Genomic DNA, 56,943 nt, shown 5'->3' with positions numbered 1-56,943 from the left:
GCGGGAATTTTAGCGAGCAAGCCAATATGGGCATTTCATGCAGAGGATGATTCCATTATCCCTATCAGCTATGCGAGAAATACAATTCAAGCTATTCAAAAAGCTGGAGGCCAGCCGCTTTATACGGAGTATGCAAGCAAGTATGGATATGACCATGCATCATGGACGCCTGCTTATGAGACGCCAGGCTTAACAGATTGGCTGTTTGCACAGAGACGAAGCTTTCGATAAACAAAAACCGATTCACCTTCTAACAAGGCGAATCGGTTTTTTCTGTTTTATTTGTCAAAACGATGAGCAGAATGCTTTGTTGGTCCGATGTATTCGTTTAGCTGGAAAGAGCCTTTAATGGCAGCCGTGATGAATTCTTTTGCTGCATAAATGGCTTCTTTCACGTCTGATCCATTCGCTAGTTCAGCTGTGACTGCTGCTGAGAATGTGCAGCCTGCGCCGTGTGTGTATTCTGTGTCGATTTTATCTGTTTCAAGGCGTTCGAAGGTTTGTCCATCATAAAGCAAATCGATGGCTTTGTCTTCGCTGAGCTTACCGCCTCCAGTGATTACCACATACTTTGCACCAAGTTCGTGAATGCGTTTTGCTGCTTCTTCCATTTGTTCGATCGTTTTGATCTCGCCGATTCCGCTTAATTGACCTGCTTCGAAAAGATTAGGTGTGATAACGGTTGCCAGTGGCGTGAGCTTTTCACGCAATGCTTCCGCGTGCTCTGGGTAAAGGACTTCGTTCGCACCCTTACAAACCATGACAGGATCAATGACGACATTTTTTAGGTCATATGTTTTGATGGTGTCAGCTGCAAGCTCAATCACGTCGACGGTTGGAAGCATACCCGTTTTCAGCGCATCTACACCAATACCTTCTACAATGGTAGAGAGCTGCGCGCGAATTGTCGCCGTATCAATTGGAAACACCTGATGATCCCAATGATTATGAGGGTCCATTGCAACGACAACGGTTAAAGCTGTCATCCCGTAGACGTTTTTTTCTTGAAACGTTTTTAAATCTGCTTGGATACCTGCACCGCCGCTTGAATCCGAACCTGCGATGGTGAGTGCTTTATTCATAGACATAGTTGCTGAACCTCCAATGTGATGTGTAACAGTTACTGTTCTATCCCTTATTATAATCAGCTTTTCCATTTATCACAATGAAACGGCATAAAAAAGCGTTCCTCTCATCGGAACGCCTCCCTTTCTTACCTTTTACAAATCACCAATTTCCCTTTTTTCAGTTCATCTAAAAGGGTTAAGGCTAACTCTTGATCGGCCCCAGTTGACATCATTTTGGCCATCAGTTCATCATCCCGGGTACGAATGACATTGGCGACTTGATCCAAAATCCCTTGATCGACCGCAGTCATGCTTTTGGCATCTGTATACTCCGTTACGGTATCAGAGCGTTCTGGGTCGTACGCAAAAACAAAAACAGCGTCTTTTGATGAACCCGATGAATGAATGTGGTCAATGGTCTGTTTTGCTTCTTTACTATTTTCCACTGTGATATATTCCATCATGATCACTCCTTTTCATCAAAAATTCCCATTTTCCCATCAAATCAAACCGCCTTTTATATCATGAGAAGAAAGTCAATTTATGTTTTAATGGAAAAAGACGAATCTATTAAAGGAGTAAGCTGCATATGAAGATTTCCTTATTAATTGTGACACATAACCGGCTCAGCGCACTGTGTGAGCTGCTTGAATCCATTACAAGACAAACCGTACAGCCTTTTGAAATTGTTGTCGTCAATGATGCAGGAGAGCGAGTCGACATCATTCAGGAACTTTACCCTGAGCTTCCGATCCGCTTGATTCATTTAGATGAGAATGTCCAGCATGTAAATGCCAGAAATGTGGGGGTGCGGGAGCTGACAGGAGACGTCATCATGCTGAGTGACGACGATGATTACTTCACACCTTGTCATATCGAACGCATGAGCAAGGCGCTGGAAGATGCCGATTTTGTCTTTTCTGATGCAGAAATTGTATCATTTGAAGAAAAAGGCGCGACCCGTTTCCCGCTGTCGAGGCGTTTGTTTGCTTATACAGCGGATATTGAGGATATGCGTGTCTTTTCTACATATGTTCCTTCGGGCAGTATGTACAAACGCTGTATACACGATGAGATTGGCTATTTTGATCCAGCGATGCATCATTATTGGGACTGGGACTTCTTTTTGCGTGTATCACAGCATGCCCGAGTCAAACGAGTGCCAGCGGCGAGCGTGATCTATGCGTTTTTTGACGGCGGTGGAAATCAGTCTAGTGATCTGGGTGAAACAAGGAAAAACTACTTAGATGATTTAAGTGAAAAGCATGAACTGGGCGATCTGCCGACAGCGAACTTTGCGATATTATTAGAAGAACCAGCGATGAAAAAAAGAGAATCAGAGAGTGAGATTGTGTGGGATGGAAAACCGATGATCTCCAGACTAGCGCAGCAAGTAGAAGGAGGAAAACCACAATGAAGCCATTTTTAAATGATAGCTGGTGGGCTGTGATGAAAAGTGAATTTGAACAGCCGTATTATCAGGAATTACGTGAATGGATGAAGGAAGAATATCGCACGCAGACCGTTTTTCCAAAACCAGATGACGTGTATCGTGCTCTTCATTTGACGTCATATGAAAAGGTCAAAGTGGTGATTTTAGGACAAGACCCTTATCATGGCCCAGGGCAGGCACATGGATTAAGCTTTTCTGTTCAGCCGGGCGTCAAACACCCGCCATCTTTAAGAAATATTTTTCAGGAGCTACAGGATGATCTTGGCTGTCCTGTTCCAAACCACGGCTCACTTGTCAGCTGGGCAGAGCAGGGTGTGCTGCTCTTAAACACTGTGCTGACTGTGAGAAGGGGCGAGGCGAATTCTCATAAAGGCAAGGGCTGGGAACGAGTGACAGACCGCGTGATTGATGTGCTGAATCAGCGTGAGCAGCCTGTCGTTTTTGTGTTATGGGGAAGACATGCTCAAAACAAGAAAGAACGCATTGATCAAAACAAGCATTACATCATTGAGTCACCTCATCCAAGTCCTTTTTCTGCAAGAAACGGCTTTTTTGGCAGCCGGCCGTTTTCAAAGGTAAACGCGTATTTAAAGCAAATGGGGATTGAAGAAATCAATTGGTGTATCAAGGATATTGAATGAAAATAGGACGAGGGGAGAGCCCCTTCGTCCTGTTTATTTTAAAAATTTGCGGACCAAGTCGAGTCCATTTTTCGCATTTGGATAACGGAAGGAAAAATCGAAGCGATTGGTTTGCCGCAGGACGCTTTTTTCATGCGTAAAAGTAAAGAAGCTTTCCTTCCCGTGATATCGCCCCATGCCGCTTTCGCCGACGCCTCCGAATGGCAGGTAAGGGGTAGCGACATGCATAAGCGTGTCATTGATACATCCTCCGCCAAATGAGAGGTTGTCTAGAATATAGGATTCTGTTTCTTTATTTGTTGTAAATAAGTAAAGCGCAAGCGGCTTCGGCCTTGCTTTGATCATATGAACTGCCTCATGCAGAGAATCAAAGGTCATGACAGGCAGAATCGGTCCGAAAATTTCCTCCTGCATGACAGGATCTTCCCATGTGATGTTGTCTAAAATGGTCGGAGCAATTTTGAGCTCCTGTTCATTGCGCTGTCCACCTGTGACGATCGTTCCATTTGAGAGAAATTGTGTAAGCCTGTCAAAATGACGCTGACTGACATTTTTTCCAAAGTGCGGATGCGTTTCGGGATGTTCTCCATAAAAATCACGGATACAGGCCGTCATTTCTCGCAAAAGTTCCTCTTTGATGGATTCATGAACGAGCAAATAGTCTGGTGCAATGCAGGTTTGCCCTGCATTGGTGAACTTTCCAAAGGTGATCCGCTTCGCTGCTAGCTTGATGTCGGCATCAGGCATGACGATGCTGGGACTTTTTCCGCCAAGCTCAAGTGTGACAGGGGTCAAATGCTTTGCGGCGGCTTCCATGACGACTTTGCCAACTGCCACACTTCCAGTAAAGAAGATATAATCAAAGGGCAGTTTCAGCAGTTCTGTACTGACTTCAACACCGCCCTCTACGACAGCCGCATGGTCTTCTTGAAATACACGTTTGATGATAGTGCTGATCACTTGTGAGACTGCCGGCGTCAGCTCAGACGGCTTTAAAATCACGGCATTTCCCGCAGAAATCGCACCGACTAATGGAGAAAGGGCCAATTGGAAAGGATAGTTCCAAGGAGCAATGATGAGCACAGTTCCATAAGGTTCCTTGATAATCATGCTTTTTGATCCGATATGAGTCAGCGGTGTTTTCACGCGAGTTGGCTTCGCCCATTTGTGAAGGTGCTTGATGGTATGATTGATTTCTTCATACACCATCCCAATCTCTGTTGTATAGGCTTCCTGTTCGGATTTATGTAAATCATGGGCTAAGGCCTGTAATATATCCTTTTCATGCTGTTTGATTGCTGCTTTTAAATCTTGAAGAATGCGGATGCGTTCTTGAACCGCCGGCTTCTGAAAGACTTTTTGTTTCTGAAATAGAGCAGTAAGCTTGTCCATTATTCAATCCCTTCATAGACGATTTTGTTTCTTTTATTATGTGTGAATGAAGATGACGGGTCAAATAAGAGAGTCGTGAGCGCACTGCTTTGAAAAAATGAACCCATTTGGTTTGTTCATTTGGTAAAATAATGTTGAAAAGAGATTTTTTTAGATTGGAGGGTCTACCCTTGAATATTCATATATCAAGCCTGCTTCAAAAAATGGAGGAAGCGGTTCAAAAAGCAAAACAAAGTGGAAATGATGAAGAGGTGAAACGTCAAGTAGCGGCCATTTCTTCACTATGTGATGTCATTCTCGACGCACCATCAAAGGTGCAAATGCCGCAGTCGCCGGCCATCTCACCACCTCCATCGATACATACACCATCAGCGCCACCTGTGACTACAGATCAAGCCATGCTTGAGAAACTCATGGGCACAAGTGGTGCGAAGAAATTTCAGCAAAATGATGAGGGTCAAAAAGAGAAGGACGGGAACGGCGACTCTATTTTTGATTTTTAATGGTCTTGTCACGACAAAGGGAAGGTGATCGGTTTGAAACTATTTTTGGGCGCCATTCAGTGGATGGCATTTTTTATCGCAGCTTCTATTGCCGTACCAATTGCGATTGCACAAGCATTTGAATTGAACCAAGTGCAATCGGCGGAGCTGATTCAAAGTACTTTCTTTTCACTTGGTCTTGTGGCGATGGTGCAGTGTTTATGCGGCCATATGCTGCCGATCAATGAAAGTCCAGCAGGGCTTTGGTGGGGTGTGTATACCCTTTATGCCGGCATGACAGGTACAATCTTTGCGACGTATCCTGAAACCCTGCAAGCATTACAAGGGGCTTTAATTTTTAGTGCTGTTTTCTTTTTTATTTTTAGTTTATTTAAAATCATCAATTGGCTCGCGTCTTTATTTACGCCAGTCGTCACAGGCATTTACCTGCTGCTGCTTGTTGTGCAGCTAAGTCAACCAATCATGAAAGGGCTGATGGGCATCGGCTATCGGGGAAATCAGGTGGACGGGCTTGTCTTTTGCTTATCGATCTTGATTATTATCCTCACCTTCATGATCAGCCGCTCAAAATGGCATTACTTGAGGCAGTTTTCTGTGTTATTCGCACTTGCAGGCGGATGGCTGTTATTCGCTCTACTCGGATTGGCGAAGCCGGTTCGAATTCCAGAACAAATCATCGAGTTTCCGAAGCTGTTTCCATTCGGTATGCCGGTCTTTGACAGCGGATTGCTTGTCACGTCCTTTTTTATAACGATTTTACTCATTGTGAACATGCTGGCAAGTATTCGAATTGTGGAAAGTTCAGTGAAGGCATTTGGTGAACTGCGTGAGCGGAAAAGAGCACGACCTGCTGGTTTTGTCGCAGCATTTGGTCATTTATTAAGCGGGCTGATCGGGGCGATTGCGCCTGTACCTATTTCGGGGGCAGCAGGATTTATCCAGACAACCAAAATTCCTTCGAGAAAGCCTTTTTTCATAGGAAGTCTGCTTGTTGTTCTCATTAGTTTGTTTCCCCTGCTCATGAGCTTTTTCTCTGCATTGCCATCACCTGTGGGGCTTGCTGTAAACTTTGTGGTCTTCTCTTCTATGATTGGGATTGCGATGTCAGAGTTTGATCAGTATGAGAAAGATGAAATTCCGCGGATTCGCTTTGTTCTTGGGATTGCTGTTTTAGCAGGCGTAGGGGCGATGTTTGTGCCTCAGGGGGCCTTGAAAGGGATGCATCCTGTGCTCATTTCATTATTAAGCAACGGTCTTGTTCTAGGTACACTCATTGCGATCGTGGTCGACCAAGTCTTGTTACGAAAGAAAAAGAAATCCGACAATCTCGTGTCAACGTAAAGGGAAAGTTGAATGTCGCCCTTCACCCGCGCTATGATAAATATAATTGACGAGATAAGGAGAATGACGAATGAAACTATTTTTCATTTTAGGTGCTATTAACGCCATGCTTGCTGTTGGACTTGGAGCCTTCGGTGCGCACGGTCTAGAAGGGAAAATCCCTGAAAAATATATAGAAATATGGAATAAAGGTGTTCAATATCAGATGTTCCATGCCATTGGCTTATTTGTTGTCGCTTTTCTTGCAGATAAGCTGTCAGGTGTCTCCTTGGTTCCTGCCGCTGGCTGGGTAATGCTTGCAGGCATCCTTTTCTTCTCAGGAAGCCTTTATGTGCTGGCATTGACGCAGGTGAAGATTTTAGGTGCCATTACTCCTATTGGCGGAGTAGCATTTATCGCCTCTTGGATCATGCTTGTCATTGCAGCAGCAAAAAATTTATAAGCCAATAAACCGATGCTCTCATAGGGGCATCGGTTTTTTCTTAACTCCAGTAAGGGGTATAGTTGGGCGGTGCTTGATAATATGGGACGTAGTGAGATGGAGGGACAGGATGCGTTTGAGACTCATCCTCCCGGTGGCAAAATGGTCCGATAAACACACTTGGTTTCACAGGCTTTATCGCCTGCTTCCACTGTGTTTCGTTCATGCAATAAGTATGGGCCATGATGTGAGAAGGGGTGAGGGTGAGAAGGTCTGAGCCTAGGATCACTTCAGGTGTAGATGCGTTAAAAATGGCTAACAAATGAGTTCTGTCTTGGAGAGCGACTTCATAGTGCCACCAGCCTTGAGGCACGTTTGCCACCTGTCCAGGTGTGATGGTGTAGGTGTGCAGTTTTTTTGTAAATGGATTCAGCATCGATACGGCAGCAGAACCGGCTATACAATAAACAAGCTCTGCGGCATTTTGATGATAATGAGGCTCTACGACTTTGCTTTTACTCAAATATATATCCAGCAGGGACACTTGATCCAACGAGTTTAATTGTTTTTTTCCTAACACATTAATCAGGTTATGCTGATCGAATTTCACAAGGGGGCTTTGATTCAGATCGTATGAAAATTTGACATTTGGTGATGTATAATCCAGCTCAACAGTCATTGATGTCACCTCTAGGCTTTTGATAAAAACTACTAGGCATCTTATGAGCAGCGCCCTAGAGGTGTGACAAAAACCTAGACAAAAGAAAAAAAGCAAGGGCACCTGAGCCTTGCTTTTGCCATGCTTGACGTTATCTCGGAGAATACGTAGACATGGAGTATGGATAGTCGTATTGAATTTCCCCATCAAACGTAATGTAATCAAGATAGATCGTTAATAGTAAGTATCGTGTTCCTGTCTTATTATCACTAATGATAATGTGGTCACGTCCTGCAGCTTCAATGACGCCTCTAAAAATCTTCGAATTCCATTCCTTGCTCGCCTCAAATGTCATATAAATCGTGGCTACCTTGCCGCGGTTCAATCGTAAAATATTTTCAATATAGGACTGCTCAATAGGCAGCTGCCCGGTGACATTCTGCTGATAAACCGGTCCAGAAGGAATTTGATATGGCTGACCGCCGCCCTGCGTTCCTTGGCCTCCTTGTGAAGTGCCGGTAGACGGCATTGGCGAAAACCCCTGCTGCATTTGACCCTGCGTTTGGGGAGGGACTGAATAACCCATCTGCTGCGCAGGATACGGATTTGCTCCATATTGTTGCTGGCGAAAATCTTGACCTTCGAAACCCGAACCTTGCCCAAATTGATTTTTCAATTTCATAACGTTCCTCCTCTTTCCTCATGGTGTTCTAAACAGAAGGCGCTAAAGCACCTGTTGTTTCCATAGCATTCTTTCTCTCTTTCACACTATGAGACAGGAGGGGAGAATATGTACATTGAACGAAAAAAAGGAACTGCTATGCAATTCCTCAGCGTGTAGACAATCCCTCGTATTCTATCGGTACTCGTCTTTTTTACATGATCCAGTTTACAGCGTGCTGAATATCAAATAAAAGTGTCGTGATGAGAAAAAACGCGGCGAGCGGTGTGATCACAATGATGAAGGCTTGCCATAATTTGAGCTTCATCACAGCGACAATGCCTAAAATTGCCATTCCAAATATCCACGTCTTTGCATATACATCCGTAAGAGTTAAAAGATCGAGATAATACCATACTTCATAATGCTGATCTAAATATGGTGAGATTTTAACAAACGTATACGGACCGAGCATCCCAACAGTGAAAATCCAAGTAAGTGAAAATAAAGCAGAAGGGAAAAAGACCGTCAGTGTGCAGGCTTTGAGTATATCTCGATATGCCGTTTGACAGTCGAAAAAGAGACGGCCTAACCATTTAATCAGAAGGACACCGAAAAATAGAATCATATTACCTGCCAAAATACCATATCCCGCTCCTTGTAACAGAATAAAAGGGAATGGAATATGATTGCCCATATACTCGCTAAAATACCCTTCGTAGATCCAGCCCGTACCGGCGATACTTGCAAGGAGCATCATCAGCCAAATGGGAATATTGGAATGTTGATATGAGCGAATAATCGTTTTTGTCGCGACAAAAATTTTAAAAAATCGAAAAAATCCTTTTACTTCCTCTTCTTGGGAGTGATCATTCTTCATAGCTTCCAATGTTCTTTACTCCTTTAATACACACAAATGATTACTTATATTACCAAAAATTTCGCATTTTTCAAAGATAGATCAATAAAAAAATACAATTTTATAAAAAATAGGTCACTCTACAGTCTCTTTAAGAGGAGACACATATGATAAACATAGTTTGAAAGAGACCGAGGTGAAAACTTTGACAAAAGTAACTGTCATTATGACGAGCTACAACAAGGCGGCTTACGTCGGCAGATCGATTGAAGCGGTCCTGCAGCAGACGCTGTCAGACTTTGAACTTTTTATCATGGATGATGGATCAAACGAAAAAACCCTTGCTGCTATTGAACCGTTTCGCAAAGATCCCCGCGTTCACTTTATCCAAAGCGGTGTCAAAACGCTGGAAGAGAGAACAGCGAAAACTCGCTACGCCGTGCTGATTAATCAAGCATTAGAACTGGCAAAGGGCGAGTATATTTCCTATGCAACAGATGACAATGTCTACGCCCCGGACCGTTTAGAGAAGCTCACTCATTATCTAGATGCCCATCCAGGTAAAGAGATTGTCTATTCTAGTTCTAAAGTGATCTATTTAAATAGCAAAAAAGAGCCAGTGAAGGAAACGATTCGGCCGGCGCAAACAGTGCAATGGAATGCCCCCTGTGCCATAGATCATTGCTCGGTCGTACATCGTGCATCCATTTTATCAAAAATTCATGCTGAATTTGGGTCTTACTGGGACGAGAGTCCGCATTTTTATCGGATAGGGGATGCCCGTTTCTTTTTTCGGTTAAATCATTTTTATCCGTTCTATCCCTTTGATGAAATATTAGATACAAATTACATCACAGAACAGTCCATTCATTATCAGCTGGCAGAAGAAGAGAAAAGTGCCTTTATTCAAGCACTTCCCGAGCAGTCTACCTGCTGGGAGCTTCGCAGTATATTAAAACAAAAACATGGGAGGTGACCTGAAGTGTCGCACTATATTTATCATTATTGGCAGGTGTACTTTGAGTATGTGAATCTGATGAAGGATTTGTCCTACAAGCAAATTCCTCTTGGGTTGATCAGTAATTTTTATCAATATATCAGTCCTGAAGTGAGGGAACGCATGGAAGATGAAGCATTCGGTCAAGAACTGACAACCGCTTGTCCATTACCGGAAGAGATTCAGCCATTTTTTGATCAGCATAAGCAGCAGATCAAGCGTATCGCTTATCGTCCGGCGAATGGAAAGGTATTGCTTCACTTTGAACACCTGCGTTTTACGGAACAAAATTACACGCGGTTCCATCCAAACCAAACGGTGGTGCTCGCTCGCTGGAAGAAGGCGGATTATTACGGATTACCCGTGATCAGTAAGCCGGAATTAGCCGGAGAGGTTAATAAAGAAGCCCACGCTGAATATATTGAAAAAGCAAATGTTCTCCTTAAACCTTACGCTCACCACCCTGTCTTTGGCAATGTCTTTTTTAGAGAAAAACTGCGGAAGGACATTGTGCAATTTATTGATGTCATTGACCAGATAGAAATGCTATTTCAAATGCAGCCGATTGCAGCTGTCATTGTTGGAACGACGGAGGATGCTTACAGCCGCGTACTCGCTTTGCAAACAGTGAAACGCCAGCTTACGAGTATCTGTCTTCAGCACGGTGCGCTTATGGGAGACGAAGCCTTTTTACCAATTTTCACGACTTGCCATGGGGTATTTGGAAAATATGAAAAGGACTGGTATGTAGATAAAGGCTGTCAGCCGGAACAGGTGGAAATCACAGGTCATCCGAGGTTTGATTTGGTGAAGGAGCGAACGCCGCTTCAACAGGATCTCATTTTTCGTAAATTGAACTTCAGTCCGGCTAAAAAGACCGTGCTTGTGGCAACGCAGCCGTTTTCTGAAGCCTTTTATGGCGATGTTCTTAAAACGATCGCCAAACGGAAAGACATTCAGCTGATTATGAAGCCGCATCCTTGGGAAATTGCTCGAAATCGATTAAATGACTATGTGTCTATTGAACGAGCGGGGAATCATGTGAGATTGATTAAAAAAGAAATTGACCTGTATGATCTGCTGCCATATGTGGATATCGTGATTACGCTCACATCAACAGTTGGTCTTGAAGCGATGCTTTTTGAAAAGAGTGTGCTGATCGGGAAAATGACAGAAGGCAGAAGATACCCATATTACGAGTCGCTTGGCAGCTATCATATGGAAAACCCTGTTGAACTAGCTGAGAAAGCCATTCGTATTTTGTCGGATGAACAAGAGATGAAACTGGCAAAGCAGCAAGGAGCTCAGTTCATTAAACAACATTATCCGCATGCGCGATCTATCGATGTTCTGCTTTCTCTGCTTAAAACAAAAACTGGTGTGGATTTTCAGAGATGAAGATAGGGGTGTGCAAGCGATATGGGAAAAAAGAGAGCACAATTTCTTCCTTATGCTCTGCCTTTCATTCAGCAGGAAGAAATTGATGAAGTCATTGGAACATTAAAGTCCGGCTGGCTGTCAACTGGACCAAAAGTAAGACAGTTTGAAGAAGAATTTCAGCAGCTGACAGGTGCAAAACATGCGATCGCTGTCAATTCATGTACGGCTGCTTTATTTTTAGCGTTAAAGGCAAGAGGGATTAGGGCTGGGGATGAAGTGATTACAACCCCTCTGACATTCTGCGCAACAGCCAATACGATTATCCATACGGGAGCAGCGCCTGTATTTGTCGATATTGATCCAGCGACACTCAACCTGGATGCAGAGAAAATAGAAGCGGCCATTACACCACATACAAAAGCGATTGTTCCTGTTCACTTTGCCGGTCAATCGTGCGATATGGACCGAATTTTGGCGATTGCCAAAAAGTATGATCTATTTGTACTTGAAGATGCTGCCCACGCTCTTTACACAACGTATCACGGTCAGCCCGTTGGATCCATTAGTGATGCGACCGCTTTTAGCTTTTATGCAACGAAAAACCTAGCGACTGGTGAAGGCGGCATGCTGACAACAAATGATGATGCGCTTGCGGCTCGGATTAGAAGACTAGCGCTCCATGGGATGAGCAAGGGAGCGTGGAATCGTTATGGAGAAAAAGGAACGTGGTATTACGAGGTCGAGGAACCAGGCTATAAAATGAACATGTTTGACGTGCAGGCATCGATAGGGCTTGTTCAACTAAGCCGACTAGATGACATGCAGGCGCGGAGAGAACAGATTGCAAAAGCATACAATCAGGCTTTTCAAAAAGAAGCGGGTCTGATCCTGCCGCCTGTGCATCAAGAAGGAAGACATGCATGGCATTTGTATGTACTGCAAGTGAATCCAAAAGAAGCATTTATCACGCGTGATGAACTGATTGATCAGCTGCAAAAGGAATATAAAATCGGCACGAGTGTTCACTTTATCCCTGTTCACTTGCATCCATACTATCAAGAAACATATCACTATTCACCGGAGGATTTTCCTGAGTCACTTGCATACTACAAGCAGACGCTCTCACTGCCGCTCTATCCAAGTATGACAGATGAAGATGTGCAGGATGTTATCACAGCGGTGTTGTCTATTTTAAAAGAACAGAAGGCATTATCATGAAGGGCGTTCATGCTGTAGATGATCAGGTGCTGGCTGCTTGGCTGGAGAAATACGGTCAACAAGCGGAACAAATGAACGGCTTCAAGCAGTTTGCTCTTGTTAATGGCGCACAGCTAAAGGCAGTCCTGTTATATGAATGGTCAAAATGGGAAAGCGGCATTTTTCATCAGCATATTTTTCATGTGAAGTTTGTCGAAGCGGAGTCAGCGTCTGCTTTTCAAGAATTGATGGAGCGTTTCATCAATTGGATGAGAACAGAAAAATGCGATTTTTTCTTTTTACGTCTTGAAGCGTCTGATCTTGAAAAAAACCGCATCGTCCAAAGGCTGTCACATGTGTACTATGTGGGCGGTCTCACTCGCCTTGAGGCGCCGCCTGTTCAAATGGAGATGCCATCTACAGGTGAAGATGTGGTCATCAGTCTGCCGGATGAAAAGGATTACGATGAGGCGGTGTCACTTGCTCATCAGGCGTTTGTGAAAAGCCGGTATGCACTTGATCCTTTTTTAGATCAGAATGCCGTCCAGCATTTTTTTCAGGAATGGATGAGAAACAATTTACTCGGACGTGCAGATATCAATCTCGCAGCAAAGGTGAATGATGAAGTCATTGGTTTGATTCAAGGGGTGACAAAGGACGATGAACTGGTACTTGATTTATTGTCCATTAGAGCGGATGCACAAGGAAAAGGGATCGGGAAAAAGCTCGTGATGGCGATGATTAACGCCTCTCATGAGAGCGGGCATCGGTTTATGTCTGCCGGAACTCAGATGCATAACACAACCGCGATTCAGCTGTACGAAAAGCTGGGCTTTAGAACAAAAAATGCCTTCTTGTATTACCATGTGTGGCCGAAAAAAGGAGAGAGGTAAGATGGCGCATTTCTATATCGGAGATCGCAAAGTAGGGGATGGCGCGCCTGTCTTTATCATTGCAGAGGCGGGCATTAACCATGATGGAAAGCTGGATCAGGCGCTTGCTTTAATTGATGTGGCAAAGGAAGCAGGTGCCGATGCGGTGAAGTTTCAAATGTTTCAAGCTGATCGGATGTATCAAAAGGAACCGGGTTTGTACGAAACAGCCAAAGGGGAAGAGGTGTCTATTTTTTCTTTAGTGGAACAAATGGAGCTGCCGCCAGAATGGCTCCCGGTGTTATTGTCACGTTGCGCGGAAAAAGGGCTGATATTTTTAAGCACAGTGTGTGACGAAGAATCTGCGGATCTATTGAATCAAACCGATCCGCCGGCTTTCAAGCTGGCATCCTATGAAATCAATCATTTGCCTCTTATGCGTCACACGGCATCTTTTCAAAAGCCCATCATATTCTCAACAGCCGGGGCAACCATTTCGGATGTCCATGAAGCATATGAGGCGATTACAAGCGAGCACAATCAGCAGGTCGCTATCATGCATTGCGTAGCAAAGTATCCAGCACCTAGAGCTTACACGAATCTGCGCGTGCTTCAAACCTTAGCTGCGGCATTCCCCGAGGCAGTTATTGGCTTTTCTGATCATAGTGAGCATCCAACTGAAGCGCCTGTGGCCGCTGTGAAGCTTGGAGCAGCAATCATTGAAAAGCATTTTACAGTTGATAAAACGTTACCTGGGGCTGATCATTCCTTTGCTCTTGATCCTGAAGAATTGAAGGAAATGGTTCAGCATATTCGAGCGGCAGAAAAGCAGCGGAATTTAAAAGAAGCTGACACTCATTCAGTGCCAGAAGAGCTCCTTGGCAGTTCTTATAAAACGACAACAGCTATTGAAGGCAAGATTCGTGAATTTGCGTATCGAGGCATTTTTACGACAAAAGGCATTGCGAAGGGCGAGACATTGACCGCAGAAAGTCTAGCTGTGTTACGTCCAGGACAAAAAAGCCAAGGTCTGCATCCAAGGTATATGACGGTTTTACTTGGCGCAAAGGCTGTCAGAGATATCCCGGCCCATACAGGGGTTTCGTGGAAAGATGTACTCATGAAGGAGACATCGTCAAATGATCAATGATGTCCTTTTTGTCATACAGGCGAGAATGGGCTCAACAAGGCTGCCAAAAAAGGTAATGAAACCGATCGGCGGTATGGCGCTGATCGACCTGATTGTTGAAAGGGTAAAGCAATCAGATCATTACAATCACAAAACGCAGAACCTCATGATCGCCACAACAGTTGAGGCAGAAGATGATCTGCTGGCTCATTATTGTTTATCAAAGGGCTATAAAGTATTTCGTGGCAGTGAGGCGGATGTACTGCAGCGATTTGCGCAGATTGTCCGTCATTTTGAACCGCAAACCATTGTGCGTTTAACAGGAGATAACCCATTTATAGATCCAGTCCTTTTGTCGAAAATGCTTGAAAAACATAGACAAGAGAAGGCTGATTACACGTATACGGCTGGAACGCCACTCGGTATTTCCGGGGAAATGATCGACGCACAGATTTTAAGTGAAATCGACAATTTTCCCCTTACGCAGCCAGAGCGTGAGCATGTCACGCTCTATATCAGAAAGCATCCTGAGCAATTTCACCTGCAATTATTCACACCGCCCAAAGAACTTGCATATCCTGCTTATCGATTCACGATTGATACAGAAGAAGATTATGTGTTTGCGACCCGTTTACTAGAGAAAGCTGGCGGCTCCATTGCTGTGCCTACGGCTGAACTCATCACCATTTGCGAACAAGACCCTGATATTGTTCGGCTGAATCAATTTGTGAAACAGAAGGATGCTGAATGAACAAGAAAATCATGATTGTTGTGTATGGTGGGTTTTTAAGAGGGATGGGTCATGTCGTCAGAATGAAACGGCTGGCAAATCAACTGCTTCAAGAAGGAAACGACATATCTTTCTATACAAATGAACAGATCTGTGTAGAAATGCTCTCAGGTCCAGATTGGCACGTTCATTTGGTGCAGGAGTCGAAGGCATTCCTTCAGATGGAGCAGGACATAAAAGAGCTGAATCCAGATCTTCTGCTGATTGATGTACTTGATTGTGACCTCCAATTTCTTCAATTAGTCAAAGCATCCTCCAGCTCTGCCAGGCTGGTCTTATTCGAAGAAAAAAGAGCAGAAGCTTGTCAGCTTGCCGATGCTGTCGTGAACGGCATTTATGGCGGTCTGGACGAAAAGTACATGCAAGTAGATGGGACAGAATATTTTTATGGAACACCTTATTTATTGTTAGATCAAGAGATAAGCCGATTAAAAGACACATATGAGGTTCGAAAAGAATGCAAAAAGGTGGTCATCAGCCTTGGGGGCAGTGACCCGCGTGGATTGTTATTAAAGACTGTATCAGCAATCCTCGAAGCGGACCACTTACACATTTTAGCGGTTACAGGAAAAGCCTCCCGCATTGAAGAACAAATAGAGGCTGAGCATATTCAATTCATTCGTCATACAGATCAATTACCTGCACGCCTTTCGGAAGCTGATCTGGCAATAGTTGCTGGCGGGATGACATTATACGAGGCAGTTTGTATCGGAGTGCCCAGTATTGTCCTTTCACAAGTCGACCATCAAGCAGTGACAGCGGCTCGTTTTGCACAAAAGGGAGCGTGCCACCATCTTGGCTTAGGTGAACTTGTGGATGAAAAAGATATACGGTGTGCTGTGGAAAGACTGTCCAGCAGCTACTTTCTCCGCAGGAGCATCCATCTTAATGGACGGACACTCATTGATGGAAAAGGAATTGAACGAGTGAAAAACATTCTTATACACCTCATGAATCATCACCAAAAAGACTATAGGGATGTGTAGATGTGAAGGGAGTTATTTTAGCAGGAGGAAAGGGATCACGACTGGCGCCTTTAACGAAGATTTTCAATAAACATTTATTGCCGGTTGGTCCATATCCAATGATTTATTGGTCATTGTTCAAATTGAAGGAAGCAGGGATTTTAGATGTGATGGTCATATCACAAGAAGAACAAATCCCGTTGTTTCAAAAGCTGCTTGAAAGCGATCAGGAATTGGGGATGAACATCGTATATCAGGTACAGCCTGAAGCGTCTGGGATATCAGACGGCTTATCCTATGCAAAGCCCTTTGTCAAAGGGGAGAAGTTTGTGCTGATGCTTGGTGATAATGTATTTGAGGATTCGCTAAACCCTTTTGTTGAAGCTTTTCAGCAGCAAGATAGAGGAGCCAAGGTTCTGTTGAAAGAAGTGGCAGATCCAAAGCGATTTGGCATTGCAGAAATTGATGCCGCCCGTCAACAGATTTTATCAATAGAGGAAAAGCCGGAGCATCCGCGCTCATCCTACTGCGTCACGGGCATCTATTTTTATGATCAAGAAGTCTTTCAATATATTGAGAGAATCTCGCCGTCAGATCGAGGCGAATTAGAGATTACAGACGTGAACAATCTCTATATCTCAAATAGTCAGCTGACCTATGATATGTTAAAAGGGTGGTGGATTGATGCAGGAACACATGAATCTCTCCACGAAGCATCTGCGAAAATGTTTGAAACGATGAAGAAAAAAGAGGGATCCGAATGACGAAGTCTTATTTAATTACAGGCGGAGCGGGTTTTATCGGACTGAATTTTGTGAAGCTGCTACTTCAGGATACAAATGTCAGGCTCACCGTTTTTGATAAATTAACATATGCCAGTCATCCAGACGAGATGGATGAATTATTAAAGTTGTCTCATTTTCGGTTTATTCAAGGGGATATTACCCTTCAGCATGAGCTAGATCAAGCATTTGACGAAGTCTATGATGCGATCATTCATTTTGCGGCAGAATCGCATGTTGATCGCAGCATTGAATCGGCAGAGCCTTTTATTCAAACAAATGTCCTTGGAACGTATCGTATGCTTGAAGCTGTTTTAAATGGAAAGGCGAAAAAGCTCATTCATATTTCAACAGATGAAGTATATGGAGATTTGGAGCCAGATGATCCTGCTTTCACAGAACAAACACCACTCTCACCGAACAATCCTTATTCAGCAAGCAAGGCGAGTTCAGACCTGCTTGTAAAATCCTTTATCCACACTTACCAATTACCCGCGATGATTACACGATGCAGCAACAATTACGGACCGTATCAGCATGAGGAAAAATTAATACCGACCATTATTAGAAAAGCAGTCAATGGAAAGAAAATCCCGATTTATGGAGACGGCCAGCAAATTCGCGATTGGCTGTATGTAGAAGACCATGCGAGAGCTGTGAAGAAGGTGCTCGAAAACGGCACAGCCGGGCAGGTATACAATATTGGCGGCGGCAATGAGAAAACAAATCTTGATTTAACCAAAACGATTCTATCGCAGCTTGGAATCAGTCATGATCAAATTGCGTTTATTCAAGACCGAAAAGGACATGACAGACGGTATGCCATTGATGCAAGTAAGCTAAAAGGCGAGCTCGGCTGGACGCAGGAGACGTCATTTGAAGAAGGTATCGAAAAAACGATCAATTGGTATCGAACCAAATACGATCAGAGCGAAGAAGGGTGACGGATGAAAGTTTTAATCACCGGTGCAGGCGGCCAATTAGGGAAAGAATTGAGCAGACAGCTCAAAGAAAAAGACATGACCGTCATTGCCTTAACGAGGAACATGCTCAATATCACAGACCAGCAGGCAGTTAGACATGCGATGAGACACTATCAGCCTGATATTGTTGTCAGTGCAGCAGCCTATACATCTGTTGATCAATGTGAAACAGAAACCGAAAAGGCGTATCTTGTGAATGGCATTGGCGCCTACTATACAGCCCTGGAAGCAAAGCGCGCAGGCGCTGATGTGTTACATGTCAGTACAGATTATGTGTTTGACGGGCAGGCGGACACCCCTTACCAAATCGATGCACAAGCAGATCCTCAAACCATTTATGGAAAGAGTAAAAAGCTTGGTGAGGAATTGATTCAGCTTGTGTCAGATGAAGTGAAAATCATTCGTACCTCGTGGCTTTATGGACATGAGGGGCATAACTTTGTGAATACCATTCTTCGGCTCGCTGAAACGAAGGATCATTTGCGCATTGTGAACGATCAAATAGGGTCTCCTACTTATACAAAGGATGCAGCTGAGGCCTTGATTCATTTGTTTGATCAGAAGGCAGGCGTGTATCATGTCAGTAATCGAGAAAGCTGTTCCTGGTTTGATTTTGCGTCAGAAATTGTGATGAAAAGCGGACTGTCCGCCACAATTGAGCCGATTTCCACGGAAGAGTACGGCTTCCAAACGCCTCGCCCAGCCTATTCTGTCTTAGACCTTCAAGCGATTGAAGCCACAGGCTGGCAGCCGAGGCATTGGAAGGATGCACTTTACGAATATTTGCAGAAAGAAGGGAGATGGCAACAGCATGATTGATGGTGTTCAAACGAAAAGACTTATGAAACATTGTGATGACCGCGGCTTTTTTGCAGAGCTCATTCGAGATGATGAACCGATGCTGAAACGCTTTGGGCAGGCGTCATGGTCGAAAAGCTTTCCAGGCGTGATCAAAGCCTTTCATTATCATGAAAAACAAGACGACGTTTGGTTCTTCCCCGCAGGTCATGCACAGGTCGTGTTATATGATTTGCGTGAGGACTCTCCCACAAAGGGGCAAACCGATGTGTATTATATGGGGGAAGACAATCCGATGCTGCTTCTTATCCCAAAGGGTGTCGCGCATGGCTATCGTGTACTAGGTGAGACGCCGCTGCAAATTGTGTATTTCACAACAGAATCGTATGACCCGAAAAACCCAGATGAAAAGCGAATCGCCTGGAATGACGAAACGATCGGGTTTAATTGGGAAACGACATTTAAATAGAGAACGGGGGGCCTTTCGCAGGAGAAAGGTCTTTTTTTGTTGAAATACATTCTATATGTGTCATTTTATGTATATGTACTAATTTGATAAGAAAAGGGATGTGGATGAGTTTGTCTAAAAGAATTGCGTTTGTAACAGGAGCAAGTACAGGGATTGGAAAGGCCATCGCCGTAAAGCTTGCCGCTCAAGACAATGTAAAGATCATCATCAATTCTAGAAATCAATCCTCACTAGAAGAAGCGCAGCAGCACATTGGGCGTATGGCAGAAACAAAGGAGCCGGTGGCTCTTTTCTGTGGGGACATGTCAGATGAAGGAGTGAGGGCTGAGGCTTTTACGAAAATAGAAAAAGAGTTTGGCAGACTGGATGTGTTGATTAATAACATTCCAGGGGGGAAGCCGGATACCTTTGATTCATGTGACAGCGAGCAGATGATGGCAGTATTTTCTCAAAAAGCCATTGCGTACATTGATACGATGAAGCGTGCGGCAGCGATGATGAAACGACATGAATATGGCCGGATCATTCAAATTGTCGGGAACCTATGGAAGGAGCCTGGCGACCAAATGTTTACGAACAGTATGATGAATGCAGCGATTATTAATGCTAGTAAAAATGCTGCCACACAGCTTGCACCTTCAGGGATCACAGTGAATTGTTTAAACCCGGGATTTATAGCTACAGATCGGTATGAACAATTTATCGGAAACATGATGCGTAAACAGGCATTTTCGCGGGAAGAAGCTGTACAGGCTGTAGCGTCAGGAATTCCAATGAAAAGAGTGGGGTCAGCGAGTGAAATGGCTTCATTGGCCGCTTTTATCGCATCAGAGGAAGCCTCCTATCTTACAGGACAACAAATATCCGTCGATGGTGGTTCGATGAAAAGTATATGACATCAAAAACCCGCTATATGCGGGTTTTTTGATTAAAGCGAATTGGAAGGATGCGAAGCCGGTCGATAAACAGGGCAAGCTGTTCAATTGGAGCAACCATTGAGATGCGGACATGACGGCTTCCATGTGCTCCAAACACACCCCCCGGCGTGACAACGACATCAGTATGTTCGAGTAAATAGTCAGCAAATTCATGAGAATGTTCAAAATCATCAGGGATTGGAGCCCATAAATAAAAGGCACCAGCTGGACGTTCGATGGACCATCCTAGCTGCTTTTCTGCCTGACGGATGAAAAAGTGAATTCGTTCAAGGTAGACCTCTTTTAATGATTGTATGTGACGGTCATCACTTTGCAAGGCGACAGTTGCAGCTTGTTGAAATCCGCCATACATACTAACAAACACATGATCTTGGAAGGCGTTAATGGCTTGGATGATGTCCTCATTACCTATAGCAAAAGCGACTCTCCATCCTGCCATATTAAATGTTTTGGATAGAGAATATAATTCCACTCCTACGCTTTTCCCAAGAGGAGCGTTTAGAAAGCTTACGGGTTTTTGTTCATAATGAAATGAACCATAGGCAAAATCATGAATGACATGCAGTCCGTGAGCTGATGCAAAATCAGCAGCCTCTTCAAAAAATGCATCATTTGCCACAGCACCTGTTGGGTTATTCGGATAATTTAAGAAAAGAACCTTTGCCTTTTTGAGTACCTCCGGATCAATTGAAGAGAGATTCGGCAAATAGCCATTTTTCGATTCAAGTTTGATGCAGTAGGGCTTTGCGTCTGCCATCAAGATCCCAGAATGATATTCTGGGTAGCCTGGATCGGGGACGAGGGCAACGTCCCCAGGGTCAAGCAGACACTGACTCATGACATAAAGGCCTGTTTTCCCTCCATTGAAAAGAGCAACCTCTTTCTGTGGGTCTATCTCAGGGCCGAACTCCTTTTTGTAGAAATCTGCAATGGCTTGCTTGAAAAAGTCGAAGCCTCTAAAAGGTGCATATTGCTGAAATTGCAAAGTGCCTGCTGCCTCTTGAAGGGCGCTTACGATATGTGCAGGAGTAGGAAGATCGGGATTTCCCTGACCAAGGTTTATGATGTTCGCTCCGTTTCGTGCTTTTTGCGCAATTTTCTCAAATACGGTTCCAAATTTCTGTTCTGGCAGCCGTTCAATTATGTTAGATGGTAAGATCTCCACCACGTTACCCTCTCTTTCTATCCCTTGACTAATTCATCCATTAAATGAAGGGCAGCTTGCTTCTGTAAGTTACGGATGGATGCTGCAACATCCTGTGAGGATGACCCCTTTAACTCAAGCGACACGATGCCATTAAAGGCTTCAAATAAAGATAGATCGACAAAGGTGCCTTTGGACGGGACAGATTCACTGACGATCACAGTATCTCCAACTAAAGCATCCTGCGGAATATGGATATGATCAATGGTGATGTGTGTGGCCTCTGCCGGTATGTGTCCGCTTTCTTTGAAATGCTGAGGGTATAAATGGCAGTCTGCTATATAATGCGTATGTCCAGAAAGCAGCTCTTTTGGCAGCTCCGCTTTTTTTCCATCGACTAATACATCGATCAGCAGCTTGGCCATATCCACCCCAAACACTTTTTTGATATTCGGAATCATATTCCAGCCAGCAAATCTAGCTGCGGATTCGATCAGTCCTGCTTCTCGATTTTTCATGAGCTTGATCTCTGTATGGGTCGCACAGTTTTCAAGGCCCAGCCCTTCATTTGCCTTCTTAGCTGCCTCAATAATGATTTGCTGGGCTTCATTGTCTAGGATCGAGGGAGTAATATGAGCCGTTTCTGTAAAACCGATTTGAGGGGTCTTGTCATGTATGACAAAAGGGATATATTCTCCCTCCACGACTAACCCTTCTACACTGACATAATCAGAATAGCCACCCTCCTGATACCAATCCTCGTAAGCACCCTCTAAGTACGTTTCAGCGACAAATGGTGCTTCATATGTCACAGCGTTTGGGACGGGAATCGTTTGCAAGTAGGATTGTACGTTTAAAAAGAGATCATCACTGCCGGCTCTGTCATGAAAAAGGGTCACGCCAATGGAGCTTGCTAAATATGTAGGCTTTAAAATAAGCGGTGTCCCGATCTGTTCAATAGCTTGCTGGAAATCAGCTAAAGTCGTGACAGGCTGAGTTTTCACCGCTTTGACACCAGCAGCGTTGAATGCAGCTCTCATTTGGCTTTTATCACGTGCCATTTCAGCTGCTTTTACCCCAGCGCCGCGCAGCCCCAGCCGCTCAGCAGCTTTTGCCATTGGTGCAATGAATAATTCATTATTTGTGGTGATGGCATCAGCTTTGAAAAAGGAAGCCACACGGACTAGATCATCCACCACCTCTTCCTCTGATTTCAGATAATCATCATGTGCCCAGTAAATAGAATCAGGGTGTTCAAAAGAAGGGGGTGTCTCAAAATAATCACGATCTTTGATGACGGCAATGGAGTATTTTTCGATTAGTTCAGCGTGACCCTTTGTAATGGCAAAGGGTCTAGGGATATAAGAAACGATATGATAAGATGCCGCCACGCTTTCATAAAACATATGGGGCGGGCATCCTCCTAAGTCAGCAATGACAAGTACGGTTTTTTTACTCAATGAAAGCACTCCTTTTTATCTAGCGGTGTATCCGCCATCTGCTGTGACAACACTTCCAGTCATATAGCTGGATAGATCAGAGGCGAGAAACAGCATCACGCCCGCAATTTCTTCAGGTTTTCCGAGACGAAGCAAGGGATTCACCTTTGCTTTTTCCTTTTTAACAACCTCAAGACTTTCTGAATGATTGTCTAAAAAGGATTTTTCATTTAATGGCGTATCAATGATGCCTGGTGCGATACAATTCACCCTGATTTGATGAGCGGCATAGTCGATCGCCATCGATTTGGTGAGCTGGATGACACCGCCCTTCGTTGCGTTGTATGCAGGAATGTCAGGCCAGCCAACGAGACCTCCGACAGATCCAGTATTAATAATACTTCCGCTTTTCTTTTCAAGCATATGCGGCAATGTATGCTTACTCATAAGAAATACACCAGTCAGGTTGACCTGTAGAATGTGGTTCCAATCCTCCAGTGTCATCTCGTGAATAGGTGAGACAATTTCGATGCCTGCATTGTTAATCAAAACATCAATTGTCCCGAATTGGCTCAGCACGGATTGAACGGTTTTTTGACAGTCAGACTCATTCGTAATATCTGTTTTGAAAAACGTAGCATGTTCATGAGGCAATGATTCAATGAGTTGTTTACCGCTATCTTCATTGATATCAGCCACTGCTACTTTTGCTCCGTGCTCAAGGAAAAGCTTGACGGCGGCAAGCCCAATCCCAGACGCACCTCCTGTAATCAGGACGACTTTTCCGGCAATGTTCATTTCTTCACCTTAGGCGCTTTTGGCTTTAAGCGGTTATAGCGTGGAGGGAAGAAGAGATTAATAGACTTTGATGCTTCTGGCTTTGGATTAATGGCGCCATGATCTTCTTTTGGATCACAGAAGTAGGTCGTGCCAAATTCCATCTTTTCTGTAAAGCCTTCAATCGTCATATCGTACCCACCGCTAATGCAAATCCCGATTTGTTCATTACGGTGCTTATGAAAAGGCATTTCCCCGCCATTTCCCGGAATGTTGGCAATCATAAGCTCCATCCAGTCCTCCACAAAAAAAGTCACTTCCATGCCAGGAAGTAAATCACGCGTTTTGAAAATATCTAAGAAATAAGTAGGAGGAGCCGTATATTCCTCTCCATCTTTCAATCTCTTAATATCAATGGCGATCACTTCTTCATCTGTCAGATTCGATGCGCCGTGAGGAACGAATGGTGGTGCAATATAGGCTGATTCTAATGGGGTGAGCAATTGGGTCGATTGGCCGACCGTCATTTGAAGCTCACCTTTTAATACGATGCCGATTTGTGCTTCTGGATGCTCGTGAGGTTCGATGATCGTGTGAGGAGGGACGTGTGAAATTAACACTTCCGTATCGCCTCTGACAGTAGAATATTGGATGACACCATTATCCCATTCTCGTTTTTTCGCTTGAGGAAAATATAATTCTTGCACCTTTTGTTCAGTTGTCATGTTACATCTCTCCTTTTCCGAATATAGACCAGCTCATAGGAATGCTTTTAAATGTTCGAATGAAGGTGAGGCCGTATGTAGCTCTAGCCACCTCATTGGTTAAAGCGAAATCAAATTCGCCGTCTCTGACTTTTTGTGCGGCTGTACTTGTAGAATTGACAAGCTCAAATTCAGCATTTTGATGAATAAAATATTGAATCAAATTCACAGGTGCAGGATGAGAAACAATTTTTAAATGGTGAAGCATTTGTTCTTGAAAGGGGAAATCTGGTCTGACAGCCAAACCATACATGGGCGTGTCACATCTGAATATTTGTAAAAGCTGCAGGTCAGGTCTCATGTAGAAGTGTTTAATTCCTTCGTATGCGTGTGGAACGAGAGTGTATTGGAGTGCGTTAGAGAGAGTATGTTCAATGCAAGTTTCGAATGTGTCGTAAAGGGATAGTTTCGTATGAGTGCCGAGTGTAGTGGTGGAATGAGAGATGAAATGTTTTGCTGCATATTCACTGCTTGTCCCCTTAGGGCCTAATGTATTGACTGTAAACATCTTAGGTGAAACGATGGGCTCTTCTTTGAAATGAAAAACATCATTCTTTAAGATCATGTTTACCTTACCATCCAATCTTTTTCAAATTTTTACTAGATTATAAAAAATAAAATTGGTAATTGTCAACAAAATTTATAAAAAATGTATTTTATGATGATATTAAAAATTGATCTAAAAAACTGCACATATCGAGATGTGCAGTGAAATGAGCTCACGTTTCAAATGTGTTTTTATGTTTCTGCTGTAAGGTTTTTTCACGTTTATAGCTGACGAAGCTGATGAGAAAACCAACAAGCGTAATGAGTGCACATACAAGCCCTACTGTATGATAGCCGAAATGGACATAAACAGGTCCCATCAGAGCTGATCCAAGCATTACGGCAAGATTGGAAGCAAGGCTGTAAAAAGCCATCACTTTGCCTCGGTGGGTTTGGGAGCAGTCGCTCAGGACGGTGCTCAAAAGCGTGACAGATAAACTTTGCATGGCACCCCAAATAAATAAAGCAAAAATGAGCAATGTCCATGAGAACGGTGCATAAGGAAGTAAGGCAAGGACAAGCGTAATGCCGCCCAGCACAAAGAAAAGTGAACGTGTTTTGCCAAACCAATCTGCTAATTTCCCGGTAAACATACTCATGGAAAAGCCAACACCATAAGCCATGATCAGAAGTCCAGCTGTTGATTGCCCTCCGGAAAACAGACTTTGCAGGTATGCTCCTAAAAATGAGTACATGCCATAAAATCCAAGCATGTTACAAAATGTCACGGTCAAATAGGCAGGGACTCGGTCGATTTTTAAAGCCCCCCATAAAGAGCCTGATTTCTCCCTAGTTTGAGGTGCCTTCGAAGCAGCTGTTGCGACTTGTTTTCGAGATTCAAGGATGACGAGCAGCAGGACAACGAGACTCATCATGGCGAAAATCCAAAATGTCCAGCGCCAGTTCAAACTTTGACCGATAAAGGCGCCAATGGGCACACCAAGGACAAGAGAAAGAGACCAGCTCGATACAATGAGTCCCATCACTTTGCCGCGATACTCGTATGGAACCCGGTCGCCCACAAGAGCATAGGCTGTTGGCACAAATACACCAGTCGCCAGCCCAGAAATAGCACGGCCTGCAAAAAACACGGCCAAATTTGGGGCAGCAGCACACATCACTGTTCCAATCAAAAAGAAAGACAGCCCAATAATCAAACACAGCTCTCTTGAATACCGGTCCCCTAAAGGAACGAGCAGCGGAGCTCCAACCAGCACAGCTAACCCATAAATGCTGATGGAAAGAGCGAGAATATCAAGAGAGTGCTGAAAGGAGTTTGATAAATCAGGCAGAAGTGGTGAAATCACCAGCTCTTCCGATCCCGCAGCAAAAACGCCAAGTGTGAGTGCGATGGCAAGTGTGATGGGAAATGTTTTAGGAGCCTGGCTGTCTAAAGATTCTTTCATCAAGTAATCCCTCCATACTTGCTTTTTCATTCAATTCCGTTAAAATAAATTCTACCATTATTTAGTTTTATTTTACATTTCATATCATAAGTATTATCATCAAATACTTTTCAAATGGAACGATTTTTGGATAGGAGAGGTACGAATGAAAATCACCGATGTAGATGTGCATATTTTAAATGAATTGAGAGAAGATGCCCGCTTATCCATGAGGGAATTGTCCAAACGAGTGAATTTATCAGCACCTGCGGTAGCAGAAAGAGTGCGTAAATTAGAGGATGCAGGGATTATCGAAGGGTATTCTGTTCAGGTCAATTATAAAAAATTAGGGCTTCTGATTGACTGCCTGCTGGAAGTTACGGTGTTAAATGGGGAGTATCAGCGTTTTGTGGCTTTTATGAATGAGCATCCACGCGCCTTTTTTGCTTATCGAGTGGCAGGTCAGTCTTGCTTTTTCATTAAGCTGTCAGTTTCTTCTCTTGAAGAAATTGAAGCCTTTATTCAAGAAGTATCTGGATTTACAAAAACCGTCTCCCATATTGTCTTGTCAGAGCACTCTTTTTCCCATCCAATTCAGGAACGCTTGAAACAAATAGAAGAGCCAGAAATGACAGTGGTGAAATAAAAAAAGGACCTGACTCAGGTCCTTTTTGTTCGTCTATCTGACTGATAGCTCATAATTGTAATGATAAGACCAATAAATGTCACAGCTGCAGCAAATAACGGAACAAGCTGTAAATGTGTGATTTCGATAGCAAGACCGCCAAGCGCTGCACCGCCGGCATTCCCAATATTAAAGGCAGAATGGCTGAGCGTCGATGCGAGTGTCGGTGCTTCATGTGCCATGTTCATCGTGCGGTATTGCAAGGTAGGAACAAGAATAAATGAAATGATTCCCCAAACAAAAATGGTCAGCACGGCAGGCACTTTGAATTCGGAAGTGACTGTAAACAATAACAGGACAGCAATGAGCAGGATCAGTGTCACCATAATACTTGGCATCAGCTTCCAGTCAGCAAGCTTTCCGCCAACTAAATTTCCGATAGTGACCCCAAGTCCAAATAGGACAAGGATGAGCGTCACCCCATTTTCCTGAAATCCAGTGACTTGCAGCAAGATTGGGCTGATATACGTAAAGGCTGTAAATACACCAGCAAAACCAAAGATGGTCATTGCAAAGGAAACGAGTACTTGTGGTTTTTTCAAAACGGATACTTCATTTCGAATATCGAGTACTTCTTCTTTCGACTGATTTGGGACTAAGCTGATGATACCAATTAAGGAAATGAGACCAATGACGGCAATGACTAGAAAAGACATACGCCAGCCGAATTGATTTCCGATAAAGGTACCGAACGGCACACCGAGTACATTGGCAACTGTCAGTCCTGTAAACATGAAGCTGATCGCGCTTGCGCTTTTCTCTTTAGGCACAAGCCGTGCAGCCATAATGGCTCCGACGCCAAAGAAGGTTCCATGAGCAAATGACGTTAAAATACGGGCGGCCATTAATAGACCATAAGAGGTCGAGACAGCGGCAGCAGCATTTCCTGCAACGAAAAGAATCATTAACAGAATGAGGAGACGTTTCCTCGATATTTTTCCAGTCGATAACGTTAAAATAGGTCCGCCAACTGCGACACCAAGTGCATATCCAGTAATCAGCTGTCCTGAAGCAGAAATTGATACATGAAGGTCGTTTGCGACATTTGGTAAAAGTCCCATGATGACAAATTCAGTCATGCCAATCGAAAACGCACCGAGCGTTAACGCAAAAATAGCGATGGGGAAGTTTTTCATGATGTGATCACCTTTCTAAACAAATACATAAAAAAGCTTCGGAGAGATCCGAAGCCTTAAGAGTTTATCATACATGGAAATAAGACGCCAGCTGCTCGTTTGCTAATCGGTTTCCAACAAAGAAGGAACCAAATTCGCCGTAGCGTGCACTGACTTCATCAAAGCGCATTTCATAAACCAATTTTTTAAATTGAAGCACATCATCAGAGAAAAGGGTAACGCCCCACTCATAATCATCAAAACCAACAGAACCTGTAATGATCTGTTTTACTTTCCCAGCATAGCTTCGGCCAATTAAGCCGTGGCTTCTCATAAGAGATTTACGCTCATCCATGGAAAGCATGTACCAGTTGTCATTGCCAGAACGTCTTTTATCCATTGGATAGAAGCACACGTATTGAGAAGAAGGAAGCTCTGGATATAAGCGAGCACGTACATGCGGGTTCTCATAAGGATCTCCGCCATCGCCGCCTCCTGCTAAGTAGTTGCTGAGCTCAACAACTGAAACATAAGAATAAGCTGGAATCGTAAACTCTGCTAGCCGTGTCTTGTTGAATTCGAGTTCAATTTCACCTAGTTCTTCCATTGTCGGACGTAAAATCATGAGCATAATATCTGCTTTTTGGCCGACAATACTATAGATTGTTTGGCTCCCAGCCTTATCATGCTCAGCTGTTTTCCATTTTTCCAATAGACCTGTGAATTCATGAATGATGGCTTGGCGCTCATCACTTGTCAGCAGCTTCCAAGCTGTCCAGTCGATTGTTCTAAAATCATGCAGTGCATACCAGCCATCTAGTGTTTGAGCTGCTTCATTTGTTGTATGTTGTTCGCTCATTTCTTTCACTCCTATTAACAGTTTTCCATCTGTTCCAACTATAACATAGTTTGTCCAAATGGAGATGTGATCAAAACTTGAACGAGGAAAACAGCTTTTATTAAAATTGATTAAATTAGTTTGAAAAATAAGAATTTAATTTGTAAGCGCTATAATATAAGTTGGTAGTTTGAATTTAGGTAGAAGAAGAGTATGCTTAAAAGAGAACGCTTTTTTTGTAAAATCAAGGAGGGTATTGAAGTGGCAGATATTTTTTCAACAGTTCAGGAAAAGGTTGCAGGTAAAGGAGTAAAGATCGTTTTTCCTGAGGGAATGGACGAACGCATTCTAACAGCCGTTCAAAAATTAGCAGATGGCAAAGTATTGCAGCCAATTGTGGTAGGAAAAAAACAAGAAGTTGAAGCTAAAGCAAAAGAATTAGGTCTTACACTTAATGGTGTTGACGTGTATGATCCTCATACATATGAAGGTTTTGAAGAGCTTGTACAAGCTTTCGTAGAAAGACGTAAAGGCAAAGCAACAGAAGAGCAAGCTAGAAAAGCATTACTAGATGAAAACTACTTCGGTACAATGCTTGTGTATAAAGGTCTTGCAGACGGACTTGTGAGCGGTGCGGCACACTCAACTGCTGACACAGTGCGTCCAGCACTTCAAATCATTAAAACAAAAGAAGGCGTAAAGAAAACATCTGGTGTCTTCATCATGGCTCGCGGCGAAGAGCAGTACGTGTTTGCTGATTGTGCAATCAACATTGCACCAGACAGCCAAGATCTAGCTGAAATTGCGATCGAAAGTGCAAACACAGCAAAAATGTTTGATATCGAGCCACGTGTGGCAATGCTTAGCTTTTCTACAAAAGGCTCAGCAAAATCAGACGAAACAGAAAAAGTATCTGAAGCAGTTCGCATTGCAAAAGAAAAGGCACCTGAGCTTGTACTTGATGGAGAATTCCAATTCGATGCAGCTTTCGTTCCTTCAGTAGCAGCGAAAAAAGCGCCAGATTCCGTCATCAAAGGCGACGCCAGCGTATTTGTTTTCCCTAGCCTCGAAGCTGGAAACATTGGCTACAAAATTGCACAGCGCTTAGGTAACTTTGAAGCTGTAGGTCCTATCCTTCAAGGTTTAAACCAGCCAGTAAACGATCTATCAAGAGGCTGTAATGCCGAAGACGTTTACAACCTTGCGCTTATCACAGCAGCTCAAGCACTATAATGATCTCGACAAAGGCAGCCAGTACGATAGATTCGTGCTGGCTGTTTTTTTGATGACAAATGTGTACAATATAGGGGAAAAGAAAAAATTTTGATCGTAGATAAAGCCGATAGAATGGGCAGGTGCTATAATGGACGATTTAATACATAAGCTTCAGCATAAGGTCGCGGGATTAACCGAGGCACAAAGGAGAATTGCAGATTATATCGTGCAAAATCCAATGGAGGTTGCGTTTTTAACTGTAGATAAATTGGCGTCAAAAGTAGGGACGAGTACAGCGACCATCATGAGATTCTCTGCTGCTGTAGGGTATTCCGGTTTCTCCGAGCTTCAAAAAGAGCTTCAATCAAATATGAAGCATAAAGCTGCCCCTCAAACGAGACTTGAAGCGAACCTCAAACATTCAAATAAAAGTAAGCTCCTGCATAATCATGTTGAGCTGCAATTTCAAAATATCCAGTACGCTTTAGACAATATCACGGAAGAAACCTTTCAGCATATTGTTGAAAAAATAGCCAGCTCCCGCCAGGTTCTGTGTACAAGTGTCCGAAGTGGAAGACCTGTCGGCGAGTATCTGTCACTCGGAATCAATCGGCTGTTGGGGAATTGTCAATATATTGATGCAGACAAAAGTGACTGGGTGGATGATCTCGTTCATTTTCAATCTGATGATTTCATTATAGCGGTCAGCTATCCCCGCTATGCAAAGCGTATGAAGGATTTGCTGGAGGCAGCGAAGTCATATGGGGTGGAAGTGCTTTTAATTACAGACAGCTACAGCTCTCCACTAACAAAGTATGCACAATATGTATTGCCATGTTCCTCAGCAAGTGTGAGCTCTCATAACTCTGTCGTATCTGCTATCTTTATCGTAGATTATATTTTAAGTGCCTTAGCCATTAATGATCCTGAAAGAACAAAACCACGTTTAGATCAAATCAATCATATGTTAACGAAAATGAGTTATCACACAACACATTAGTCGTGTGGTGACTCATTTTTTTAATTTGGTTTTTTTGAAAGCGCTTTACTAAATAAGATCGAGATGGTATGATCGTATCACAAAAGTAATGAATATTACTTTAATTAGATTAAATGTAATGAATATAACTAAAAGGGGATGATGGAAACTATGAGTACTGTTCAATTCGTGTCAAATGATCTTATAGATCGGGCAAGAAAGCTTAACTCGACCTTGCTGTCAGACGTGATGGGATGCACCGGCGCGATGGATCATCAAATCAAACCAGTTGCAAGAGGCATGAATGTAGCAGGTACAGCTTTTACCGTCAGCTTACGGCCAGGGGATAATTTATTTCTTCATCAAGCGATCTACTCTGCGAAAGAAGGAGATGTACTGATTGTTGATGGAAAAGACCATAAGGGCCATGCATATTTAGGGGAATTGATGGCAGGGGCAGCAAAGGCTGTAGGAATAGAAGGAATCGTGATTGACGGGCTTGTTCGCGACAAACTCGCTTTAGAGGAGCTGGCTTTTCCGATCTACAGTAAGGGGTTTATGCCAAATGGACCTTTTAAAGATGGTCCTGGGGAATTGAATCAAACCATCTCGTGCGGCGGTGTCAAAGTAGCACCAGGTGATTTAGTCATTGCAGACGATGATGGAGTCGTCATCGTTCCAAAGGAAAAGGCGGAACACCTGCTGACGCTAGCGGAAGAAAAACAAGCGTATGAAAATCATAGATTACAAACGATTCAACAGTATATGAACGAAGGAAAGCAAGACATCAGTCTCTTAGCACCGGCATGGCTGGAAGGCAGAATGAAAAAATATAAGGGATAGGGGAATCTGTGATGAAGATAGGCTTTATTGGATATGGAGAAGCGGCATATGAGCTGTCAACAGGATTGAAAACAGAAGGATTAGATCAATTTTATGCGTATGATGTACTATTACAAAACGAGAAATTGGCTGGCGCGTTGAAGGAAAAAGCATCGCAGACAGGAGTTCAATTAACCAGCAGTATTAGCGAAGTCATTGAGAAATCTGATATTGTCATTGCCGCTGTGCCAGCGAATAAAACCTTAGAAGTGGCCCAATCCGTATCGGGAAGTTTGAAAGAGGATCAATTATATGTAGATGTATCGGCATCAACACCAGACATCAAAAAACAAGTGGCAAACGAAATTGAAAAGCAAAAAGCTCTATTCGTAGATGCTGCCATGCTAGGGCCTCTTCCAGTCAACAAACACAAGGTTCCGATCACGGCAAGCGGCAGTGGAACTGACCAATTCATGAAAGTAATGAATGCTTATGGCATGAATATCACAAAAATCAGTGACCAGCCAGGAGATGCTTCGGCTTTGAAGCTGATCAGAAGCGTTTATATGAAGGGGATCGTTGGTCTCATGGTTGAATTTTTGGAAATTTCAAAAAAGTACAATGTGGAACATCAAGTGATTTCTTCACTAAGCGATACAATGGATAGCAAAAGTTTTGAAGAGACCATGAACCGTCTTGTGACAGGGAGTGCACTTCATGCGAAAAGACGAGCGATCGAGCTTCTTGGCTCTATTGACATGCTAGATGAAGCAGAGATTGATGCCAGTATGTCTCGGGCAGCACAACAGAAGCTAGAGAGATTAGCAGAGTTTCAATTCGTTGAACGGTTTAATGGGAAAAAGCCGGCCAGCTGGGAAGAAGTCATTGACGTGATGCAGCAGGGGAAATAAATTGTAAGCGTTTTATTGAACAAAGGGGAGGCGAAAAAACGATATGGGTTTTATTGCGTTGATTGTATTCATAGCTGTCATCATTATATGGAATGTCGTCGTGAAGCGGAATATGGGAGAAGCCATGCTATTAGGCTTTATTGCAACCACATTATTTGGCGGATTGGATGCATTAAGACTTTTCTGGGATGGATTAAAATTTGCATCCACATATGAGGTGCTCTATGCAGCTGTCGCATTTGTATTCATGGCCTATTTAATCGAAAAGCTGGAATTAATTCATGCACTCTTGCGAATCTTAAATTCAGTTGTAGGAAAACTTCCTGGTGGAGCGGCTTATATGAGTACGTTAGGTTCAGCAGTCTTAGGTGCTCTTTCAGGTTCAAATTCTGCAAACACAGCGGCCACTGGGTCTATCACAGCTTCTTGGATGATGAAATCAGGCTGGAGCCGAACCCATACAGCGACCATTTTAGCGGGGAATGGAGGACTTGGAGCGGCACTGCCACCGAATTCTTCCATGTTTATCATGCTGGGGTTTGCACCAATTGCAGCCCTTGTATCTGAGGGGGATTTATATATTGCGCTTTTAATAGGAGGACTGTATCAAGTCGTATACCGATTTATTTTGGTGTATATCCTGGTGAAAAAGAATAAAATTCAGGCCATGCCGCCAGATGATATTCTTCCTTTTAGGGAAGCAGTGAAACAAGGGTGGAAGTCGATCTTTATTTTTTTCGGTGCCTTGATTCCTATCATTATCACAATTGGTCCGCTGGCAAACTACTTAAAAAGTAATCCAAACATCGGACCAGAGGCAATGGATCAAATTTCTTTAATTACGTGGATTCCGATTCTCATGATGTTGATTAGTTTAACAATTGGAAGAAAAAAGGCGTCTGCACTAGATTGGTCTCAGTTTTTCAAGTCGGCCATTCCTAAGTTTACAACGATCGGTGCCTTGATGCTGTTTGCTGTTGCTGCTAGTCAGGTGCTTGCTGAATTAGGATTGGCAGAAGATTTGACGCAAATCACATCAGTACTGACCATTCCGAAATGGCTCATGGTGCTCATTGTGGGTATTCTTGTCACGCTGGTGGCTGGACCATTATCTTCTACAGCCACATTAACAGCTGTTGGACTTGTCTCATTTTCAGCTTTAGTCTCAGTCGGAGTGGATCCAGTTGTGGCTGTTGTCGCCATTCTTGCTTTTTCATCAACAGAAGGCGCTTCCCCGCCGGCATCAGGATCGATTTTCATTGCTTCTGGTCTTGCAGGAGCCAGACCGGAGAAAACGTTTATACCGCTGATTCTCTACTATATGCTGCCGATCGTAGGAATTGGCTGGCTCATCGGAATGGGAATACTTCCAGTATAGAAAGGAGAAACACATGAGAGCATTGATGGAATTTTTATTTAAAGTGCTGCTTGTCCTGTTCTTAACGTCAGGAGCCCTGTTGGTATTCGGTCAAATACTAGGGATTCTTTTGCAAAAGGGAGATATGATCATTGCAAGTACGAACCTATTCAAAAACCCAACATTGGTGTTAAGTGCCTTTTTCAGTCTTGTCGGTTTCTCTCTCCATTATATTCCTGAAAAGAAAGACACCTCATTTAGCGATCATCCATCAGCAACAGCAGGTGATTCGCTCAAATAAGCAATGAAAAGCTGGATTCAGTAAATGAACTCCAGCTTTTTTGCGTGCGAGAAATAGGTATTAAAACCCAATACGTACGATTCATTTTTTAGTAAATTCACTTTCAATCATATGCCTCTTGTGCTAGTAAATGGTAACATAACGGAGGACTATTTAAGGAATAGAGGTGTTTAACCATATCTGGAGCAATCATCGGTTATAAAGCAGCCTTGTATTCGTTAAAGGCAGATATATCTATCAAAAAAGAACAAATCATAGAACTGAGCATGTGTCGAAAAGAAATAAAAGGAGCAAAGTCTGCTCTGGCAGATGCTAACAAGAAAATGACTCATCCAGATCTGACATCACATACATGGTTTGGCCATCTTGCAGATACGTTTAATGACATTCGAGACGAAATGGCTTCCGCCAGTCAGGAAATAAAAGGTGTACAGCTAACCAATCTATTAAATCGAATCAATGAGAAAATCAGTGATTTAACATCGGATATCCATTCGTTAGAACATGAAATTCATTCGGTTGAAAGAAAAATAGAGAAAGAAAAGCAGAAACAACTGGAAGAAAAAAGAGGGTAGTCAAATGACGAGAGAAATTAAAATAGATGCCAGTCAGGTCAAACGAGTATTACAGCATGCAAAACAATCAGGCGCTCAAATGAATGCAGCCCTTCCAACCACCATCAAAGGGAGAAATCAGCTCCTGACGGCAGACACAATAGAAAAGATCAATCAGCAGCTGAACGAATTAAGTTCATCCTATATAGGCATTCTTCAGAAACAGCTTGTACAAACAGAACAAGCGGTGAACACCATGATTGAAACGGACAAGGCGCTTGCTTTCAGCAGTAAAAGAAAATAAAGGAGAACGCAATGAAAACCCTTGACGCCTTTGAGCTAATAAACGGAATAGATCAAACGCTGAATGCGTTAAAGCAGCAGTCGCAGCAAATCAGCTCCCTAGAAAAACAAATCAATCACATCATCTCACTCGATGGCGCACTAAAGGGAGAGGCGGGACAAGCCATCCGCGCCTTTTATACAGAATGCCATATTCCCTTCCTGCAATTCTTTCAGGTCGTCATTGAGGAATATAGCGCTGCATTAAAAAACACAAAGCAGGCTCTTCACGCATTAGAATCAAATGAGCACGGATTTATCTCACAAGCATTTATCGAACATGATCTTGATCAAGGCTTAAAAAAAGCTGAACGAACAATTTCTGAAATCGTATCAGAGGTAAACCACGCCATTGGCAGAGTTGGTCATATTGTTCATTTACCAAATGTAGATGAATCAGCTTTTCAGCAAAACTATCAAAAGGCATGGCTCGAGACCTCAAGAACCATTGGTCTGCTTCATGCATTTGACCGGGAGCAGACAAGTGCTTTACATGAAACCAAAAGCTCCCTTCAAACAATGAAGCAATACATCGATACCTTAAGTTCCATGTTCACCGGCCCAAAAATCGACATCACGAGCTATCAAAAGGGATCTATTTTCAAAGATGAAAAAGAAGAAAAAGTAAGCAGCACCATCAGTGGATTGAAGGATAAAATAGACAACCCAAAAGACAATCCAATGATGATCATGCTGAAGAAACTGAAAGAGAAACAACACGCGAATGTAGAGACGGTTGTTCGGGAAACGCCGTCTAGTAAAATCAATCAAACCACCTTGACCTTAAATGGAAAAGTATACAACATAAATGAGTACAAAGAGATCAACTTCGAACATGCCAAAACGGTTGATGTCATGCGAGACGGAATGCTGTATCGGTTACGAATATCAGAAAAAAACAAAGTAACGATTGAGAGCGTTAAACCGATTTCTGATGTAAAAACAGGCGATCAACCCCAAAATATCTTAAATACAGCGGTTGAATTTACAGGAATAAACGACGCGATTCGGGTTATTACAGGAAGAGATCCGATAACAGGTGATAAAGTCGCGGATATGGATCGTTTGGTATCAGGAGTGTACATGGTTCCAAGCACCAACATTGTTAAAGTGGGGAAATATGTTTTTAAGATTATCAAAGGGGAGAAAGTAGCTAAGAAGGTTGAGAAGAGTGCTAAGGGTGCGAGGAATGGGGCTAAAGATTTTGAAAAATCATTAGTGAAATTGCCTCCAGCAGAGCGTGTCGCAGCTGTAAAAATGAAAGTAAAAGAAGTTGCTAAAAGTAATGGCTTAATAAAAGATTCAAAATTAAGTAAGATTAATAGTAGGGATGTATATAAAGACCCTAAAACTGGAGATTTATATTCAGTAGATACACAGCATGGTCGTTTTGAAAAAACAAATAATAAGGGGAAGCATCAAGGAGAGGTTGATTTTGATTTTAAACAAACTAAACCTGCTGATGCATCTGGTGGTCATAATTTAAAAATAAAGTAGAGAGGATGTAATAGAATGATTAAGAATGATTGGATATCTATACAGGAAGTTGAAGATGATACTCGAATTTGGGCTGGAACCATAGTCAGAGTTTTTAAGGAGGAATTAAATAAGGACAACCCAGAAGGTAATTTCTATGATTACATCGTTTCTTTTATTTTTGATAACAATGAATATTTGCAATTAACCTGTCTAACTCAAGGGGAGGGTGGAAATATTGTTTGTGTATTGCAAACAGAACCAGATTCTAATTATTCATTAGGTAAGGAATTGAAAAGAATGATGGATGATGGTAAAAACTCTGTTTTTGTAAAATTTTCACCTAAATGTATCGTTAACTAAACCTCTAAAAGGAGTTGGAAAGAGACCAGATTCTTTTCAAAATAAATGAGAAGAAGTGATAGAAAAGGTGAGTTTATTAGATGAGTGTATTGAGGCACTAGGTGAGGATGTACATATTTTATATGAAGATAATAGAGAGCAAATATTAAATGATTTTGAAAATTCTTTTCCATTTACTGATTGGGGGCAAATTGAATGGAAGAAGATATCTTCTTATAAGCAAGTGGATACATTCGATGAAATACGATCCTTTTTGAATCAAAAACTGAATGAGTACAGTGATATTGTTTATGTAATTTGGGATGAAGGGACGTTACCAATTATTCAATCTACTTTAGATAAAGTATTTGAAGCTATAGATGATGTTACAGCTGTCAGTTTTGATACGTGGATTTTTTCACCATCTTCTGGATATGCGATTGAAGTTTTTCATGATGGTGAAGTAAAAATAGGGTTGAAATAGAATAGATGAACCCTCAAAGAGAATTAATTTGAGTCTCTTTGAGGGTTTTTAAATGTTTATTATTGTTAATAAAAAAGATATTCTTTCTTTTTCTACTTTATTTGATGCAATGTTAAATAATCTTTGAATGTAAGCTTGTGCTTTTTTGAAATGTTTCTGTGAAGGTCATTCTAAGTTTGATTGCTATATCTGGTTTTACTTTTCTCTTTGCTAATCAATCCGGCCCACAGACAATCATCACTATTTGACTTACTACAAGCATTTTAACTTACTCTGTGCTGAAGAACTTTCTGAAAAGTACCAAGTTTAGGGGTAAAGACAGAGAAGTAAAAAAAGGATGATCGTATTGAAAATAAAAAAAATAAACTGGATTTCACAAGAAGCTTCAGAAGCTGAAGTGATTGTAACAGATGGCGAACTGGAATTAATGTGTTTTGCTCAACCATTAAATTACCTTGAAGAAAGTGAACTATTGGAACCTATTTTTTGTTTAGATGTGTCAGACTTAGTGAAGGCAGAGTTGTCAGAGTTTAGAATTGAAAAATTAGATGATAATTTTAGTTATAGTTTCTTAGGAAAATTAATTGATAAGCGTGATGAAAAAGTGAGAGTGGGCGGATTTTTATTAGAATTGGATTACAATATACCAGGAGATATAAATGAAGGCGATTTTATAAGTTTTAATTGTCAACGATTAGATATTTATTAGTAGGAGATTGAAGTCTTAAGGAGCATTAAATGAACAAAAAACAACAACTAACGAAACAAATCCAAACCGTCATCAACATCCTAGAAAAAGAATATTCACAAGAAATCAATCAAGGTGTTCTCCAATTAATATACAAAAGATATAAAAATGCACAAAGGATCATTCAGAACAATGAAGATCTCCAAAAGATTATGATCATTGGCGGGGTGAGAGCTTATTTGGATAGTTATAATGACTATCTAAACCCCTTTCTAGATGAATTACATAAAGCAGAGAGTTTGCTTAAAGAAATGCTGTCATAGATAGGACGGTTGTCTGTAGTACTGGAATCAAGTCTTGTATCGGGCAGCAAAACAGAGAAAGGAATGCCTATGGAACATGAACAAAACAAAAGCAAAAAAACATCCAATTGGCTATTAAGTATCAGTGTTCTGATTGTTATAGGAACAGCTTTGCTGAGAGGAGTTTCTTACTCAGATGCTGATTATCGCGGTTTCCCTATTGATTGGCTAGTTCTGCACGGACATCATACTTTTGAATTTCTAGTGTGGGGTTTTATACTTGACGTGGTCATTTTCTATTTTCTTTTAAAAATGCTCCTTCGTTTGTATAAAAGGGTGATGAAAAAATCAGCAACTTAAAATAGAGGAGGCTCTTAAAATGCTCAATTTACCTCAAATCCCACATCTGCACGTGAATAAACCAGCAAGTGACATACAGATCAAAGAGGCAGAATCCCAGCTAAACATGCTGCTGCCCCATGTTTATAAGGAACTGCTGAAACAGACAAATGGATGTTCCGTTGGCGGTGAGGTGCTTCTATACGGTACGGAGGACATTGCGGAACGCAATGCAACATGGGAGGTTCGACAATATGCAAGCGGCTATGTGGCGATTGGCGACGATGGCGGCGGGCAAGTATTTCTCATGCGGCTGGCTGAAGAGGAGAAAAAGGTATGGATCGTGGATGCTGGTGTAATGGACCCTCAGCATGCAGAGCTCCTGACCGGCAACTTTCTGAAATGGGTGAGTGAGGGCTGTAACATAGAAGCGTAACCGAAAACCAAATCATCCAACTGAAACGCTCTGTGACGCCAAATGTTATGGAGCTTTTTTGCATTCTCCCCCCATTCATCACATGTTATAATAAACACAGTTTATGAACGAGAGGATATGCAGGAGATGAAAAATGAACCTATTGAGTTACTGACACAGCCAAAATGGCGAATCATCGATCAGTCGAGTCTTGGTCTCTATGTGGACCCGAAGCAATCTTTTGCGATGGATGATACGCTTTGCGCGTCGGTGGGGAAGGGCCTCTCACCAGCGACAGCCCGTTCTTGGGTGCATCACAATACGATTGTGCTTGGGATTCAGGATACAAGACTTCCATTTCTCCAAGATGGCGTAAAGCTGCTTGAGGAAGAGGGATATCGTGTGATTGTGCGCAACTCAGGGGGTCTTGCTGTGGTGCTGGATGAAGGTGTACTGAATGTGTCTTTAATTTTTGCGGAACAAAAGAAGGGCATTGATATTGACCGCGGGTATGATGCGATGGTGGAATTGATCCGCCGGATGCTGTCGATGTATGATGTGGACATTGAAGCCTATGAAATAGTCGGCTCTTATTGTCCAGGCAGCTACGATTTAAGTATCAATGGAAAGAAATTTGCAGGCATTTCTCAGCGTAGATTACGCGGTGGGGTCGCTGTGCAAATTTATTTGTGTGCAGATGGAAGCGGGCGTGAACGTGCCGACTTGATCCGCCGTTTTTATGACGCCGCCTTAAAGGATAAACGGCAAGAAGTGAAGGCAGTATTTCCTGATATACAGCCGGATACGATGGCATCCTTATCAGAATTAATCGGTGAACCGATTGATTGTACACTTCTTATGCGTTTATTACTAGAGGAGCTTCAAAAGCTTAGTGATCAGCTGACAGCCTCGGGCCTGAACGCAGAAGAACAGCTGGAATTTGAGAAAAACATGACGCGGATGATTGAACGGAATGAAAAGGTATTTTCGTAAATATCAGTCCTTTTATCTTGAAAAGAGTAGAGGTGAAGTGATGGAAACAAAGCTTGAAAAAGCCATTGAACTTCGAAAAAGTGGACATCTTCAAGAATCAAATGAAATGCTGTCTCATCTTGCAGAGGAGTATCCAGACGATGCCTCTATTCATTATCAATGTGCCTGAAGTTATGACTTGTTAGGAGAGGAAAGGCAGGCTGTCTTTTTTTATGAAAGGGCCATTGAGTTAGGATTGTCTTCAGAAGAACTAGAAGACGCTTTACTAGGGTTAGGAAGTACATACAGAACTTTAGGAGAATATGAAAAGTCAAAACAGATATTCCTAAAAGGGATGGAAACTTATCCGGACAACAAAGCCATTCAAACGTTCTATGCCATACTTTGTATAATTTAAAGGAACATAGCAAAGCAATGGAAATATTACTGAACTGTTTAACTGAAACGACAAAAGATCCTGCTATTTTAAGTTATCGAAAAGCGATTGATTTTTATTCAAATCAGTTAGATACATTGTGGAAATAATATGTTGATTTGGCTGCTTGAATAGATTTGGAGGGGCAATGTGATGAAAGAATCCCCTCCTTTGTTATGGAATTTTATATGTGATTGTCATTTATGGCGTAAGAAAGAAGGTAAATTTGTTGTCATTATTCACCACGTATTACCCGCTGTTTATGCTTTGTGTTTTATCTGTGTTGTATGTGATGTATCGTATTCAGCCGCTTGCCTCTACTGTTAAAAAAATCATCATTGTGCTCTGTGTGTTAACAAATGCCGCATATATTTGCTGGCGTCTCTTTTTTACACTGCCGCATGAAGGTACATTTAATATAATAATGGGCATCTTGCTTGTAGCCTGTGAATGTATTGGATTTTTACAGCTGCTTGTGTTTTATACACTTGTTTGGAAGCCTTCAAATCGAAAACAAGTCATGATCAGTGATTTGGACAGGCTGCCAACAGTTGATATTTTCATAGCTACATATAATGAACCGATTGAAGTGCTGAAACGCACTGTTGCAGGCTGTTTGAATCTGTCTTATCCAAAAGGCAGCGTCCACATTTATTTATGTGATGATGGCAAGAGGGAGTCTGTGGAGCAGCTTGCATCTGAGTTTGGCGTTCATTATCTGACAAGAACAGATAACAAGTTTGCTAAGGCGGGTAATTTAAACCATGCGATGTCTCAAACGAATGGGGAACTGATTCTCACACTTGATGCTGATATGGTCCCCCTTCCTGCCTTTTTAGAAAAGACAGTGCCTTACTTTCATGATGGAGCGACTGCGTTTGTTCAAGTTCCACAGGCGTTTTATAACGAAGATCCTTTCCAATATAATATGTTCTCGAAGGATCGAATTCCAAATGAACAGGACTTCTTCATGCAAACCCTCCAAACTGGTAAGGATCGGTTCAATGCGGTGATGTATGTCGGGAGTAATACTGTATTTAGAAGAACGGCCTTAGAGGAAATTGGCGGATTTGCTACTGGAGTGATTACAGAAGACATGGCGACCGGAATGCTTCTCCAAGGGAAGTTCAAATCAGTGTCTGTCGGAGAAGTATTAGCCGTCGGTCTGGCACCTGAAAGCTGGCTTGACTTGTTAAAGCAGAGAGACCGGTGGTCGAGAGGGAACATTCAGTGCGCCCGTAAGTTTAATCCATTGAAGGTTCGCGGCTTAACGCTTATGCAGCGAGTTCTTTATTTAGATGGCATTGTGTATTGGTTTAACGGTTTGTTTAAAATGATTTACATTCTTACACCAATATTGTTTTTATTGTTTGGTATTCAAAGTTTCTGGGCCGATTTCCAGTCCATTTTTATGTTTTGGCTGCCGGCGTTCTTTAGTTCGTATTTAGCGTTTAAACTGGTGTCGAATCAAAAAAGAAGTATGTTTTGGAGTCATATTTACGAAAGCTCTATGGCATTCCACTTGGCTGGTGTAGCTTTAAGTGAGCTGTTTTTGAAGAAGAGGGTTGAATTCCTTGTCACGCCGAAGGGAATTCAAACGGACAAGAGACATTTTCATTTGAAAACGATGATTCCTCATTTGATCTTCTTGCTGCTCTCATTGCTTGTCCTTGTGAAAATAGGATACGATATGAAGGTAAATGGGACGATGAATGCTGATCTCACGTTGATTAATATTTTTTGGGTGCTTTATAACGGTGCAGGTCTACTCATGGCACTGATTGTGGCGTTTGATCGTCCGCGTTATCGAAAATCAGAGCGGTTTGTCATAGAAAAAGAGGGGCAGCTCTGTTCTGATCGTCAAGATGAGCCGATTGCTTGTTTTCTACTAGACATGAGTGATTCAGGTGCGCGTCTATCCATTCCATTGGATCAAGCTTCTTCTTTAAATCAAGGACAAATGCAATTGTTCTTTTCAGAGGATCAAAGTGTGGCGTGTGATGTGGTTTGGAGCCATCCAGAGGGAGACAAGCTGATGGTTGGTGTTGCTTTTACTGATACAGAAAAATCAGAGTACCTATCATTGATCCGTTTCTTATTCACACGAGAGCATGTATCGATAACGGATCGCGAGAAAAAATCCTATGCTGTTCGGACATTTCTCCGCTTTATAAGAGAAACGGAAAAAGTACCAAGGGCCTTGCGGCGCAAATGGATGAGAAGGCCTTTGCAAGGTGTGGCAGGCACGCTGTCCTATGAGGGCCGGTTAGAAGAGAAGGTGCCGGTCAACATACATGATATAAGTTTATCTGGGTGCAAAATCGAATCTGAAGCTTCAATTGAATTACATGAGAAAGTGCTGATCACCATTGACACAGAATCTCTCACAGATCAGCCGGCGATTGCAGTCTGGACATCACAAAAACGCGGCCGCACAATGGCCGGACTCAAGTTTGTTCAGCCTGAAATCAAGCAGATAGAAGAAAGAGAGGGAGTGGTTTCTTGAAATCCAAAAACGGCGGTTACCTCTATTTACTATGGCTTCCTGTCATCATGGGAGCCGGCTACGGCATTTCGCTTTTAGTGCCATTTCTTCAGCCTGTCCTGACACTTGGCATTGCAGGTCTTTATATTTTTATGTTGGGTGATTTTCAGGTAAGGCAGGTCAGGTATATTTTTATGTTTGTGTTTTTGATCAATGTCCTTTTTAGTGTGATGCTATTTTTGGGCATTTAAATAAAGTGCTTCCCGAGGCGGGGAGCACTTTTTGTTATTCTGCCATTTTTTCGAGGTTGCCGTTCCGGTCCATTTTAAAGGTTGGTGCGGCACTATCGTCCTCTTCAAACAAAACTAGTTTTCTTGCACGGTTCATGATTTTGACGAGTGTTTCATAATCTTCTTGAATTGTGAGCTGATCCTTTTCAAGCTTTTTCACTTCAGCTTCTAGCTGCGAAACTTTATGAGAAAGCTCATTGTTTTCTCGTTTTAAGCGGCTGTTTTCCATACGTAAGGCAGTGGATTGCTGACCATCGCCTTCATAACGGCGTAAGAAATCAATGATATCGTCGATGGTTAATTCTTGATGCTGCCTAAATGGATTTGCTTCCGGTTTTTTCTCTGCGGTATTTGGGGCAGGAGAAGCCTGTGACAATAAATGTGATAAACTAGCTAACTCTTCATTGTAGCTTTGATCCACAAACTGAAGCTGTTCAGCAGTTTCAGCTGCTGGTGCAAATGTTTCTTCCTTTGCTGGCTCTAGTTCCTGTGAGAATTCCTCTTGAGTAACCGTTTCTTCTACTTGCGGCTGATAAAGTAATCGTTTTTTCGCAGGCTGGCCATTGCCAAGTGCGCGCATCCGTTGTTTTCGCTGTTTTTTGGCAAGTGCCAACGCTTTTTCATATTGATGTCTGACGACAGCATTCCATCTAAATCCGCATGCCGCTGAGGTGCGGTTCAGCTTGTCTCCAACTTCTTCAAACGCATTTAGCTGCGTGCTGCCCTCTCTGACGTGACGTAAGACGGTTTCTGCCAGGAGGAGATCATTTTCCTCTGACCAAGCATCTTGTCTTTGTTTTGACATGTGTTTAAACCCCCATATGATTTGATGGTATTAGATTAGCCAAGTTCAAGAAGGTTTATACAAGTTTGCTAAAAGGATAGTGGAAAATACTAGCTTTTATGTAAGCACGTGATTGGAGCGGCAAAGCGTCTTGCAAGTCCAGCCGCTTCGATGTACAATGTTGGGTGGTATATTATTCACGATTGGCTGTCCAACTGTTTCATATAGAATGAAGTATCATCATTGAAAGGAAGCGTAAGACCATGGCTAATGAGTTTCGCGTATGTGACGATTGTGATGCGACGAACCTAAAGACGTTATTGCCTCGACTCAAATCGGTTGACCCTGATGCAAAAATTGAGATCGGCTGTCAATCCTATTGTGGTCCAGGACGAAAAAAGGCTTTTGCGTTTGTGAACAATCGCCCATTATCCGCACCAACAGAAGATGAATTACTCGAAAAGGTTCAAAAAAAAGTCAAATAAATGTCACTGAATGTGTTCAGTCGACCTAAAAAGAGGTCCGTCCCTGTCAGGTCGGGCTTTTTACGTCCGTGCAACTTCTGAGAACACATTCACCAGCAAATTCAAGGATGTTTTCGGGAAAAGTTACCCGATATAATAGAAACACGTCTTAAAAAAAGAGGGACGAAACGATGGCGTATCCAAAAGGGAAATTATCTGAGGAAAAGGTATTTAAAGATCCTGTGCACCGTTATGTTCACGTAAGGGATGCATTAATATGGGATTTAATAGGAACAAGAGAGTTTCAGCGCCTGAGACGAATTAAACAGCTAGGAACTACTTATTTGACGTTTCATGGTGCAGAACACAGCCGATTCAATCATTCACTCGGTGTATACGAGATTGTGAGACGAATTGTGGATGATGTGTTTAAAGGGCGGCCTGAATGGGATGAAGGGGAGCGCGAGCTTGTACTTAGTGCAGCCTTGCTTCATGACCTCGGACATGGTCCATTTTCTCATTCCTTTGAAAAGGTCTTCCACTTAGACCATGAATCGTTTACAAGAGATATTATTTTAGGGCAGACGGAAGTCAATGAAGTGCTTCGCCGGGTGAGTGATGATTTCCCGAAGCATGTGGCTGAAGTCATTGCCAAAACGTATCAAAACAAGCAGGTGGTCAGTTTGATCTCAAGTCAAATTGATGCCGACCGAATGGACTATTTGCAGCGTGATGCCTACTATACAGGCGTCAGCTACGGCCACTTTGATATGGAACGTATTTTACGTGTGATGCGCCCGAGAGAAGATCAGATTGTGATGAAGCAGAGCGGGATGCATGCGGTTGAAGATTATATTATGAGCCGCTATCAAATGTACTGGCAAGTCTATTTCCACCCAGTGACACGCAGTGCGGAAGTCATTTTAACGAAAATCCTTCATCGGGCAAAAGAGCTGCATGAAACGGGTTATATTTTCACACATGCCCCCGTTCACTTTTATTCAATCTTTGAGGGGAATGTCACCACAGAGGACTATATTAAGCTGGATGAATCCATTGTCTTATTTTATTTTCAGGCGTGGGAAGATGAAGAAGATCACGTGCTGGCTGATTTGTGCCGCCGTTTTATGAACCGCCGATTGTTCCAATATACAGAGTTTAATCCAAATGAAGAAATGACGAAATATTTCAAGCTGACCGCCTTGTTCAAGGAGGCAGGAATTGATCCTGACTACTATTTAGTGGTCGACTCTTCCTCTGACTTGCCCTATGACTTCTACAGACCAGGGGAGGAAGAAGAGAGGCTGCCAATCCACCTTTTGACGCAAAGCGGTCATATTAAAGAACTGTCGAGACAGTCAGATATTGTTGACGCCATTTCCGGTAAACGAAGAACCGATCATAAACTTTATTTCCCGATGGACTTAATTGTAGATATGTCGGAAAAAGCTGAAGAAAAAAAGGCGATCATGAAGCTGCTTGGTTTGGGATAAGGAAGTACTGAAAAAGGAGATGTCGGGAATTTGTTGAAAGAGCATGCAAAGTTGATGAAGGTATTCTCTGAATCAGGGGAAATCGTTGGACGGAAGAAGCTGCAAAAGATGATTTACATAGCAAAAAAGCTAGATTTGCCTTTTTACGAGAAATACGATTTTCATTTTTATGGCCCCTATTCAGAGGAGTTGACGCTCAGAATTGAAGAGCTGTGCAACCTTGGATTCTTGGACGAAATGAAGGAAAAAAAGGGCGGATACTATCAATATCGCTATTCGCTGACGGACAATGGGAAAGAGTTTCTCGATCAGTGTGAAGTGGACATGCCTGACCTCAAAGCGCTGACGCAGCAGATGAACGAGCAATCATCCCGTTTCCTAGAGCTTGTCTCAACGATTTTATATTTTGATGACCTGCCAGAAGAGGAGGTAAAGGAAAAGGTCTTTACCATTAAAAGCAAGCAGCGCTATACGGACGAAGAATTTGAGGCGGCCCTTGCTTATATTGATCAGTTGAAGGAATTGAACTAGTTGAACAAAAGCCCGACTTTTAGGGCTTTTTTTGTTTGGTAAGACCCAGACCAAAAGCGCTATTTTTCGATGAAATGTGTGTCAAAATATCCGAAAAATTAGTGAAAATGACGTAATTCGACTTTTTTCCTGTGCATCTAATTCCCTGTTTTTGACTGAATAGAAGGAAAATGGTGAATTTTCAGTGAATATATAACCTTGTGAAAAATAAAGGAGGGATAGGAATGAAAAAGCGTTCAGTCTTTTTGTCATTTTTATTGGTAGGTAGTTTGTTACCGGGGGTAAGTTCAGCTTCAGCACCAGTAGCGAGTGCAGGTCATGGGCATGATCATGGTCATGCGCCGTTCGAAACCCATATTAGTGAGGGGCTGCCAAAAGCAAAAGATTTTAAAGATTTGAAGACAGCACCTCCAATTGAACGAGATGTGACAACAAAGGTATTAGATGAGTCTGGTAAGCAGGTAGGCTCGAGAACCTTTAAGGCCAATACAGGAGATTCAATTTCAACAAAAGCAAGTACAGGCAGTCAGAAGGTCACTGTCTATGCGGTCGCTGATGCGCAGTATCGTGCGAAATATAGTGACTGGCAAACACGGATTGTCAGCATCATCGAGCAAGCAGATGTCACGTTTAACCGTGATCATGATGTGGACTTTGTCGTACAAGCAGTAGGATCTTGGACGTCTTCGGGATCAAATGCAGAGCAAATTCTGTCTAACCTTGCGCGAAGCTTTGATGGCAGAGGATATGACTTTGTCACTGGATTTACAGCAAATCCAAACTTTGATGCTGGCGGAATTGCTTATGTCTACAATAGTGCACCAAGCGGAAGTGCATTCGCCGTTAACCTTGATCAAGGAACAGCGAACACTGCAAAAGCGGCTACGCATGAATACGGCCATAACTTTGGCTTACCGCATGACCCTCAAGGAAGCGGCATTGTCTGCTTAATGAACTATGATTATTCTTACACAGTCGATTTCTTCGATGCGGCTCATAAAAATCAAGTGAACCGTAATAAAGCGTGGTACAGATAAGAATGCAGACAAAAGGACAAACACATTGAGTGTTTGTCCTTTTTATATGCTTACAGATCGCTCATTCGCTTTCCTGCTACGGCATAGTGTTCCTTTTTCATTTCTTCAATAATAACAGAGACTTTTTCTGCACCTGCGCCTGTTGTTTCAACAACGGCATCAGTGACTTTCTCCACAAGAGCTCTTTTCTGCTCGTCTGTTCTTCCTTCAAGCATTTGAACGGTGACAATCGGCATGGCGAAAACCTCCTTTTTCCTTTAATGCTACGCTTCCCTTTAGTTTAAGGGACTTCTTATAGTATACTGAATGAAGTAAATCATTGTATAGAAAGAAAGAGGGATTCTTGCCTTTGAACCAATTTCTTGTTTATCCATTAGAGCTTATTCCATATGTTGCCATTACGCTTGTTGTTGCATTTACGATGCACGAGCTGGCGCATGCATATGTTGCGTACCGATTCGGAGACCCGACGGCTAAGAATCAAGGGAGACTGACGCTCAATCCACTGAAGCATCTCGATGTATTCGGGACGATTTTGATCTTTGTGGCCGGGTTTGGCTGGGCGAGACCTGTACCGGTGAATCGTTACCATTTTAAAAAACCGCGCTTAGCAGGGATTTGTGTCTCCATTGCTGGGCCATTAAGTAACTTGGTGCTGGCGTTTTTGGGCTTTTTTGTGTATGTGCTTCTTCAGAAATTTGGCGGGGAGTGGATCATGCGCTTTGAGCCGGGAGTCGATTATTTCTTCCAGATCTTTATTAACTTAAACGTCATCTTGTTCCTATTTAACTTATTACCACTTCCGCCGCTGGATGGGTATCGGATTATTGAGGACGTCGTCAGCCCCCGTATCCGGGCGAAAATGACGCAATTTGAACAATATGGGATCATTATTTTTCTCATATTCGTGATCACACCACTGGGACAGTTTGTGTTTGGTCCATTGATCGGAATGCGGGATCAAATCATATACTGGTTTAATCTTATTTTGAAGCCGCTGCTTTAGGAGGTTTAAAGAATGGAAGGTAAAAAGAAGAAACCAATTGGTTTTAACATCATTAAAAAAACAGATGCGACCGACGGACATGGAGGCTTTGGGGCAGGCGCCCTCAGCCTTGATAATATCTCGCCAGTCATCATTGATGTAGAAGAAAAGGAAGCTGTCATTGATATTGGTGCCATGCATGCAAGAAGTGCCGTCGAAAAAGGAATTAAATTTTTGAAAACAAAAGAAGAGGTGCCGAACGGAAAGCCGTATTGGCTCGTATGGGTGACGATTGACCGCAGAGAAGAAGGACCTTATTATGCAGGTGTGACGGCTTGTGAAATGACCGTTGACCGTTCGATCCGCCGCGGGTATAAGTCACTTCCAGAGCATGTGAATTTAATGGATAAATCGATGAAGCGAAAAATTGTCGTTAGTCATATGGACGACGTATCCAAAAAGGTGCTGGCTGACTTCTTAAAAGGTCATAATCAAGCGCTATGGGACGCATCAACAGATGAATTAAAAGAAGGATTGGCTGTCCCTGAATAATTGTGAAATTTTTGTGAAGATTGGCGGATGTCTACCAATTCGATCCGTTTTTTGAGTAAACTGGTGTTAAAGCTAGGACATGGAGAATCCCGAGATGCAGGTCTCGGGGTTTTTCATGTCTTTTTTAACGTTTCAGCCACTTTTCCCACCATTTCTTTGGCTTTTGATCTTGAACTGGTTCCTGCTCAGAGGCCTTGTCCTCAGCACCATAGCAGACACCTGTGGGCTCCGTTCCTTCTATAAAATAGGTGAATACCTTTGATTCACATCCTGGACCTGCGAGATCTCCGGTTTTTGGATTGATATATACCCCTTTGACACCGTCAGGCGGCATGAAGGAGGAGGCTGGCTGCTTTGAGAGAGCTGATTCCATAAAGGAAGCCCATATTTTTTTCGCATAGGCCGTTTCTTCGACTGAGTCAATGGTGCGGCCTTTATCATAGCCTGTCCATACACCTGTGACGAGCTGGGGAGAGAAGCCGATCATCCAGCTGTCGGCGCCTGTAGTCCCAGACTTTCCTCCGTATGTTCGTGTAAGGTCCTTTATAATGGTGCGGCCAGTGACACTTGTATAGCCGTTTAATTGATCATTGAACATGCCTGACATCATGTCGGTGGTGACAAATGCTGCTTTTTCATCTAGGATTTGTTCTCGTTTTTGTTTCTCTTCAAAAAGCACATTGCCTTTTGCGTCGGTTACTTTCGTAATAAAGGTTGGTTTGACGCGTTTTCCGCCATTGACCAGCATGGCGTATGCATTGGTCATTTCAATGGGTTTCACAGGAGACGTGCCCAGGGCAAGAGAGGGTACTTGATCTAGTTTCTCCTTGATTCCAAATGTCTTGCCAGCACGTACAAGCTGTTCCATTCCTAAAAATAGATGGGTCTTTACTGCGTAAATATTATCAGACAGCGCTAAAGCTTGAAGCATTGTAATGCCGTCATTGGCGTAATAGCCGTGATAATTGCTTGGTGAATAAGCGGCATCGCTGCCTTGATCATCCAGTTCAAACACCGTTTCCTCACTCCGCATGACGGTTGCGGGTGTAAACCCGTTTTGCAAGGCAATGTAATAGAGAAGGGGTTTCATGGTTGAACCGGGCTGCCTTTTTGCTTGTGTCACCCGATTGAATGGACTTTTCTCATAATCTCTCCCGCCTATGAGGGCAAGTACATGCCCTGTTTGGGGATGGATGGCGGCAAAGCCGATTTGGATTTCTGATTTGGAATTCATCTCGTTTTTTAGTGTCTTTTCTGCGATTTTCTGTAATTCTGGATTGAGAGTCGTTTGGATATGAAGCCCATAGGTTTCAATCTGTTCCTCAGTTAACCCCAAACTTTGTTTCAACTCTCGAATCACATCGTCATAAAAATACGGGGCTTGCTTTGCTTGCAGCTGCTTCTCTTGCAAAGGGCGATAGGACAGTTTTTCTTTCGCAGCATTATCGGCTGCTTTTTTCGTAATCATGCCATCCTCGTGCATTTGTCTCAGAATCATATTCTTTCTTGCGCTGGCTTTCTCCTCATTCACATAAGGGGAATAGAGAGAAGGCCCCTTTGGGATACCGGCAAGCAGGGCAGATTCAGCGAGGGTTAAGTTCTTTGCTTTTTTCCCGAAATACAGACGGGACGCTGCTTCCACACCGTACGCTCCGTGACCATAATAAATGGTGTTCAAGTATCCTTCTAAAATCTCATCTTTTGTATAGTTTTGTTCTAAACGAATCGTGTAAAAGGCTTCATTCCACTTCCGTTTCCACGTTTTATCATGATCTAAATAAAGGTTTCGTGCATATTGCTGGGTGATCGTGCTGGCACCTTGCACCTTAGCCATGGCACGAATATCGGCCACCGCAGCACCTGCCATCCGTTTCACATCAAAGCCATGATGCTCATAAAAGGTTTTATCTTCAACAGCGACAACTGCCTGTCTGATATGAGGAGACATCTCCTTTAATGGCACCCAATATCTCTTTTCTCCAAAGCTGGATTCTCCAAGCTTTGAGCCATCGGCTGCATAAATGGTCGTGGATTGGGGAACTTGAACAGAAGGGGCACCTTGCCATTTAGCTATTAATAGAATCGTCAAAAAGACGGTACCTGCAAATAGAAAAGCGAGCAAGCCGATAAAAAAACAGGCTCGAATCGTTTTCACGGTCATGCGGATTTTTTTATTACTCATGATTGTGTCCATGCAAAGCCCCCATTTTGACGGTTTTTTATCAGTATGGAACAAAGAAAACCGTTTTAAACAAGCGATTGCTGGAGCGCTTTAAAAAATGAAGAGAACTCATGCGGTTCTTTACAATTTGATATGAATCCACTATACTTTTTTCTTGGACAATCGATATAGTCAAAGCCGATAAAAGGCGCTAACAATAGATGTTTGTTTATTATTGGATGAGAGGAAGATGAACAATGAGCGAACTTTGGTATACAGAGAAGCAAACGAAGAATTTTGGTATTACATTGAAGGTGAACAAAACCCTTCACACAGAACAAACAGACTTTCAGCATTTAGAAATGGTAGAAACAGAAGAGTTTGGCAATATGCTGTTTTTAGACGGCATGGTGATGACGTCTGAGAAAGATGAGTTTGTATACCACGAAATGGTGGCACATGTTCCTCTTTTCACTCATCCAAACCCGGAAAATGTTCTTGTTGTAGGTGGAGGAGACGGCGGTGTCATTCGTGAGATCCTCAAACACCCAAGTGTGAAAAAAGCGACACTTGTTGATATTGACGGAAAGGTCATCGAATACTCGAAGAAATTCCTTCCTTCTATCGCTGGGAAACTAGACGATCCTCGTGTAGATGTGAAAGTAGGAGACGGTTTTATGCACATTGCTGAAGCTGACAACGAGTATGATGTCATCATGGTTGACTCTACTGAGCCAGTTGGACCAGCTGTGAACCTGTTCTCTAAAGGATTTTACGCAGGAATCGCAAAAGCACTGAAAGAAGACGGTATTTTCGTTGCACAAACGGACAACCCTTGGTTCACACCTGAGCTGATTACAAATGTACAGCGTGATGTAAAAGAAATTTTCCCAATTACGAAGCTTTACACAGCGAATATTCCAACGTATCCAAGCGGTCTTTGGACATTCACCATCGGTTCTAAAAAATATGATCCACTTGCTGTAGAAGACAGCCGTTTCTTTGATATTGAGACGAAATATTACACAAAAGAATTGCACAAAGCGGCATTCGTTCTGCCGAAATTTGTGAGCGACTTAATCAAATAAATCAAGCGAAATGGACATGCGCAAATGACGGTTTGCGCATTTTTTGAAGCGTAAAAGGAGGAATCTTGCATGAGATTCGATGAGGCTTATTCAGGAAAAGTGTTTATTGGAAGTCATCCGACATGGGAAGATGCAAAGGTCATTTTATACGGCATGCCGATGGACTGGACAGTCAGCTACCGCCCAGGTTCACGTTTCGGTCCGAACCGCATTCGTGAAGTATCGATCGGTTTAGAGGAATACAGCCCTTATTTAGATCGTGAGCTGCATGAGGTGCCATTCTTTGATGCGGGCGACATCCCGCTTCCATTTGGCAATGCACAGAAAAGCTTAGATTTAATTGAAGAGTATGTCGACAGCATTTTGGAAAAAGGAAAGTTTCCATTAGGAATGGGCGGCGAGCATCTCGTGTCTTGGCCGGTTTTCCGTGCGATGTATAAGAAATATCCTGATTTGGCCATCATCCATATGGACGCACATACGGATCTTCGTGAGGAATATGAGGGTGAGCCGCTTTCACATTCAACACCGATTCGTAAAGTTGCAGGGCTTATTGGACCTGAAAATGTATTCTCTTTCGGCATCCGTTCTGGGATGAAAGAAGAATTTGAATGGGCAAAAAAAGCGGGTATGCACATTTCTAAATTTGAAGTACTCGAGCCATTGAAGCAAGTATTGCCAAAGCTAAAAGGGCGTCCAGTGTATGTGACGATTGACATTGATGTACTTGACCCAGCTCATGCACCTGGTACAGGAACGGTAGATGCTGGGGGTATTACATCAAAAGAGCTGCTTGCATCCATTCATGCGATTGCAGGATCTGACGTCCAAGTCGTCGGGGCTGACCTTGTCGAGGTAGCACCTGTATATGATCATTCAGACCAAACAGCGAATACAGCGAGTAAGCTTTTACGCGAAATGCTGCTTGGGTTTGTGAAATAATCAGTTGATAGAGGAGCTTGTCATCTCATATGGACAAGCTCTTTTTTTACATTGGTCAAAAAATAAAGGAGGCAGCTCATGTTCTCGTCCATATTGATGGTGTTTCTCGCTTTTATGTGTGTTAGCGGCAGGCTTTCTCACACTGAAACGAGAGCTCGCAGCTGATCCGCCTGTTTTTGCTTCGAAAAAGGAAGCTAAGGAAGAGATGCTGGGACTGTTTCACGATCGAGGCTTTTTCTATTTGACGGCCATTGCGTTATTCATGCAGGTGGTATTTAAAAAGGATCAAATCGCACCATTTGATTTTTTTCAGGCATTTTTGGCAAGTTCAGGCATACAGGCTCTTTTTTACTTAATGAAAAGAAAAGACTTGGGCGTAAAGGCTGGACTTGTCGTAGTGGTCAGTTGTATTTTTCTTTTTTTCTAAAGGGATGGCTGAAGATGAAAAACGAAGTTTAATCGCCGTGAAGATGAGAAATGATGGTATGATAGGCGATCGTGAATATGGTATACTATTTTAGTTAAACGGGTCTTAGCAAAGGAAGTGCAAAATGACACAAAACCAAATTTCAATTCATGTAAAGTCAGTGATGAAACCAGAGACGGAGCCGGCTGAAACGATCGAATTCCGCACGACTGGAACGTACCAAGAGAAGAATGACAAAACGTATCTCACTTACCATGAAGAACATGAAATGGGTCAAGTAAAAACCGTTGTGAAAATGAGTGAAAAAGAAATTTTTGTGATGAGATCAGGGGCTATTCAAATGAAGCAGCGCTTTCTCATTGGAGAAACAACCGTCACACATTACACGATGCCATTCGGTACACTTCAGTTAGATGTGCACACACATGGTATTGATCTCGATGTGGACAAGGGGCTGCTGCACATTACGTACGATATGCTGACAGGAGAAGATCAAAAGCATTTACATACATTATCGATTTCGTATAAGGAGGATTTACGTTCATGAATATCGCAGAACAGGTCAAAGATGCGTTAAAAGAAGAAATCATAGCGGCAGTCGTCAAAGCAGGACTTGCCGATGAAAGCCAGGTGCCAGATGTCCTTTTAGAAGTGCCGAAAGACAAAACTCACGGTGATTACTCGACCAACATGGCGATGCAGCTTGCCCGCATTGCGAAAAAAGCACCTCGTCAAATCGCAGAGGACATCGTCAATGCATTTGATAAAGGGAAAGCTTCCATTGAAAAACTGGATATCGCAGGTCCAGGGTTCATTAACTTTTATATGAACAATCAGTATTTAACAAAACTCATTCCAGCTGTTCTTGAGGCAAAAGAAGCTTATGGCGAAACGAATACAGGTGGCGGTCAAAAGGTGCAAGTCGAATTCGTCTCAGCCAACCCAACAGGTGATCTTCACCTTGGACATGCCCGCGGAGCAGCTGTAGGAGATTCCCTTTGCAACATCCTTGATAAAGCAGGGTTCGATGTGAGCCGTGAATACTATATCAACGATGCAGGGAATCAAATCAATAACCTCGCTTTATCTGTAGAAGTACGTTATTTTGAGGCACTCGGTCTTGAAAAAGAAATGCCTGAAGACGGCTACAGAGGAGAAGACATCAAAGGCATCGGACAAAAGCTTGCGGATGAATTTGGGGACCGTTTTGTTCATGAACCGGAAGAAGAGCGTATGAAGTTCTTCCGTGAATACGGCTTGAAATACGAATTAGAGAAATTACGTGTAGACCTTGAGAATTTCCGTGTGCCATTTGATGTATGGTATTCAGAAACCTCTTTATATGAAAATGGAAAAATCGAACCAGCGCTGGAGACACTTCGCGCTAAAGGCTATGTTTTTGAAGAAGATGGCGCAACGTGGCTGCGATCAACTGATTTTGGCGATGACAAGGACCGTGTGCTGATTAAAAAAGACGGCAGCTTCACTTACCTGCTTCCAGACATCGCATATCATAAAGACAAATTGGACAGAGGCTTTGACCAGCTCATTAACATTTGGGGAGCGGACCATCACGGCTATATCCCTCGAATGAAAGCGGCGATTCAAGCACTTGGATATCCAGCTGACAAGCTTGAAGTCGAAATCATTCAGCTTGTTCACCTTTACAAAAACGGTGAAAAGATGAAGATGAGTAAACGTACAGGTAAAGCCGTCACAATGCGTGACTTGATTGAAGAAGTCGGCTTAGATGCGACTCGTTATTTCTTTGCGATGAGAAGTGCGGCGACACATATGGACTTTGACCTAGACTTAGCGATTTCTACGTCTAACGAAAACCCTGTGTACTATGCACAATATGCGCATGCGAGAATTTGCAGCATGCTGCGTCAAGGTGAAGAAAAAGGCTATGAACCGAACCTTGAAAAAGCCGATTTCTCTCACATTCAATCGGAAAAAGAATACGATCTTCTGAAAATCATTGGCAGCTTCCCAGAAGTTGTAGCAGAAGCAGCTGAAAAGCGTATTCCGCACCGCGTGACGAACTATATTTATGACCTTGCATCAGCCCTTCACAGCTTCTACAATGCCGAGAAGGTCATTGACGCAGAAAACGAAACAAAAACAACAGCACGTCTTTCACTCATGAAAGCAACACAAATCACGCTTGCGAATGCATTAAAACTAATTGGTGTATCGGCTCCGGAAAAGATGTAATGAAATAAAAGAAAGCCCCACTCTATTGAATGAGTGGGGCTTTTTGGTATAAAAAACCCGCTATCCTTAAGAGATAGCGGGTTTTGAAAATTATCCAAGCGTATTAATTATGTTAGAAATAGAATCAAATAATTGGCTAAGTACATCAGAAAACATATTTTTGCCTCCTCTCTTTTCTTTTACATCTACTTAACGAAGGGGATAGAGGGTTGGATCACTTTTTCTAAAAAAATTTCAAAAAAGATGATGGCATAGAAAAAAGCACCGCCTATTCGGGTGCTTTTTGGCCTTTCGTTATGAATGAATGCGCAGCTTCACGTCTCCATTTGTACACGCTAGTTGAACGTTTCCACCAATCGGTAAAGTGAAGACTGGCTGTGTATGTCCGATATCGACATCATAAATCACAGGGATGTGTTTGAGCATTGGGTACTTATCTAGGATGAATCTTAAATGTTCCTCTGTCATCTTGGATTTTTTCTGAAAGCGTCCGATGATCAACCCTTTGATTGATTGTGCATGCTGCAGGAGGGAGGTAAGGTCTCTGGCGAACATTTCAGGGA

At 42.7% G+C, this 56,943-nt stretch carries 66 protein-coding genes and 1 pseudogene (2 of these 67 only partly in view); 49 read left to right on the top strand and 18 right to left on the bottom strand.

Annotated features, from left to right (window positions below; genetic code table 11):
• Window positions 1–231, top strand: the 3' portion of a protein-coding gene (locus NSQ25_RS17460) for a chitobiase/beta-hexosaminidase C-terminal domain-containing protein (RefSeq protein ID WP_326135909.1). It extends 843 nt beyond the left edge of the window; only the last 231 of its 1,074 coding nucleotides appear in the window; the start codon falls outside the window, past its left edge; it ends in the stop codon at window positions 229–231.
• A gap of 47 nt (window positions 232–278) precedes the next feature.
• Here NSQ25_RS17460 and NSQ25_RS17455 read toward each other — a convergent pair whose 3' ends face one another.
• Both NSQ25_RS17455 and NSQ25_RS17450 read right to left on the bottom strand, forming a co-directional pair.
• Window positions 279–1,088: a bifunctional hydroxymethylpyrimidine kinase/phosphomethylpyrimidine kinase gene (locus NSQ25_RS17455; RefSeq protein ID WP_024426411.1), complete on the bottom strand. Its 810-nt coding sequence runs from the start codon at window positions 1,086–1,088 to the stop codon at window positions 279–281.
• Window positions 1,089–1,213: 125 nt separating this feature from the next.
• Complete coding sequence (locus tag NSQ25_RS17450) at window positions 1,214–1,528, bottom strand: general stress protein (RefSeq protein ID WP_024426410.1); 315 nt, start codon at window positions 1,526–1,528, stop codon at window positions 1,214–1,216.
• Between the two features lie 128 nt (window positions 1,529–1,656).
• On the opposite strand from NSQ25_RS17450, the gene NSQ25_RS17445 reads away from it, so the two are divergent.
• Entirely contained in the window at window positions 1,657–2,484 is an 828-nt protein-coding gene (locus NSQ25_RS17445) for a glycosyltransferase family 2 protein (protein ID WP_024423819.1), read from the top strand.
• Window positions 2,481–3,161 (top strand): uracil-DNA glycosylase, encoded by a 681-nt coding sequence (locus NSQ25_RS17440; RefSeq protein WP_217008674.1) that lies wholly within the window; start codon window positions 2,481–2,483, stop codon window positions 3,159–3,161. Before NSQ25_RS17445 ends, NSQ25_RS17440 begins: the two co-directional genes overlap by 4 nt.
• A 33-nt stretch (window positions 3,162–3,194) precedes the next feature.
• On the opposite strand, the gene NSQ25_RS17435 is transcribed toward NSQ25_RS17440, so the two are convergent.
• The gene (locus NSQ25_RS17435) at window positions 3,195–4,553 is read right to left on the bottom strand and encodes an aldehyde dehydrogenase (RefSeq protein WP_317221764.1); all 1,359 of its coding nucleotides are present in this window, start codon (window positions 4,551–4,553) and stop codon (window positions 3,195–3,197) included.
• 170 nt (window positions 4,554–4,723) lie between these two features.
• Between NSQ25_RS17435 and NSQ25_RS17430 the strand changes: the two genes are divergently transcribed.
• From NSQ25_RS17430 to NSQ25_RS17420, 3 genes are all read left to right on the top strand, one after another.
• Window positions 4,724–5,056, top strand: a complete 333-nt coding sequence (locus tag NSQ25_RS17430; protein ID WP_217008675.1) for a YwdI family protein — start codon at window positions 4,724–4,726, stop codon at window positions 5,054–5,056.
• Window positions 5,057–5,089: 33 nt separating this feature from the next.
• Window positions 5,090–6,397, top strand: coding sequence for a purine/pyrimidine permease (locus NSQ25_RS17425; RefSeq protein WP_075621536.1), 1,308 nt, complete (start codon window positions 5,090–5,092; stop codon window positions 6,395–6,397).
• A gap of 70 nt (window positions 6,398–6,467) precedes the next feature.
• Window positions 6,468–6,839, top strand: a complete 372-nt coding sequence (locus NSQ25_RS17420) for a DUF423 domain-containing protein (RefSeq protein WP_025093833.1) — start codon at window positions 6,468–6,470, stop codon at window positions 6,837–6,839.
• Window positions 6,840–6,879: 40 nt separating this feature from the next.
• Here NSQ25_RS17420 and NSQ25_RS17415 read toward each other — a convergent pair whose 3' ends face one another.
• From NSQ25_RS17415 to NSQ25_RS17405, 3 genes are all read right to left on the bottom strand, one after another.
• A complete protein-coding gene (locus NSQ25_RS17415) occupies window positions 6,880–7,497 on the bottom strand; it encodes a cupin domain-containing protein (RefSeq protein ID WP_034281285.1) in 618 nt (205 codons plus the stop codon).
• Window positions 7,498–7,627: 130 nt separating this feature from the next.
• Window positions 7,628–8,158: a spore coat protein GerQ gene (gene gerQ / locus NSQ25_RS17410; protein ID WP_024426405.1), complete on the bottom strand. Its 531-nt coding sequence runs from the start codon at window positions 8,156–8,158 to the stop codon at window positions 7,628–7,630.
• A gap of 193 nt (window positions 8,159–8,351) precedes the next feature.
• Window positions 8,352–9,017, bottom strand: a complete 666-nt coding sequence (locus NSQ25_RS17405; RefSeq protein WP_227001751.1) for a hypothetical protein — start codon at window positions 9,015–9,017, stop codon at window positions 8,352–8,354.
• Window positions 9,018–9,201: 184 nt separating this feature from the next.
• On the opposite strand from NSQ25_RS17405, the gene NSQ25_RS17400 reads away from it, so the two are divergent.
• From NSQ25_RS17400 to NSQ25_RS17345, 12 genes are all read left to right on the top strand, one after another.
• On the top strand, window positions 9,202–9,972 hold the full coding sequence (locus NSQ25_RS17400) for a glycosyltransferase family 2 protein (RefSeq protein ID WP_041115894.1): 771 nt from the start codon (window positions 9,202–9,204) through the stop codon (window positions 9,970–9,972).
• A gap of 6 nt (window positions 9,973–9,978) precedes the next feature.
• Entirely contained in the window at window positions 9,979–11,391 is a 1,413-nt protein-coding gene (locus NSQ25_RS17395; protein ID WP_326135907.1) for a CDP-glycerol glycerophosphotransferase family protein, read from the top strand.
• A gap of 21 nt (window positions 11,392–11,412) precedes the next feature.
• A complete protein-coding gene (locus NSQ25_RS17390; protein ID WP_326135906.1) occupies window positions 11,413–12,591 on the top strand; it encodes a DegT/DnrJ/EryC1/StrS family aminotransferase in 1,179 nt (392 codons plus the stop codon).
• Window positions 12,588–13,463: a GNAT family N-acetyltransferase gene (locus NSQ25_RS17385; protein WP_326135905.1), complete on the top strand. Its 876-nt coding sequence runs from the start codon at window positions 12,588–12,590 to the stop codon at window positions 13,461–13,463. The genes NSQ25_RS17390 and NSQ25_RS17385 overlap by 4 nt, the downstream gene beginning before the upstream one ends.
• 1 nt (window position 13,464) lies before the next feature.
• Complete coding sequence (locus tag NSQ25_RS17380; protein WP_326135904.1) at window positions 13,465–14,592, top strand: N-acetylneuraminate synthase family protein; 1,128 nt, start codon at window positions 13,465–13,467, stop codon at window positions 14,590–14,592.
• Complete coding sequence (locus NSQ25_RS17375; protein ID WP_061110221.1) at window positions 14,582–15,322, top strand: glycosyltransferase family protein; 741 nt, start codon at window positions 14,582–14,584, stop codon at window positions 15,320–15,322. Before NSQ25_RS17380 ends, NSQ25_RS17375 begins: the two co-directional genes overlap by 11 nt.
• A complete protein-coding gene (locus NSQ25_RS17370; protein WP_046312871.1) occupies window positions 15,319–16,347 on the top strand; it encodes a glycosyltransferase in 1,029 nt (342 codons plus the stop codon). Before NSQ25_RS17375 ends, NSQ25_RS17370 begins: the two co-directional genes overlap by 4 nt.
• A 2-nt stretch (window positions 16,348–16,349) precedes the next feature.
• Window positions 16,350–17,090, top strand: a complete 741-nt coding sequence (locus NSQ25_RS17365; protein ID WP_041115453.1) for a sugar phosphate nucleotidyltransferase — start codon at window positions 16,350–16,352, stop codon at window positions 17,088–17,090.
• Window positions 17,087–18,052, top strand: a complete 966-nt coding sequence (gene rfbB / locus NSQ25_RS17360) for a dTDP-glucose 4,6-dehydratase (protein WP_326135903.1) — start codon at window positions 17,087–17,089, stop codon at window positions 18,050–18,052. The genes NSQ25_RS17365 and rfbB overlap by 4 nt, the downstream gene beginning before the upstream one ends.
• A gap of 3 nt (window positions 18,053–18,055) precedes the next feature.
• A complete protein-coding gene (gene rfbD / locus NSQ25_RS17355; RefSeq protein ID WP_034281275.1) occupies window positions 18,056–18,910 on the top strand; it encodes a dTDP-4-dehydrorhamnose reductase in 855 nt (284 codons plus the stop codon).
• Window positions 18,903–19,358 carry a dTDP-4-dehydrorhamnose 3,5-epimerase family protein gene (locus tag NSQ25_RS17350; RefSeq protein WP_034660371.1) on the top strand — a complete coding sequence of 152 codons (456 nt, stop codon included), beginning with the start codon at window positions 18,903–18,905 and terminating at the stop codon, window positions 19,356–19,358. The genes rfbD and NSQ25_RS17350 overlap by 8 nt, the downstream gene beginning before the upstream one ends.
• Window positions 19,359–19,462: 104 nt before the next feature.
• Window positions 19,463–20,254 carry an SDR family oxidoreductase gene (locus NSQ25_RS17345; RefSeq protein WP_326135231.1) on the top strand — a complete coding sequence of 264 codons (792 nt, stop codon included), beginning with the start codon at window positions 19,463–19,465 and terminating at the stop codon, window positions 20,252–20,254.
• Window positions 20,255–20,267: 13 nt separating this feature from the next.
• Here the strand turns inward: NSQ25_RS17345 and NSQ25_RS17340 are convergent, their stop codons facing one another.
• The 6 genes from NSQ25_RS17340 to NSQ25_RS17315 form a co-directional block, all read right to left on the bottom strand.
• A complete protein-coding gene (locus NSQ25_RS17340; protein ID WP_326135902.1) occupies window positions 20,268–21,461 on the bottom strand; it encodes a pyridoxal phosphate-dependent aminotransferase in 1,194 nt (397 codons plus the stop codon).
• 17 nt (window positions 21,462–21,478) lie between these two features.
• Complete coding sequence (locus NSQ25_RS17335; protein WP_326135901.1) at window positions 21,479–22,900, bottom strand: ATP-grasp domain-containing protein; 1,422 nt, start codon at window positions 22,898–22,900, stop codon at window positions 21,479–21,481.
• 15 nt (window positions 22,901–22,915) lie between these two features.
• Window positions 22,916–23,677 (bottom strand): glucose 1-dehydrogenase, encoded by a 762-nt coding sequence (locus tag NSQ25_RS17330; protein ID WP_326135900.1) that lies wholly within the window; start codon window positions 23,675–23,677, stop codon window positions 22,916–22,918.
• Window positions 23,674–24,381: a cupin domain-containing protein gene (locus NSQ25_RS17325; protein WP_061110214.1), complete on the bottom strand. Its 708-nt coding sequence runs from the start codon at window positions 24,379–24,381 to the stop codon at window positions 23,674–23,676. Before NSQ25_RS17325 ends, NSQ25_RS17330 begins: the two co-directional genes overlap by 4 nt.
• A 1-nt stretch (window position 24,382) precedes the next feature.
• Window positions 24,383–24,985, bottom strand: coding sequence for a bacilysin biosynthesis protein BacA (locus tag NSQ25_RS17320; protein ID WP_024423797.1), 603 nt, complete (start codon window positions 24,983–24,985; stop codon window positions 24,383–24,385).
• Window positions 24,986–25,139: 154 nt separating this feature from the next.
• A complete protein-coding gene (locus tag NSQ25_RS17315; RefSeq protein ID WP_326135899.1) occupies window positions 25,140–26,372 on the bottom strand; it encodes an MFS transporter in 1,233 nt (410 codons plus the stop codon).
• A 145-nt stretch (window positions 26,373–26,517) separates the two neighbouring features.
• Between NSQ25_RS17315 and NSQ25_RS17310 the strand changes: the two genes are divergently transcribed.
• Entirely contained in the window at window positions 26,518–26,997 is a 480-nt protein-coding gene (locus tag NSQ25_RS17310) for an Lrp/AsnC family transcriptional regulator (protein ID WP_041087746.1), read from the top strand.
• Window positions 26,998–27,011: 14 nt separating this feature from the next.
• On the opposite strand, the gene NSQ25_RS17305 is transcribed toward NSQ25_RS17310, so the two are convergent.
• A complete protein-coding gene (locus NSQ25_RS17305; RefSeq protein WP_046312886.1) occupies window positions 27,012–28,172 on the bottom strand; it encodes an MFS transporter in 1,161 nt (386 codons plus the stop codon).
• A 67-nt stretch (window positions 28,173–28,239) separates the two neighbouring features.
• A complete protein-coding gene (gene hemQ / locus NSQ25_RS17300; protein WP_034281267.1) occupies window positions 28,240–29,010 on the bottom strand; it encodes a hydrogen peroxide-dependent heme synthase in 771 nt (256 codons plus the stop codon).
• A gap of 240 nt (window positions 29,011–29,250) precedes the next feature.
• Between hemQ and pta the strand changes: the two genes are divergently transcribed.
• The 19 genes and pseudogenes from pta (at window position 29,251) to NSQ25_RS17205 (ending at window position 43,660) form a co-directional block, all read left to right on the top strand.
• Window positions 29,251–30,222: a phosphate acetyltransferase gene (gene pta / locus NSQ25_RS17295; protein ID WP_326135898.1), complete on the top strand. Its 972-nt coding sequence runs from the start codon at window positions 29,251–29,253 to the stop codon at window positions 30,220–30,222.
• 130 nt (window positions 30,223–30,352) lie between these two features.
• Window positions 30,353–31,204, top strand: coding sequence for a MurR/RpiR family transcriptional regulator (locus NSQ25_RS17290; RefSeq protein ID WP_041115469.1), 852 nt, complete (start codon window positions 30,353–30,355; stop codon window positions 31,202–31,204).
• A 150-nt stretch (window positions 31,205–31,354) separates the two neighbouring features.
• On the top strand, window positions 31,355–32,026 hold the full coding sequence (locus tag NSQ25_RS17285; RefSeq protein WP_111926900.1) for an RraA family protein: 672 nt from the start codon (window positions 31,355–31,357) through the stop codon (window positions 32,024–32,026).
• Between the two features lie 11 nt (window positions 32,027–32,037).
• Complete coding sequence (locus NSQ25_RS17280) at window positions 32,038–32,916, top strand: prephenate dehydrogenase/arogenate dehydrogenase family protein (protein ID WP_326135897.1); 879 nt, start codon at window positions 32,038–32,040, stop codon at window positions 32,914–32,916.
• Window positions 32,917–32,959: 43 nt separating this feature from the next.
• On the top strand, window positions 32,960–34,294 hold the full coding sequence (locus NSQ25_RS17275; RefSeq protein WP_041115475.1) for a TRAP transporter large permease subunit: 1,335 nt from the start codon (window positions 32,960–32,962) through the stop codon (window positions 34,292–34,294).
• A gap of 13 nt (window positions 34,295–34,307) precedes the next feature.
• On the top strand, window positions 34,308–34,574 hold the full coding sequence (locus tag NSQ25_RS17270) for a hypothetical protein (protein ID WP_034281262.1): 267 nt from the start codon (window positions 34,308–34,310) through the stop codon (window positions 34,572–34,574).
• Between the two features lie 209 nt (window positions 34,575–34,783).
• Entirely contained in the window at window positions 34,784–35,149 is a 366-nt protein-coding gene (locus NSQ25_RS17265) for a DUF5082 family protein (protein ID WP_268469797.1), read from the top strand.
• A gap of 4 nt (window positions 35,150–35,153) precedes the next feature.
• Entirely contained in the window at window positions 35,154–35,432 is a 279-nt protein-coding gene (locus tag NSQ25_RS17260) for a YwqI/YxiC family protein (RefSeq protein ID WP_251232393.1), read from the top strand.
• An 11-nt stretch (window positions 35,433–35,443) separates the two neighbouring features.
• The gene (locus NSQ25_RS17255; RefSeq protein ID WP_326135896.1) at window positions 35,444–36,967 is read left to right on the top strand and encodes a T7SS effector LXG polymorphic toxin; all 1,524 of its coding nucleotides are present in this window, start codon (window positions 35,444–35,446) and stop codon (window positions 36,965–36,967) included.
• 15 nt (window positions 36,968–36,982) lie between these two features.
• Window positions 36,983–37,309, top strand: a complete 327-nt coding sequence (locus NSQ25_RS17250; protein WP_326135895.1) for a hypothetical protein — start codon at window positions 36,983–36,985, stop codon at window positions 37,307–37,309.
• 67 nt (window positions 37,310–37,376) lie between these two features.
• A complete protein-coding gene (locus NSQ25_RS17245) occupies window positions 37,377–37,772 on the top strand; it encodes a hypothetical protein (protein ID WP_046312890.1) in 396 nt (131 codons plus the stop codon).
• A 346-nt stretch (window positions 37,773–38,118) separates the two neighbouring features.
• The gene (locus NSQ25_RS17240) at window positions 38,119–38,481 is read left to right on the top strand and encodes a hypothetical protein (RefSeq protein WP_046313469.1); all 363 of its coding nucleotides are present in this window, start codon (window positions 38,119–38,121) and stop codon (window positions 38,479–38,481) included.
• 29 nt (window positions 38,482–38,510) lie between these two features.
• On the top strand, window positions 38,511–38,783 hold the full coding sequence (locus NSQ25_RS17235) for a hypothetical protein (protein WP_326135894.1): 273 nt from the start codon (window positions 38,511–38,513) through the stop codon (window positions 38,781–38,783).
• 69 nt (window positions 38,784–38,852) lie between these two features.
• The gene (locus NSQ25_RS17230; protein ID WP_326135893.1) at window positions 38,853–39,122 is read left to right on the top strand and encodes a hypothetical protein; all 270 of its coding nucleotides are present in this window, start codon (window positions 38,853–38,855) and stop codon (window positions 39,120–39,122) included.
• Between the two features lies 1 nt (window position 39,123).
• Window positions 39,124–39,537, top strand: coding sequence for an SMI1/KNR4 family protein (locus NSQ25_RS17225; RefSeq protein WP_257994952.1), 414 nt, complete (start codon window positions 39,124–39,126; stop codon window positions 39,535–39,537).
• A gap of 126 nt (window positions 39,538–39,663) precedes the next feature.
• The gene (locus NSQ25_RS17220; RefSeq protein WP_041115487.1) at window positions 39,664–40,509 is read left to right on the top strand and encodes a lipoate--protein ligase family protein; all 846 of its coding nucleotides are present in this window, start codon (window positions 39,664–39,666) and stop codon (window positions 40,507–40,509) included.
• A gap of 40 nt (window positions 40,510–40,549) precedes the next feature.
• Window positions 40,550–41,034, top strand: a pseudogene (locus tag NSQ25_RS17215) (tetratricopeptide repeat protein).
• A gap of 119 nt (window positions 41,035–41,153) precedes the next feature.
• On the top strand, window positions 41,154–43,430 hold the full coding sequence (locus NSQ25_RS17210) for a glycosyltransferase (protein WP_326135892.1): 2,277 nt from the start codon (window positions 41,154–41,156) through the stop codon (window positions 43,428–43,430).
• Complete coding sequence (locus tag NSQ25_RS17205) at window positions 43,427–43,660, top strand: DUF5970 family protein (protein WP_034281254.1); 234 nt, start codon at window positions 43,427–43,429, stop codon at window positions 43,658–43,660. The genes NSQ25_RS17210 and NSQ25_RS17205 overlap by 4 nt, the downstream gene beginning before the upstream one ends.
• A 34-nt stretch (window positions 43,661–43,694) precedes the next feature.
• On the opposite strand, the gene NSQ25_RS17200 is transcribed toward NSQ25_RS17205, so the two are convergent.
• Entirely contained in the window at window positions 43,695–44,504 is an 810-nt protein-coding gene (locus NSQ25_RS17200; protein ID WP_034281253.1) for an RsfA family transcriptional regulator, read from the bottom strand.
• Window positions 44,505–44,746: 242 nt separating this feature from the next.
• On the opposite strand from NSQ25_RS17200, the gene NSQ25_RS17195 reads away from it, so the two are divergent.
• The 4 genes from NSQ25_RS17195 (at window position 44,747) to NSQ25_RS17180 (ending at window position 48,008) form a co-directional block, all read left to right on the top strand.
• Window positions 44,747–44,968: a DUF1450 domain-containing protein gene (locus tag NSQ25_RS17195; RefSeq protein ID WP_003215259.1), complete on the top strand. Its 222-nt coding sequence runs from the start codon at window positions 44,747–44,749 to the stop codon at window positions 44,966–44,968.
• Window positions 44,969–45,138: 170 nt separating this feature from the next.
• Window positions 45,139–46,440 carry an HD domain-containing protein gene (locus NSQ25_RS17190; RefSeq protein ID WP_007497716.1) on the top strand — a complete coding sequence of 434 codons (1,302 nt, stop codon included), beginning with the start codon at window positions 45,139–45,141 and terminating at the stop codon, window positions 46,438–46,440.
• Between the two features lie 30 nt (window positions 46,441–46,470).
• Complete coding sequence (locus tag NSQ25_RS17185; RefSeq protein ID WP_144496430.1) at window positions 46,471–46,971, top strand: YwgA family protein; 501 nt, start codon at window positions 46,471–46,473, stop codon at window positions 46,969–46,971.
• 224 nt (window positions 46,972–47,195) lie between these two features.
• Window positions 47,196–48,008: a zinc-dependent metalloprotease gene (locus NSQ25_RS17180; protein WP_025093861.1), complete on the top strand. Its 813-nt coding sequence runs from the start codon at window positions 47,196–47,198 to the stop codon at window positions 48,006–48,008.
• 50 nt (window positions 48,009–48,058) lie between these two features.
• On the opposite strand, the gene NSQ25_RS17175 is transcribed toward NSQ25_RS17180, so the two are convergent.
• Window positions 48,059–48,244 carry a 2-hydroxymuconate tautomerase gene (locus NSQ25_RS17175; protein WP_003214939.1) on the bottom strand — a complete coding sequence of 62 codons (186 nt, stop codon included), beginning with the start codon at window positions 48,242–48,244 and terminating at the stop codon, window positions 48,059–48,061.
• Window positions 48,245–48,357: 113 nt separating this feature from the next.
• On the opposite strand from NSQ25_RS17175, the gene NSQ25_RS17170 reads away from it, so the two are divergent.
• Together NSQ25_RS17170 and NSQ25_RS17165 are read left to right on the top strand one after the other, a co-directional pair.
• Window positions 48,358–49,014: a site-2 protease family protein gene (locus tag NSQ25_RS17170; RefSeq protein WP_223251054.1), complete on the top strand. Its 657-nt coding sequence runs from the start codon at window positions 48,358–48,360 to the stop codon at window positions 49,012–49,014.
• Between the two features lie 12 nt (window positions 49,015–49,026).
• Window positions 49,027–49,545, top strand: a complete 519-nt coding sequence (locus NSQ25_RS17165; protein WP_024423769.1) for a YwhD family protein — start codon at window positions 49,027–49,029, stop codon at window positions 49,543–49,545.
• Between the two features lie 124 nt (window positions 49,546–49,669).
• On the opposite strand, the gene NSQ25_RS17160 is transcribed toward NSQ25_RS17165, so the two are convergent.
• Window positions 49,670–51,739, bottom strand: coding sequence for a transglycosylase domain-containing protein (locus NSQ25_RS17160; RefSeq protein ID WP_326135891.1), 2,070 nt, complete (start codon window positions 51,737–51,739; stop codon window positions 49,670–49,672).
• Window positions 51,740–51,963: 224 nt separating this feature from the next.
• Between NSQ25_RS17160 and speE the strand changes: the two genes are divergently transcribed.
• The 5 genes from speE (at window position 51,964) to argS (ending at window position 56,380) form a co-directional block, all read left to right on the top strand.
• The gene (speE, locus tag NSQ25_RS17155) at window positions 51,964–52,794 is read left to right on the top strand and encodes a spermidine synthase (RefSeq protein ID WP_025093862.1); all 831 of its coding nucleotides are present in this window, start codon (window positions 51,964–51,966) and stop codon (window positions 52,792–52,794) included.
• Between the two features lie 69 nt (window positions 52,795–52,863).
• The gene (speB, locus tag NSQ25_RS17150; protein WP_326135890.1) at window positions 52,864–53,736 is read left to right on the top strand and encodes an agmatinase; all 873 of its coding nucleotides are present in this window, start codon (window positions 52,864–52,866) and stop codon (window positions 53,734–53,736) included.
• Between the two features lie 205 nt (window positions 53,737–53,941).
• Window positions 53,942–54,163 (top strand): hypothetical protein, encoded by a 222-nt coding sequence (locus NSQ25_RS17145; protein WP_326135889.1) that lies wholly within the window; start codon window positions 53,942–53,944, stop codon window positions 54,161–54,163.
• 124 nt (window positions 54,164–54,287) lie between these two features.
• Complete coding sequence (locus tag NSQ25_RS17140) at window positions 54,288–54,710, top strand: DUF1934 family protein (protein ID WP_003215400.1); 423 nt, start codon at window positions 54,288–54,290, stop codon at window positions 54,708–54,710.
• A complete protein-coding gene (gene argS / locus NSQ25_RS17135) occupies window positions 54,707–56,380 on the top strand; it encodes an arginine--tRNA ligase (protein WP_034281247.1) in 1,674 nt (557 codons plus the stop codon). Before NSQ25_RS17140 ends, argS begins: the two co-directional genes overlap by 4 nt.
• A 294-nt stretch (window positions 56,381–56,674) precedes the next feature.
• Here the strand turns inward: argS and NSQ25_RS17130 are convergent, their stop codons facing one another.
• Window positions 56,675–56,943, bottom strand: partial view of a S66 peptidase family protein gene (locus NSQ25_RS17130; protein WP_326135888.1) — the 3' end only. The gene runs 703 nt beyond the window's last position; only the last 269 of its 972 coding nucleotides appear in the window; its start codon lies off the right edge, out of view; its stop codon occupies window positions 56,675–56,677.

It is taken from the genome of Bacillus sp. FSL R5-0512 (assembly GCF_038593295.1).
GTDB lineage: Bacteria > Bacillota > Bacilli > Bacillales > Bacillaceae > Bacillus > Bacillus safensis.
Note: the sequence above shows the minus strand (reverse complement) of the source record. Positions and strands in the feature narration are given on the sequence as shown.

Coding starts and splice junctions, on each gene's coding strand:
- NSQ25_RS17455 (WP_024426411.1), bottom strand. CDS start 1,088: ATGTCTATGAATAAAGCACTCACCATCGCAGGTTCGGATTCAAGCGGC.
- NSQ25_RS17420 (WP_025093833.1), top strand. CDS start 6,468: ATGAAACTATTTTTCATTTTAGGTGCTATTAACGCCATGCTTGCTGTT.
- NSQ25_RS17435 (WP_317221764.1), bottom strand. CDS start 4,553: ATGGACAAGCTTACTGCTCTATTTCAGAAACAAAAAGTCTTTCAGAAG.
- hemQ (WP_034281267.1), bottom strand. CDS start 29,010: ATGAGCGAACAACATACAACAAATGAAGCAGCTCAAACACTAGATGGC.
- NSQ25_RS17140 (WP_003215400.1), top strand. CDS start 54,288: ATGACACAAAACCAAATTTCAATTCATGTAAAGTCAGTGATGAAACCA.
- NSQ25_RS17440 (WP_217008674.1), top strand. CDS start 2,481: ATGAAGCCATTTTTAAATGATAGCTGGTGGGCTGTGATGAAAAGTGAA.
- NSQ25_RS17250 (WP_326135895.1), top strand. CDS start 36,983: ATGATTAAGAATGATTGGATATCTATACAGGAAGTTGAAGATGATACT.
- NSQ25_RS17445 (WP_024423819.1), top strand. CDS start 1,657: ATGAAGATTTCCTTATTAATTGTGACACATAACCGGCTCAGCGCACTG.
- NSQ25_RS17195 (WP_003215259.1), top strand. CDS start 44,747: ATGGCTAATGAGTTTCGCGTATGTGACGATTGTGATGCGACGAACCTA.
- NSQ25_RS17375 (WP_061110221.1), top strand. CDS start 14,582: ATGATCAATGATGTCCTTTTTGTCATACAGGCGAGAATGGGCTCAACA.
- NSQ25_RS17280 (WP_326135897.1), top strand. CDS start 32,038: ATGAAGATAGGCTTTATTGGATATGGAGAAGCGGCATATGAGCTGTCA.
- NSQ25_RS17165 (WP_024423769.1), top strand. CDS start 49,027: ATGGAAGGTAAAAAGAAGAAACCAATTGGTTTTAACATCATTAAAAAA.
- NSQ25_RS17390 (WP_326135906.1), top strand. CDS start 11,413: ATGGGAAAAAAGAGAGCACAATTTCTTCCTTATGCTCTGCCTTTCATT.
- NSQ25_RS17310 (WP_041087746.1), top strand. CDS start 26,518: ATGAAAATCACCGATGTAGATGTGCATATTTTAAATGAATTGAGAGAA.
- NSQ25_RS17275 (WP_041115475.1), top strand. CDS start 32,960: ATGGGTTTTATTGCGTTGATTGTATTCATAGCTGTCATCATTATATGG.
- NSQ25_RS17230 (WP_326135893.1), top strand. CDS start 38,853: ATGGAACATGAACAAAACAAAAGCAAAAAAACATCCAATTGGCTATTA.
- NSQ25_RS17305 (WP_046312886.1), bottom strand. CDS start 28,172: ATGAAAAACTTCCCCATCGCTATTTTTGCGTTAACGCTCGGTGCGTTT.
- NSQ25_RS17255 (WP_326135896.1), top strand. CDS start 35,444: ATGAAAACCCTTGACGCCTTTGAGCTAATAAACGGAATAGATCAAACG.
- NSQ25_RS17370 (WP_046312871.1), top strand. CDS start 15,319: ATGAACAAGAAAATCATGATTGTTGTGTATGGTGGGTTTTTAAGAGGG.
- NSQ25_RS17175 (WP_003214939.1), bottom strand. CDS start 48,244: ATGCCGATTGTCACCGTTCAAATGCTTGAAGGAAGAACAGACGAGCAG.
- speB (WP_326135890.1), top strand. CDS start 52,864: ATGAGATTCGATGAGGCTTATTCAGGAAAAGTGTTTATTGGAAGTCAT.
- NSQ25_RS17325 (WP_061110214.1), bottom strand. CDS start 24,381: ATGACAACTGAACAAAAGGTGCAAGAATTATATTTTCCTCAAGCGAAA.
- NSQ25_RS17415 (WP_034281285.1), bottom strand. CDS start 7,497: ATGACTGTTGAGCTGGATTATACATCACCAAATGTCAAATTTTCATAC.
- gerQ (WP_024426405.1), bottom strand. CDS start 8,158: ATGAAATTGAAAAATCAATTTGGGCAAGGTTCGGGTTTCGAAGGTCAA.
- NSQ25_RS17285 (WP_111926900.1), top strand. CDS start 31,355: ATGAGTACTGTTCAATTCGTGTCAAATGATCTTATAGATCGGGCAAGA.
- argS (WP_034281247.1), top strand. CDS start 54,707: ATGAATATCGCAGAACAGGTCAAAGATGCGTTAAAAGAAGAAATCATA.
- NSQ25_RS17350 (WP_034660371.1), top strand. CDS start 18,903: ATGATTGATGGTGTTCAAACGAAAAGACTTATGAAACATTGTGATGAC.
- NSQ25_RS17190 (WP_007497716.1), top strand. CDS start 45,139: ATGGCGTATCCAAAAGGGAAATTATCTGAGGAAAAGGTATTTAAAGAT.
- rfbD (WP_034281275.1), top strand. CDS start 18,056: ATGAAAGTTTTAATCACCGGTGCAGGCGGCCAATTAGGGAAAGAATTG.
- NSQ25_RS17380 (WP_326135904.1), top strand. CDS start 13,465: ATGGCGCATTTCTATATCGGAGATCGCAAAGTAGGGGATGGCGCGCCT.
- NSQ25_RS17235 (WP_326135894.1), top strand. CDS start 38,511: ATGAACAAAAAACAACAACTAACGAAACAAATCCAAACCGTCATCAAC.
- NSQ25_RS17320 (WP_024423797.1), bottom strand. CDS start 24,985: ATGATCTTAAAGAATGATGTTTTTCATTTCAAAGAAGAGCCCATCGTT.
- NSQ25_RS17345 (WP_326135231.1), top strand. CDS start 19,463: ATGAGTTTGTCTAAAAGAATTGCGTTTGTAACAGGAGCAAGTACAGGG.
- NSQ25_RS17270 (WP_034281262.1), top strand. CDS start 34,308: ATGAGAGCATTGATGGAATTTTTATTTAAAGTGCTGCTTGTCCTGTTC.
- rfbB (WP_326135903.1), top strand. CDS start 17,087: ATGACGAAGTCTTATTTAATTACAGGCGGAGCGGGTTTTATCGGACTG.
- NSQ25_RS17180 (WP_025093861.1), top strand. CDS start 47,196: ATGAAAAAGCGTTCAGTCTTTTTGTCATTTTTATTGGTAGGTAGTTTG.
- NSQ25_RS17385 (WP_326135905.1), top strand. CDS start 12,588: ATGAAGGGCGTTCATGCTGTAGATGATCAGGTGCTGGCTGCTTGGCTG.
- NSQ25_RS17330 (WP_326135900.1), bottom strand. CDS start 23,677: ATGAACATTGCCGGAAAAGTCGTCCTGATTACAGGAGGTGCGTCTGGG.
- NSQ25_RS17145 (WP_326135889.1), top strand. CDS start 53,942: ATGCTGGGACTGTTTCACGATCGAGGCTTTTTCTATTTGACGGCCATT.
- speE (WP_025093862.1), top strand. CDS start 51,964: ATGAGCGAACTTTGGTATACAGAGAAGCAAACGAAGAATTTTGGTATT.
- NSQ25_RS17405 (WP_227001751.1), bottom strand. CDS start 9,017: ATGAAGAATGATCACTCCCAAGAAGAGGAAGTAAAAGGATTTTTTCGA.
- NSQ25_RS17315 (WP_326135899.1), bottom strand. CDS start 26,372: ATGAAAGAATCTTTAGACAGCCAGGCTCCTAAAACATTTCCCATCACA.
- NSQ25_RS17160 (WP_326135891.1), bottom strand. CDS start 51,739: ATGGACACAATCATGAGTAATAAAAAAATCCGCATGACCGTGAAAACG.
- NSQ25_RS17200 (WP_034281253.1), bottom strand. CDS start 44,504: ATGTCAAAACAAAGACAAGATGCTTGGTCAGAGGAAAATGATCTCCTC.
- NSQ25_RS17290 (WP_041115469.1), top strand. CDS start 30,353: ATGGACGATTTAATACATAAGCTTCAGCATAAGGTCGCGGGATTAACC.
- NSQ25_RS17450 (WP_024426410.1), bottom strand. CDS start 1,528: ATGGAATATATCACAGTGGAAAATAGTAAAGAAGCAAAACAGACCATT.
- NSQ25_RS17260 (WP_251232393.1), top strand. CDS start 35,154: ATGACGAGAGAAATTAAAATAGATGCCAGTCAGGTCAAACGAGTATTA.
- NSQ25_RS17220 (WP_041115487.1), top strand. CDS start 39,664: ATGAAAAATGAACCTATTGAGTTACTGACACAGCCAAAATGGCGAATC.